At 67.8% G+C, this 46711-nt stretch carries 49 protein-coding genes, 1 tRNA gene, 1 rRNA gene and 1 other RNA gene (1 of these 52 only partly in view); 25 read left to right on the forward strand and 27 right to left on the reverse strand.

Going from position 1 to position 46711, the window contains the following annotated elements:
- The 5 genes from ABIC25_RS16375 to ABIC25_RS16395 form a co-directional block, all read left to right on the forward strand.
- Positions 1-630, forward strand: partial view of an AAA family ATPase gene (locus ABIC25_RS16375; protein ID WP_354562326.1) — the 3' portion only. The gene continues 549 nt to the left of window position 1, outside the view; the window shows 630 of its 1179 coding nt (coding positions 550-1179); the start codon falls outside the window, past its left edge; its stop codon occupies positions 628-630.
- Entirely contained in the window at positions 627-1916 is a 1290-nt protein-coding gene (locus ABIC25_RS16380) for a vWA domain-containing protein (protein ID WP_354562274.1), read from the forward strand. The genes ABIC25_RS16375 and ABIC25_RS16380 overlap by 4 nt, the downstream gene beginning before the upstream one ends.
- 249 nt (positions 1917-2165) lie before the next feature.
- Positions 2166-3023, forward strand: coding sequence for an SCO6745 family protein (locus ABIC25_RS16385; protein WP_239402638.1), 858 nt, complete (start codon positions 2166-2168; stop codon positions 3021-3023).
- Between the two features lie 50 nt (positions 3024-3073).
- Positions 3074-3451, forward strand: coding sequence for a VOC family protein (locus tag ABIC25_RS16390; RefSeq protein WP_064571672.1), 378 nt, complete (start codon positions 3074-3076; stop codon positions 3449-3451).
- Positions 3452-3559: 108 nt separating this feature from the next.
- Positions 3560-4549 carry a hypothetical protein gene (locus ABIC25_RS16395; protein WP_354562276.1) on the forward strand — a complete coding sequence of 330 codons (990 nt, stop codon included), beginning with the start codon at positions 3560-3562 and terminating at the stop codon, positions 4547-4549.
- Here the strand turns inward: ABIC25_RS16395 and ABIC25_RS16400 are convergent.
- Together ABIC25_RS16400 and ABIC25_RS16405 are read right to left on the reverse strand one after the other, a co-directional pair.
- Positions 4533-5249, reverse strand: a complete 717-nt coding sequence (locus ABIC25_RS16400) for an alpha/beta fold hydrolase (protein ID WP_354562278.1) — start codon at positions 5247-5249, stop codon at positions 4533-4535. The genes ABIC25_RS16395 and ABIC25_RS16400 overlap by 17 nt on opposite strands.
- Positions 5249-5647, reverse strand: coding sequence for a DUF732 domain-containing protein (locus tag ABIC25_RS16405; protein ID WP_354562279.1), 399 nt, complete (start codon positions 5645-5647; stop codon positions 5249-5251). The genes ABIC25_RS16400 and ABIC25_RS16405 overlap by 1 nt, the downstream gene beginning before the upstream one ends.
- Before the next feature lie 374 nt (positions 5648-6021).
- On the opposite strand from ABIC25_RS16405, the gene ABIC25_RS16410 reads away from it, so the two are divergent.
- The 3 genes from ABIC25_RS16410 to ABIC25_RS16420 all read left to right on the forward strand — a co-directional run bounded on the left by ABIC25_RS16410 (position 6022) and on the right by ABIC25_RS16420 (position 8319).
- Positions 6022-6390 carry a DUF4234 domain-containing protein gene (locus ABIC25_RS16410; protein WP_157781282.1) on the forward strand — a complete coding sequence of 123 codons (369 nt, stop codon included), beginning with the start codon at positions 6022-6024 and terminating at the stop codon, positions 6388-6390.
- A gap of 481 nt (positions 6391-6871) precedes the next feature.
- Positions 6872-7171 (forward strand): YciI family protein, encoded by a 300-nt coding sequence (locus ABIC25_RS16415; RefSeq protein WP_064571669.1) that lies wholly within the window; start codon positions 6872-6874, stop codon positions 7169-7171.
- A gap of 119 nt (positions 7172-7290) precedes the next feature.
- Complete coding sequence (locus ABIC25_RS16420) at positions 7291-8319, forward strand: helix-turn-helix transcriptional regulator (protein ID WP_239402645.1); 1029 nt, start codon at positions 7291-7293, stop codon at positions 8317-8319.
- On the opposite strand, the gene ABIC25_RS16425 is transcribed toward ABIC25_RS16420, so the two are convergent.
- From ABIC25_RS16425 to pgm, 4 genes are all read right to left on the reverse strand, one after another.
- Positions 8312-9430, reverse strand: a complete 1119-nt coding sequence (locus ABIC25_RS16425) for a histone deacetylase-like amidohydrolase (RefSeq protein WP_004023626.1) — start codon at positions 9428-9430, stop codon at positions 8312-8314. The genes ABIC25_RS16420 and ABIC25_RS16425 overlap by 8 nt on opposite strands.
- Positions 9431-9623: 193 nt before the next feature.
- A tRNA-Ala gene (locus ABIC25_RS16430) sits at positions 9624-9696 on the reverse strand.
- A 129-nt stretch (positions 9697-9825) separates the two neighbouring features.
- Positions 9826-10578 carry a DsbA family protein gene (locus ABIC25_RS16435; protein WP_004023680.1) on the reverse strand — a complete coding sequence of 251 codons (753 nt, stop codon included), beginning with the start codon at positions 10576-10578 and terminating at the stop codon, positions 9826-9828.
- 82 nt (positions 10579-10660) lie between these two features.
- Positions 10661-12304, reverse strand: coding sequence for a phosphoglucomutase (alpha-D-glucose-1,6-bisphosphate-dependent) (pgm, locus tag ABIC25_RS16440; protein ID WP_354562281.1), 1644 nt, complete (start codon positions 12302-12304; stop codon positions 10661-10663).
- On the opposite strand from pgm, the gene ABIC25_RS16445 reads away from it, so the two are divergent.
- The gene (locus ABIC25_RS16445) at positions 12303-13061 is read left to right on the forward strand and encodes an alpha/beta hydrolase (protein ID WP_374206373.1); all 759 of its coding nucleotides are present in this window, start codon (positions 12303-12305) and stop codon (positions 13059-13061) included. The two genes, pgm and ABIC25_RS16445, sit on opposite strands and share 2 nt — an antisense overlap.
- Positions 13062-13065: 4 nt before the next feature.
- On the opposite strand, the gene ABIC25_RS16450 is transcribed toward ABIC25_RS16445, so the two are convergent.
- Positions 13066-14850, reverse strand: a complete 1785-nt coding sequence (locus ABIC25_RS16450; RefSeq protein WP_064571667.1) for a long-chain-acyl-CoA synthetase — start codon at positions 14848-14850, stop codon at positions 13066-13068.
- 195 nt (positions 14851-15045) lie between these two features.
- On the opposite strand from ABIC25_RS16450, the gene ABIC25_RS16455 reads away from it, so the two are divergent.
- From ABIC25_RS16455 to ABIC25_RS16485, 7 genes are read left to right on the forward strand one after another with little or no spacing between them, the layout of a single operon-like run.
- Positions 15046-16278 carry a CaiB/BaiF CoA transferase family protein gene (locus tag ABIC25_RS16455; RefSeq protein ID WP_354562283.1) on the forward strand — a complete coding sequence of 411 codons (1233 nt, stop codon included), beginning with the start codon at positions 15046-15048 and terminating at the stop codon, positions 16276-16278.
- A gap of 20 nt (positions 16279-16298) precedes the next feature.
- The gene (locus tag ABIC25_RS16460; RefSeq protein WP_064571666.1) at positions 16299-17138 is read left to right on the forward strand and encodes an ABC transporter ATP-binding protein; all 840 of its coding nucleotides are present in this window, start codon (positions 16299-16301) and stop codon (positions 17136-17138) included.
- A complete protein-coding gene (locus ABIC25_RS16465; protein ID WP_354562285.1) occupies positions 17135-18265 on the forward strand; it encodes an ABC transporter permease in 1131 nt (376 codons plus the stop codon). The genes ABIC25_RS16460 and ABIC25_RS16465 overlap by 4 nt, the downstream gene beginning before the upstream one ends.
- The gene (locus tag ABIC25_RS16470) at positions 18262-18903 is read left to right on the forward strand and encodes a class I SAM-dependent methyltransferase (RefSeq protein ID WP_354562286.1); all 642 of its coding nucleotides are present in this window, start codon (positions 18262-18264) and stop codon (positions 18901-18903) included. The genes ABIC25_RS16465 and ABIC25_RS16470 overlap by 4 nt, the downstream gene beginning before the upstream one ends.
- 54 nt (positions 18904-18957) lie before the next feature.
- The gene (locus ABIC25_RS16475; RefSeq protein WP_004023688.1) at positions 18958-19881 is read left to right on the forward strand and encodes a metal ABC transporter substrate-binding protein; all 924 of its coding nucleotides are present in this window, start codon (positions 18958-18960) and stop codon (positions 19879-19881) included.
- Positions 19878-20684 carry a metal ABC transporter ATP-binding protein gene (locus ABIC25_RS16480; RefSeq protein ID WP_239402654.1) on the forward strand — a complete coding sequence of 269 codons (807 nt, stop codon included), beginning with the start codon at positions 19878-19880 and terminating at the stop codon, positions 20682-20684. Before ABIC25_RS16475 ends, ABIC25_RS16480 begins: the two co-directional genes overlap by 4 nt.
- Positions 20681-21559 (forward strand): metal ABC transporter permease, encoded by an 879-nt coding sequence (locus ABIC25_RS16485; protein ID WP_354562288.1) that lies wholly within the window; start codon positions 20681-20683, stop codon positions 21557-21559. The genes ABIC25_RS16480 and ABIC25_RS16485 overlap by 4 nt, the downstream gene beginning before the upstream one ends.
- 57 nt (positions 21560-21616) lie before the next feature.
- Here ABIC25_RS16485 and ssrA read toward each other — a convergent pair.
- Positions 21617-21990: a transfer-messenger RNA gene (ssrA, locus tag ABIC25_RS16490) on the reverse strand.
- A 61-nt stretch (positions 21991-22051) separates the two neighbouring features.
- Entirely contained in the window at positions 22052-22633 is a 582-nt protein-coding gene (locus ABIC25_RS16495; RefSeq protein ID WP_354562289.1) for a TetR/AcrR family transcriptional regulator, read from the reverse strand.
- A gap of 144 nt (positions 22634-22777) precedes the next feature.
- On the opposite strand from ABIC25_RS16495, the gene ABIC25_RS16500 reads away from it, so the two are divergent.
- Positions 22778-23134, forward strand: coding sequence for a hypothetical protein (locus tag ABIC25_RS16500; RefSeq protein ID WP_239402656.1), 357 nt, complete (start codon positions 22778-22780; stop codon positions 23132-23134).
- Between the two features lie 144 nt (positions 23135-23278).
- Entirely contained in the window at positions 23279-23824 is a 546-nt protein-coding gene (locus ABIC25_RS16505; RefSeq protein ID WP_354562291.1) for a hypothetical protein, read from the forward strand.
- Between the two features lies 1 nt (position 23825).
- On the opposite strand, the gene smpB is transcribed toward ABIC25_RS16505, so the two are convergent.
- The 7 genes from smpB to ABIC25_RS16540 all read right to left on the reverse strand — a co-directional run bounded on the left by smpB (position 23826) and on the right by ABIC25_RS16540 (position 29195).
- On the reverse strand, positions 23826-24302 hold the full coding sequence (smpB, locus tag ABIC25_RS16510; protein WP_004023694.1) for an SsrA-binding protein SmpB: 477 nt from the start codon (positions 24300-24302) through the stop codon (positions 23826-23828).
- A 75-nt stretch (positions 24303-24377) separates the two neighbouring features.
- A complete protein-coding gene (gene ftsX, locus ABIC25_RS16515; RefSeq protein WP_004023695.1) occupies positions 24378-25286 on the reverse strand; it encodes a permease-like cell division protein FtsX in 909 nt (302 codons plus the stop codon).
- 54 nt (positions 25287-25340) lie between these two features.
- Positions 25341-26027, reverse strand: a complete 687-nt coding sequence (gene ftsE / locus ABIC25_RS16520; RefSeq protein WP_354562292.1) for a cell division ATP-binding protein FtsE — start codon at positions 26025-26027, stop codon at positions 25341-25343.
- Between the two features lie 91 nt (positions 26028-26118).
- A complete protein-coding gene (locus tag ABIC25_RS16525; protein WP_354562294.1) occupies positions 26119-26688 on the reverse strand; it encodes an Rv3103c transmembrane domain-containing protein in 570 nt (189 codons plus the stop codon).
- Complete coding sequence (locus ABIC25_RS16530) at positions 26688-27644, reverse strand: mechanosensitive ion channel family protein (RefSeq protein WP_004023698.1); 957 nt, start codon at positions 27642-27644, stop codon at positions 26688-26690. The genes ABIC25_RS16525 and ABIC25_RS16530 overlap by 1 nt, the downstream gene beginning before the upstream one ends.
- Positions 27641-28756 carry a peptide chain release factor 2 gene (gene prfB / locus ABIC25_RS16535; protein ID WP_004023699.1) on the reverse strand — a complete coding sequence of 372 codons (1116 nt, stop codon included), beginning with the start codon at positions 28754-28756 and terminating at the stop codon, positions 27641-27643. The genes ABIC25_RS16530 and prfB overlap by 4 nt, the downstream gene beginning before the upstream one ends.
- Before the next feature lie 46 nt (positions 28757-28802).
- On the reverse strand, positions 28803-29195 hold the full coding sequence (locus ABIC25_RS16540) for a hypothetical protein (protein WP_064571658.1): 393 nt from the start codon (positions 29193-29195) through the stop codon (positions 28803-28805).
- 19 nt (positions 29196-29214) lie between these two features.
- On the opposite strand from ABIC25_RS16540, the gene hisN reads away from it, so the two are divergent.
- Complete coding sequence (gene hisN, locus ABIC25_RS16545; RefSeq protein ID WP_239402660.1) at positions 29215-30018, forward strand: histidinol-phosphatase; 804 nt, start codon at positions 29215-29217, stop codon at positions 30016-30018.
- A 6-nt stretch (positions 30019-30024) separates the two neighbouring features.
- Here hisN and ABIC25_RS16550 read toward each other — a convergent pair whose 3' ends face one another.
- Positions 30025-31722 (reverse strand): nitroreductase family deazaflavin-dependent oxidoreductase, encoded by a 1698-nt coding sequence (locus ABIC25_RS16550; protein WP_354562296.1) that lies wholly within the window; start codon positions 31720-31722, stop codon positions 30025-30027.
- A 150-nt stretch (positions 31723-31872) separates the two neighbouring features.
- Here ABIC25_RS16550 and ABIC25_RS16555 point away from each other — a divergent pair, with 150 nt between their 5' ends.
- Positions 31873-32448, forward strand: coding sequence for a TetR/AcrR family transcriptional regulator (locus ABIC25_RS16555; RefSeq protein ID WP_354562297.1), 576 nt, complete (start codon positions 31873-31875; stop codon positions 32446-32448).
- Positions 32449-32574: 126 nt separating this feature from the next.
- Here ABIC25_RS16555 and ABIC25_RS16560 read toward each other — a convergent pair whose 3' ends face one another.
- Positions 32575-33234 carry an MBL fold metallo-hydrolase gene (locus ABIC25_RS16560; protein WP_101821147.1) on the reverse strand — a complete coding sequence of 220 codons (660 nt, stop codon included), beginning with the start codon at positions 33232-33234 and terminating at the stop codon, positions 32575-32577.
- A 49-nt stretch (positions 33235-33283) separates the two neighbouring features.
- Positions 33284-33742, reverse strand: coding sequence for a DUF2752 domain-containing protein (locus tag ABIC25_RS16565; RefSeq protein ID WP_354562299.1), 459 nt, complete (start codon positions 33740-33742; stop codon positions 33284-33286).
- Positions 33743-33925: 183 nt separating this feature from the next.
- On the opposite strand from ABIC25_RS16565, the gene ABIC25_RS16570 reads away from it, so the two are divergent.
- Together ABIC25_RS16570 and ABIC25_RS16575 are read left to right on the forward strand one after the other, a co-directional pair.
- On the forward strand, positions 33926-35296 hold the full coding sequence (locus ABIC25_RS16570; protein WP_354562301.1) for an acyl-CoA dehydrogenase family protein: 1371 nt from the start codon (positions 33926-33928) through the stop codon (positions 35294-35296).
- 43 nt (positions 35297-35339) lie between these two features.
- Entirely contained in the window at positions 35340-36563 is a 1224-nt protein-coding gene (locus ABIC25_RS16575; RefSeq protein WP_354562303.1) for an acyl-CoA dehydrogenase family protein, read from the forward strand.
- Between the two features lie 105 nt (positions 36564-36668).
- On the opposite strand, the gene crcB (ABIC25_RS16580) is transcribed toward ABIC25_RS16575, so the two are convergent.
- The 6 genes from crcB (ABIC25_RS16580) to ABIC25_RS16605 form a co-directional block, all read right to left on the reverse strand.
- Positions 36669-37037, reverse strand: a complete 369-nt coding sequence (gene crcB / locus ABIC25_RS16580) for a fluoride efflux transporter CrcB (protein WP_354562304.1) — start codon at positions 37035-37037, stop codon at positions 36669-36671.
- Positions 37034-37486, reverse strand: a complete 453-nt coding sequence (crcB, locus tag ABIC25_RS16585) for a fluoride efflux transporter CrcB (protein WP_354562305.1) — start codon at positions 37484-37486, stop codon at positions 37034-37036. Before crcB (ABIC25_RS16585) ends, crcB (ABIC25_RS16580) begins: the two co-directional genes overlap by 4 nt.
- A gap of 14 nt (positions 37487-37500) precedes the next feature.
- Positions 37501-37983, reverse strand: a complete 483-nt coding sequence (locus ABIC25_RS16590) for a DUF6790 family protein (RefSeq protein ID WP_248643194.1) — start codon at positions 37981-37983, stop codon at positions 37501-37503.
- Positions 37984-37986: 3 nt separating this feature from the next.
- Positions 37987-39867, reverse strand: a complete 1881-nt coding sequence (locus tag ABIC25_RS16595; RefSeq protein WP_354562307.1) for a propionyl-CoA synthetase — start codon at positions 39865-39867, stop codon at positions 37987-37989.
- A gap of 147 nt (positions 39868-40014) precedes the next feature.
- Positions 40015-40626, reverse strand: a complete 612-nt coding sequence (locus tag ABIC25_RS16600; RefSeq protein ID WP_354562308.1) for an MSMEG_1061 family FMN-dependent PPOX-type flavoprotein — start codon at positions 40624-40626, stop codon at positions 40015-40017.
- A gap of 26 nt (positions 40627-40652) precedes the next feature.
- Positions 40653-41201: a universal stress protein gene (locus tag ABIC25_RS16605; protein WP_354562309.1), complete on the reverse strand. Its 549-nt coding sequence runs from the start codon at positions 41199-41201 to the stop codon at positions 40653-40655.
- A 214-nt stretch (positions 41202-41415) separates the two neighbouring features.
- Here ABIC25_RS16605 and ABIC25_RS16610 point away from each other — a divergent pair, with 214 nt between their 5' ends.
- Both ABIC25_RS16610 and ABIC25_RS16615 read left to right on the forward strand, forming a co-directional pair.
- On the forward strand, positions 41416-42588 hold the full coding sequence (locus ABIC25_RS16610) for a sensor histidine kinase (RefSeq protein WP_354562310.1): 1173 nt from the start codon (positions 41416-41418) through the stop codon (positions 42586-42588).
- Positions 42585-43271 (forward strand): response regulator, encoded by a 687-nt coding sequence (locus ABIC25_RS16615; protein WP_064571653.1) that lies wholly within the window; start codon positions 42585-42587, stop codon positions 43269-43271. The genes ABIC25_RS16610 and ABIC25_RS16615 overlap by 4 nt, the downstream gene beginning before the upstream one ends.
- Positions 43272-43298: 27 nt before the next feature.
- On the opposite strand, the gene ABIC25_RS16620 is transcribed toward ABIC25_RS16615, so the two are convergent.
- Complete coding sequence (locus ABIC25_RS16620; RefSeq protein ID WP_354562311.1) at positions 43299-44543, reverse strand: helix-turn-helix domain-containing protein; 1245 nt, start codon at positions 44541-44543, stop codon at positions 43299-43301.
- Positions 44544-44699: 156 nt separating this feature from the next.
- Here ABIC25_RS16620 and ABIC25_RS16625 point away from each other — a divergent pair, with 156 nt between their 5' ends.
- Complete coding sequence (locus ABIC25_RS16625) at positions 44700-46565, forward strand: flavin-containing monooxygenase (protein ID WP_239402669.1); 1866 nt, start codon at positions 44700-44702, stop codon at positions 46563-46565.
- Positions 46566-46620: 55 nt separating this feature from the next.
- On the opposite strand, the gene rrf is transcribed toward ABIC25_RS16625, so the two are convergent.
- Positions 46621-46711, reverse strand: a 5S ribosomal RNA gene (rrf, locus tag ABIC25_RS16630); the annotation flags it as partial.

Consider the following 46711-nt stretch of genomic DNA (forward strand, 5'->3'; position numbering starts at 1 on the left):
GACCTGCCGACCCTGGACGCGGAGAAATTCCCCAGCGCAGTCGATTTCGCGCGTCGAGCCGTGTGCACGTTGCTGGCGGCGCGTCCCGCGCTGGTCCACCAGCTCCCCGGGAGCCAAACCCGTCGGGGCGGCGCCTGGCCCTCGCCGCGAAGTTGGGCCGCGACGGTGCGACTGATCGCGTTCGCCACCGCCTCCTCGGCGTCATCCGACGTCCTGTCGCTGTTGGTCCGCGGCACGGTGGGCGACGGGCCCGGCTTCGAATTGCTGGCGAGTATCGATCACATGGATCTGCCGGATCCCGAAACGCTGCTCGCCGATCCGTCAGCGGCGCAACTCCCCGAGCGAGGTGACCTGCGTCAGGCGACACTCGACGCCGTCGTCGCCGCGGTCCGGCGTCGACCCGATCGGACCCGGTGGGACGCCGCATGGGAGGTGCTGGCCGTCGCGGTCCAGACCGGCGCACCTGATCTCGTGGTGGTTCCGGCGACCACCCTGGCGACGCTACGACGGGACGACTGGCAGATCCCCGACACCATCGACCGACTGGCGGGGGTGGTGTCGGTGTCCCGCGCGGCCGATGAGGCCGCCGACCGGGTCGCCGCGCGCCCAGGACAGGACCGGATGCGATGACGGTGACCGAAGCATTGGTGCCGGCGCCATCGGTGTCGGTCTCAGACAAGATCTACGCGGCGCGCCTGCACGCGGTGCGCGCACGGCCGTACATGGCAACCGCGCTCTACGCCCTGCACCTCATCGAGTCGCCGCTCGTCCCGACCATGAGCGTCGACCGCTATTGGCGCTGCTACCTGTCGCCGGCGTTCGTCGCGAGCCGACCCGAGGAGGAGATCGCCGCTCTCCTGGTGCACGAGGTGTCACATCTCCTCCGGGATCACGCCGCCCGGTCCGACCGGTACGCCGAGGATCACGGCTTCGACAGCCCGGCGGAACGGTTGCGGATGAACATCGCCGCCGACTTCGAGATCAACGACGACGTGTACGGGTCCGGGCTCGTCACGCCCGACGACGCAGTGCACCCGTCCGCACTCGACCTGGACACCGGATTGCTGATGGAGGACTACCTCCGCTGGTTCAGTCTGGGTCCGCGGACCGAGGCGATGGCCTGGCTCGAATGCGGTAGCGGAGGCGACGGCCGACATCGCGAGTGGGAACGGGGGCCGGAGGGCGCCGATGGTCGGAGCGGCCAGGAACGCGACGCCGTCCGATTCGCGGTCGCGACGGCGATCTCCGACCGCGCAGGCGATGTCCCGGCCGGCTGGCGGCGGTGGGCGCACGATGCCGTGCACCCGCCGCAGCCATGGCAGGCCCTGTTGGGCGCCGCGATCCGGGCCGCGGTGTCGACCTCCGGCGTCGGCGACGACTACACCTTCGGGCGGCCGGCGAGGCGGTCGGTCGCGCTGCCCGGTGTGATCGTGCCCAGTCTTCGACGGACCCCGCCGAAGGTGAGTGTCGTGATCGACACCTCGGGATCGGTCAGCGACGCCGAACTCGGCAGCGCGCTGCTCGAGGTCGCCGCGATCGCACGTGCCCTCAGCAGCCGACCCGATCTGCTCACCGTGGTGTCGTGCGACGCCGCGGCGCATGTCGCACAACCCATCTGCCGTGCGGAGAGCATCCCGCTACACGGCGGCGGCGGGACCGACCTGCGTACCGGGTTCGACGCCGCCCTGCGTACCCGACCCGACGTTGTCGTCGCACTGACCGACGGACACACTCCGTGGCCGAGTCACCGGCCCGCCTGCCGCACCATCGTCGGGCTCTTCGCTCGCGAGTATCGCGCGTATGCCCCGCTCAACGCCTCACCCGTGGCCGCATACGCCGGTGGCACCTATTCCGGCGGTGGGTCGGCGCCACCCGACTGGGCGCAGGTCGTTCGCATCGGCGAGCCGGGCCGGTGAGCGCCTCGAAGGGTCCTCACCACCCACACCACGACCCGCCGCGCCTCGATTTCCGTCCACCTCAGCAGGGTCGAAGGGCATATTGCCCTCGGAGGACGCTCACGAGGACGAGAAATTCCCGAACCACCGACCGATCCGCCGCGTCCCGGTCGAATGGTCATCCGCGTCGAGCACCGCCCGACGAAACGCGGGGCCGAACGATCCGGTAGATCTGGGGTGCGGCCAGTCGCAGGGAAGGTGACGCAACCGATGACACGGTCAGACGTGAACCCCGAGCGGATCCTGTGGCGGGCCTACGAGCCGATCCACGCGATCTGCTACTTCGATCCGCTGTTCGCGACTGTCATGGCCGAGAGCGGGCTGACCGGCTGGTGGAACGGCTACTTCGCCGGGCGCGCCGCCCCGCTCGGCGCGACGCCGCCGGAAGTGGTCTCGGCGCTGTTCTACGGGTTCGCCCCGGCGATGGTCGCCCGAGCGATCCCCAAGGTGTGGACTCGCATCACTCCGCGGGATGCCCTCGACGCTCGTTTCGACGCCGCCGAGCGAGTCCTCGGTGAGCACGCGTCGGCCGGATCGACCGATGACCTGCGCCGGGCCACCGACAATCTGGAACGTGCTGTCGACGCCCTCTCCCACGACGGGCGGGCTCTGGCCGCCGCGTGGAGTTCCGTTGCCCGACCGGCGTCGATGCTGGGGCGATTGTGGTTGGCCACCACCGTTCTCCGTGAACACCGCGGCGACGGTCATGTCGTGGCCGCTACCGCCGCCGGCCTGACCGGACTGCAGGCGTCGATGACCCACATCGCCGGCGGGCACGTCGACCGGACGCTCATCCAGGACAATCGCGGCTGGACCGATCACCAGTGGGACAGCGCACGCCGCTCCCTCGAGGACATCGGAATCCTCTCTGGCGACGGAACTCTGACCGACCGCGGCGCCGCCCTTCGTGAACAGGTCGAGGCGACCACCGACCACCTCGCCAATTCGAGCGTCCGTTTCCTGCCCGACTCCGACTGGACCGTCCGGGTCCTCCGGTCGCTGTCACGTGCGCTCGTCGATCGTAACGTGATCCCCTTCCCCAATCCCATCGGAGTGCCGCGCCCCTGAGCGGGGCATTCCGGCCGGTTCCGCCGGTGGGGCCGACTACTCTGGCCGCCATGATCACCGCGGTACACACACTGATCTACTGCGACGACCCAGAGGCCGCCCGCGCCTTTTTTCGCGACGTCCTCGCCTTCCCGCACGTCGACACCGGTGGCGGATGGCTGATCTTCCAGACCGGCCCCAGCGAGTTGGGCGCGCACCCCGACAAGTGGGAGCACGAAGGGACCGCCGGCCGCACCGATCAGAAGTTCGATGTGTCGTTCATGTGCGACGACCTCGAGTCGACGATGCACGAACTCTCCGCGCGGGGCGCCGAATTCGTCGGCGCTCCGACCGACGAGGGATGGGGCGTGACCGTCGGGATCAAGGTTCCCGGCGCCGGGCAGATCACCTTGTACGAGCCGAAATACCCGCCGCCCGCGCTCCGGTGACCGGTCGGGCCGATGGTCGCGCGTCGCTCATTCGGTCGCATGAAAGGCGATCTCCCCGAGCGTCGCGCGCGGTAATCTCCCGAGGTCACCGACCATGAGGAGCCGACCGTGGGCAGTCCCTACGACCCCAATCAGCCGACCGCCATGGGTCCGCAGGGGCCGCAGCAACCCGGATGGCCGCCGGCCGGCGGTCACCAACCCGGTGGACCGCACGCGACTCCGGGTCAGCCGCCGAACCAGGGGCCGCAGGGCGGGCAGCCGTACGGTCAACAGCCATACGGCCAGCAACCTTTCGGACAGCAGCCGTACGGCCAACCTTTCGGTCAACAGCCGTACGGTCAACAGCCATACGGCCAGCAACCCTTCGGTCAGCAGCCGCCGCCCCCGTCTTCCGGCGGCGGCAAGAAATGGTGGTTCATCGGCGGCGGCGGAGTCGTCCTCATCGTGATCGTCATCGTGGCGGTGGTACTGGCCCTCACCCTGAGCGGGGGCGAGGACGAGCCATCGACACCGACCGCCTCGGCGCTCGATCTCGTCCTGCCCGAGGACCAGTTCCCGGACATCACGGGCGATTTCACCACCGAGACGGGTAGCACCGACGACGACGGCAGCACCGTGGACAACGAGAAGTGCGCAACGCTGGTCGACTCGCAGCAGACCACCGGCGAACGAGCCGAACGTGAGCTCACCGAGACCTCGTCGTCGAGCGAGATCCTCTTCGGACTCGACAACTACAGCGCGGATGTCACCAAGCCGGCCGACAACGGCTACGACGACTTCGACGAGATCGTTTCCGCCTGTTCGTCGTTCAACCTGACACTCGACGATGGTGATGTCCCGGTTGCGCTCACGCTCGAAGAAGTCGAGCTGCCGATCGACAGTGACTACAAGGCGGTACGGATGACCGGCGCGTACGAGGTCGGTGCATTCCAGCTCAACCTGGCGGGAATCATCGTGATCGGCGAGGAGCGGGGCGTGTCGTTCTCGGTCACGCACAACACCGTCGACGACACCCCGCCCGCCGCGGACCCCGAGGTCAACAACAACCTGGCCGAGATGTTCAAGGCGCAGCGACAGATCATCACCGACGCTGCCTAGAGTTCCTCCGCTCGCCGAGGAGAATCTGCGCCAACGCAACCGGGTCGTCGAAGACGCTCATGTGCCAGGCATTGGCGCGAACGACGAAGTCCGAACCCGGGATTCGACGATGCATGGCTTCCATGGAGGCGACGTCGGACACCGTGTCGTGTTCGGCCGCGAGCACGGTCACCGGGCACGAGATCGACGCCGTGCGTTGCGAACAGTCGAAGTGGGCGATCGCGCGGAGCGCCGACGCCCAGGACGCGTGGTCCGCTACGGCCACGGCCTCGCGAGCGTAGCGGACGACCGGTCCGTCGTTGCGCAATTCGTCTGCGCTGAACCAGCGTCCGAGTGTGCCATCGACGTCGACGGACCCCACTTCGACGGCGGCGGCCACCGCGTCGAATGCCGGAAAGGGCGTGTCCCGCGTGCACAACAGGGTGAGGCGCGAGACGAGATCGGGCCGCGCGATCGCGAGTTCGAGTGCAACCTGCCCACCGAAGGAATGGCCCACCACATGCCAGGGCGCCTCGGCCGCGGCCGACTGCGCGACTTCGGCGGCAAGCCGTTGCTGCAGACCGGAACCTCTGTAGCCAGGCGGAGGCACGATCTCGGGGGTGATCACGAGCCCGTTCCCGGACAGTTCGGCACGCACGCCGTCCCAGACATCGGGTGACAGCGGGGTGCCCGGTAGTAGGAGCCAGCGCGCCAGAGGCACTACGAACAGGCTGTCTCTTGGATCATGATGAACAGCTGGCCGGCTTGCCCCTCGCGGATGCCCAAGTCGTCGGCCAGCCACCTGACGATGTCGTTCGAACCCGTTCCGTTACTCAGTGACTGGCAGACTCCGCGGGCGATCTGCAAGAGTCGTGTGCGATCGGTGGGCACGCCCTGCATGTCGAATCGCAGTCTCTGATCGATGAAGGCGTCCTCGCCGGGACGGGCGGGGCGCACGTCGCTCCAACAGTTCCACGGACTCGTGTGAGCTCCGCAGTAGCCTGGTTGTCCCGGTGCAGGAATCGTGGTCGGGGGACCCGCGAAGGCCACGCCGTTACCCATGACCAAAGCCGCGGCGATTCCACCGGAAACCACCATTCCGCGGGCGCTTCGACGCATAGCCGGTCCCCCGTGATCTCGGTCGAGTGAATGGACCAAGACTAGCCTCCCCGGATGCCACAACCAGAGCGAATTCGAGTATGTGTCCTTCGATCAGGTCGATCACGCCAACAGAGCACTCCCAGAGCGGCCGGCCACGTGTTGCGCCGCACAACTATTCAGTCGGTCCCGATCAACTGTCCCACTGTGGGCTTCGCAAGTCGATCGGCGATGCGCACCGGCGTCCCGCGGAGTCCATCAGCACGTTGAGCCGAACAGATGAAATAGAAACATCCCGCGACGGGCGGAAGAGTCCCCTGAATATGCTCGGGCGTCTGTTCCCACCTCTCGAAAACGGAGCCACTGTGACCCACTTCCCCGGACAACCTGTACCCGTGATTCGCAAGCAGGGCGCCTGGACGCTCTGGTGGCTCACGGTCATCACCTGCGGCGTCTACTACTTCATCTGGTACGACAGAATCAACTCCGAACTGGCCACCGCTACCGGCGACGCACGAACCGCCTGGACACAATGGTGGTCCCAGCTCATCCCGTTCTACGGGCTCGTCGGCCTCCACCACACTGCCCAGAGACTCAATGAGGCGCATACCGCTGCAGGCTCCACCACGCAGGTTTCGCCGCTGGTGACATGGTTTTGGGCACCCGCCTGGTTTGGCTCACAGACTCGCTACCTACAGCGTCGACTCAACACGCTCGCCGATGTACAGGCTGCTGGGCGAGTGACTGAACCCCGCGCGGCATAGCGCACCCGAGGCCCACGGGCATCGAGCACGCTCGTCTTGCACACCCTTGCAAGCGTGAGTTCGACGAGTCCCCCAGTGGCACCGACAGTTCCGTCCTCTCGCAGCGAGGTCCGCCGATCCACCAATTCACCACTATCCGATTGATCTCGACCATGTCTTCACCACTTTCGTCCGGACGATCGGGGCCTGGTGGCCGCTACAACCGATGTCCATCGGCGGACCGGGCCCGCACCGTGAAGGTCGACGAGTACACGAGCGGGACCGAGGTCGAGCTGGCGTTCACCGCTCTCGGTCCGACACTGACGCGAGTGTCCGTGAGCACCGTGGCTGGGAGCATCTCACCGAGGACCAGTTGCGCGAAGACTGCGCCACCCCAGGCGGTTACAGCTCCGGCGCGTACTCCGGCGGCTGGGCCGCAGCTCTGGCGGCGTCGGTCGCCGCCATCGAATCCACACTCCCCTGATCACAGGAGGCTCATCGCATGTCCCACTTCGTGTACAAACTCGTCCCGCCCAGGCCCACCTTCGGTCCCGGGGACATGTCCGACGACGAGGCCGCCATCATGGGCCGACACAGCGCGTACTGGTCGGGTCTCCTCGCCGACGGCACCGCAGTCATCTTCGGACCGGTGGTCGACCCGGCCGGGAACTGGGGCCTGGGCGTCGTGCGCGCAGATTCCGAGGACGCGGTCCGGGCGATCAGTGCCGCCGACCCGGCCGTCACCTCCGGTCTCGCCCGCGTCGAGATACTCCCCATGCCCGTGGGCATCGGGCGCGATTGACCGTCGCGACCTCGCCGCAGCACTGTCCCCGCCGTCACGTCGGAATGTTGCCGCGGATCGCGCCGACGTGATGTGACCGACTTCCCGCGGCGCCCGCGTCGAGTCACTACACTGGCGAAATGGGCGATCCGGCAACCGATCTGACGCGAGGTCAGTTGACGCGGGCAGTACGGCTGCTCCAAGGCCATGTGCACTTCGACGCCGCGCTGCTCATCCACCAGCCGGAGGGCGCTCGGTCTCGTATCGTGTCCCGGGTGGGGTACTCCTCGGGTTCGGCCTGGGCCTTGCAGCACCTGTTCCCTCGTGATTATGAGGTTGGCTTCACGAACCGACTCAACCCCTCAGACGGCCTGCCTCTCTCGATCAGCGACGTCGGTGGACGGGTCCGCGACGAGTTCACCCGCACCGTGCTGTTCGAGCAGTACCTGCGGGCCGAGGGCTTCGCAGACGGGATGACGGTCGAGTTGTTCGACGGTGGCGATTACGTGGGTCTCGCGCACTTCTCTGCTCGACGCCCCGACGCATTCGCAGCGCCACAACGCGCGTTGGCCCGCGACCTGTCGGGTTTGCTGGCGCTGGTCCTGCGACCGGACCAGGCGTCGGAGAACATTCGGCGACCATCGTCGGACGACGCGGGCTCGGCCGTGCCGGCCCCGTCCACCGTCTACCTACGCCGGGGCGCTCGGACCCTGTCCGCTGGTCCGGTGGACGTCCCGTTCGTCACCGAAGCCGCTTTCGTCCATGTGGTGGACGACTTCGTCGCCTGCGGCGTCGGCGAACTCCGACACCTGTGGTGGCATCAGGGAACCTGGTACCGGGTGATGCTCTCGCGCCTCGGCGACTTCGGCGACCTCAGGGTGACGGCCTGGCCGGTGACCTCCGAGCAGGTGTGGCACCTGAGTCGACAGGAGGTGCGCGTACTCAGCGGGCTGGTGGTCGGACGCACCGACGCCGCGATCGCCACGGGACTGAATCTGAGTCCGCGGACGGTGCACACGCACATGGTCAACATCCGACGCAAGCTCGGGGTGGACCGACGGACCGAGGCGGCGGCCAGGGCGACGGCGACCGCAACCGTCGTCCCCGGCCCCGCGACAGCGCCCGTCGCCGAGCTGGCACGGATCTACCGCGACTCGTTCCCTACGTGATATCCGCCAGCAGCTCCGCGGCCGCGTCGACCGCCTCGCGCTCATGGGCGAGCAGGTCATCGCCGCCCATGGGACCCAGGATCGGTGCAAACGCGTCGGCGGTACCGGTGGAGACGCCGGCGAGCTCCTCGACCACCGCCAGCCCGCAGAACGGAACGTAGTACGGGCTGTAGCCACCCTCCTGGAGACAGACGAGTCTCCCGCCGGCCACCTCATCGGCCACGTCGATGATCTTCCTGGCCAGCGATCGGAATCCGTCTGCGCGCAACATCATCCGCGCCAGGGGGTCCATCATCGAAGCATCGAAACCGCTCGCCACGATGATCAGTTCGGGACGATAGGCGCGCAGCGCGGGCAGGACCACCGCGTCGAAGGCGTATTCGTATGCGCCACTGCCACCGCCGGGAGGCAGCGGGACGTTGAGGGTGTAGCCGAACCCGTCACCGGAACCCCGCTCGTCGCGGAACCCCGAGTCGGACGGGAAGCAGCGATCCTGGTGCACCGAGATGTTCAACACGTTCGACGACTCGCGGAAGATGTCCTGGGCGCCGTTGCCGTGGTGGACATCCCAGTCGACGATCGCCACGCGTGTCATCCCGAGCACGTCGAGCGCGTGCGCTGCGGCGATCGCGCCGTTGTTGAAGATGCAGAACCCACGGCCGGTGGCGCGCTCGGCGTGGTGCCCCGGCGGGTTGATGAGTGCGTAGGCGTTGCTCACGGTGCCGTCGGCCACCGCGCGAACGGCCTCGATCGCGCCTCCGGCCGCGAGCAGCGCGATGTGGTGCCCACCGTTGCCGAACGGCGACACCCCGTCACCGGCGTCGCCGCCCTTCGGGAGGGCACTCTCGGTGACGATACGGTCGTAGTGGGCGGCGTCGTGGACTCGGAGGACGTCCTCGCGGGTCGCGGGCGCCGGCTCGAGCTGTCGCAGCGAGTTGATCAGACCGGAGGCGCTGATCAACTCGTGGAGCCGCCTCTTGGTGTCGGGGTGTGCGACGTGATGCGCGATGGGCTGGGTCAGGGCGTCGACGCTGGGCGGGAAGATGCCGCCGCTGCCTGTGTCCGCCCAGCCATAAAGCGTGTTCCAGATGTATCCGGTGGTCGTTGCCACGATCGTTCCTTCCGTCCGAACCCGTGTGTCGGTGGACACAGCATCATCGGAGCGGTGACGACTGTCATCGGTACAAATACTGAGGATGGACGAGCCGGGGATCGGCGGTGGGGACGGTCGACAGCCAGCCTGGAGTCGTGGCAACCGATGAGAAAAGCCCGTCCCGACATCAGTCGGAACGGGCTTCGTTCGGTGGAGCTAAGGGGACTCGAACCCCTGACCCCCACACTGCCAGTGTGGTGCGCTACCAGCTGCGCCATAGCCCCGTATTTTGTTGTTCCGCCCTGTTCAAGGGCACTGGCGAAGTTACACCATCTCGGCGATACCAGCCAAATCGCCAGGACGCCGACCCGATTGGTGTCGGGTCGGCGTCCCGCGGCTCAGGAGTTGCCCCTCTAGGAGTTGCCACCGCCCAGGATGCTGTCGAGCCAGGCGTTGCCCTCGAGGACGCCGTCGACGGGCTCGCCGTCGTGCAGCACGGTCGGGGTGCCGACCTGGCCGCCCGTCGCCTTCGACAGTTCGTCGGTCGACTTCTGCGCGGTCTCCTTTGCCTGGGCGACCTTCGCGTTGTCGGTGATGCACGTCGCGGTCGCCGGGGTCGCACCCTGTTCGGTCGCCATGCGTGCGAGTTCCGGGCTCGTGATGTTGCCGGTGCCGTCCTCGGGCGGCTGCGCGGCGAACAGCGCACTGTGGAACCGCAGGAACAGGTCGGTGTTCTGCTCGTCGGCCACGCAGGCCAACGCGCCGGCCGCACGGGAGCTGTAGTCACCGGTCGCCGATCGCGAGTCCAGGAAGTGCAGTGTGTGGTAGCGCACGCGGAGCTTGCCCTCGGTGACGGCCTTGGTGATGGCCGGCCCGGACTGCTGCTCGAAGACCTTGCACACCGGACACATGGGGTCCTCGAAGACGTCGATCAGCGGCGCGGTCTCCGGACCCACGATCATCGTCGAACTCGACGCCAGCGCGGCCTGATCGGTCTCGCCCTTACCGCGTCCGCTCCACCAGATCCCGCCGATGACGAGGCCCGCGATCACGAGGATGGCCACGCCGCCGAGCACGTACGTCATCGTGTTCGACGGCGCGCTCGGCTGATACTTCGAGTTGGAGGTGCGGGGCACCGATGCTCCCGGCTTGCGCTTCTTGCTCACATTCCGACAATAACGGCGTCGCGCTGAAAATTGTCTGAGGGATGGGCGCGGGCGGTGACCGCCCGAGACCGGACCGAGCCGGTCAGCTCCCCAACGCCGCGTCGACGACCTGCTGGGCTTCCTGCTGCACCTGCGCGAGATGGTCGGCGCCCTTGAAGGATTCGGCATAGATCTTGTAGACGTCCTCGGTTCCCGACGGGCGTGCCGCGAACCAGGCGTTCTCCGTCGTCACCTTCAGGCCACCGATGGGAGCCCCGTTTCCCGGGGCGGTCGTCATGATCGCCGAGATGGGTTCGCCGGCGAGTTCGGTTGCCGTCACCTGCTCCGGCGACAACTTCGACAGCACGGCCTTCTGCTCCCTGCTGGCCGGGGCGTCGATCCGTGCATACGCTGTGGTCCCGTACTCCTCGGCGAGTTCGGCATACCGCTGCGATGGTGTCTTGCCCGTCACCGCGAGGATCTCCGACGCCAGCAGCGCCATGATGATGCCGTCCTTGTCCGTCGACCACGGGCTGCCGTCGAACGTCAGGAACGACGCGCCGGCGCTCTCCTCACCGCCGAAGGCCACGCGACCGTTCAGCAGGCCGTCGACGAACCACTTGAAGCCCACCGGCACCTCGAGCAGCGGGCGGCCGATCCCGGCGACCACCCGGTCGATCAGCGACGACGACACGAGCGTCTTCCCGACGGCCGCCGACTCCGACCACTGCGGACGGTGGGTGAACAGGTAGTCGATGGCGACCGCGAGATAGTGGTTCGGGTTCATCAGACCGGCGTCGGGCGTGACGATGCCGTGGCGGTCCGAGTCGGCGTCGTTGCCGGTCGCGATGTCATAGGAGTCGCGGGCGGAGATGAGCGAGGCCATCGCGTTGGCCGACGAACAGTCCATCCGGATCTTGCCGTCGGTGTCGAGGGTCATGAACGAGAACGTCGGGTCCACGGTCGGGTTCACGACCGTCAGATGGTCGAGGTTGTATCGCAGCCCCAGCAGGGCCCAATAGCCGACCGATGCGCCGCCCAGCGGGTCCGCGCCGATGCGGATCCCCGCGTCGTGGATGGCCTTCATGTCCACCACGTCGCCGAGACCGTCGATGTAGTTGAGCAGGAACGAGTAGTCCTGGACGTAGTCACCGCTGCGGGCGCGGTCGAACGGGATCCGCGCGACGCCGTCGAGCTTCTGCTCGAGCAGCTCGTTCGCCCGCGCCGCCACCACGGAGGTGATCGAGGTGTCTGCCGGGCCCCCGGTCGGTGGGTTGTATTTGAACCCGCCGTCGCGGGGCGGGTTGTGCGACGGTGTCACGACGATGCCGTCGGACAGCACCCCGGGGTTGTCGCGATTGAACTTGAGGATGGCGCGACTGATCGCGGGCGTCGGCGTGAAGGAGTCGCTCTCGGCGGTGTAGACGGTCACCTCGTTCGCCGCGAGCACCTCGAGCGCCGTGCGCCAGGCAGGCACCGACAGTGCGTGGGTGTCGAAGCCGATGAACAGCGGGCCGGAGATCCCGGCCGAACGCCGGTAGTCGACGATCGCCTGCGTCGTCGCGAGGATGTGGGCTTCGTTGAAGGCGTTGTCGAAGCTCGACCCCCGGTGTCCCGACGTCCCGAACACCACCTGCTGCAACGGGTCTGACGGATCGGGTGTGTTGTCGTAATAGGCACGCACCAGGGCGTCCACATCGACGAGGTCTTCGGGCAGGGCCAAGGTACCAGCGCGAGGATGTGCCATGACCGCGATTCTGCCACTCCACACGCCGTTCGCCCGGTTGACGAACCGATCCGTCCGGTCGCGGAAACCGAATCGCTACGGTGAGACGATCGTCGTCACCGCATCGGAGGGGCCCGCACACATGCTGATCTCAGGATTGCCGGGGCTGTTGTCACCCGGACGCCGTTCCCCCGGCCTGCTCGTGCTCGTGCTCCCGGGCGGCACGGACAACAGCCGCAAACCGTTCAGTCCCTGGCAGCCCTCCGCGCTGCGCATGTACCCGTTCACCTGGTCGCTGCGCCTTCGCTTCGGCCGGTCCGTGCGCGTTCACCAGGTCGGTTATCGCGTCTACGGCTGGAACGGCGACGAGAACTCTCCCATGCTGCCCGCGCGCGCCGCACTCGACGAGATGTGTCGACGACACCCCGGTGTCCCCGTCGTCGCGATCGGCCATTCCATGGGCGGGCGCGTGGCCGCCCACCTCGCCGCCGACCGCCGGGTCATCGGTGTCCTCGGACTCGCGCCCTGGTGGCAGTTCGCCGACTGGCGGCACATCCAGCCCGGCGCGCGGGTCGTCGCGGTACACGGCGACGCCGACACCCGGACCCTGGCGAAGCGGACCCGAAAGGGCATCGACGAGCTGTCGACACAGGGGGTCGACGCCGAGTTCATCCCGGTCCCCGACGGCGGTCACGCCATGCTCGACCACATCGGGTTGTGGCAGCGCAGCGCTCTCGACTTCGTCGGTGAACGGTTGTCCGCGCTACGACCCGCCTGACGCGTCAGCCCTTCCGACGCGCCCCGGCCAGTTCGTCGACGAATTCGGGGTAGAACTCGACGTACTTCTCCCCCGCCAACACGTACAGCGGGTCGTCACCGGTCTCGGCGTACCCCTGCTTGCGCAGCTCGGTGCGCATGTTCTTGAACGTCGACGTGTGCTCGAGTTGCGGGACGATCCGCACGAACAGCGGGAATGCGTAGGCCGGCAGTCCGGTGCGAACGTGCCGCGCCAGCCCGTCCGCGTCGAACGACTCCCCGTCCTGCAAGCTGATGGCGGCCATGCCGGCCTTGCCGTCGACCCCCGGGATCGGCACACCGAACACGACTGCCTCCTCGACGGCCGGGTGGGCGTCGAGCACGGCCTCGACCTCGGTGGTGGCCACGTTCTCACCCTTCCACCGGAAGGTGTCGCCGATGCGATCGACGAAACCGATGTGCGAGAAACCCTGATCGCGCACGACGTCTCCGCTGTTGAACCACTTGTCGCCCTTACGCTTCGCGTCGCGGACGATCTTCCGCTCGGTCGCCTTCGGATCGGTGTAGCCGTCGAAGGGAACTCGCGAGTTGATCTGCGCCAGAAGCAAACCGGTTCCGCCACGGCCGACCGGCTTCACCCGGCCGTCGGGACCGCGCAGCGGCTCTCCGGTCTCCTCGTCGTATTCGACGATCGTGTACGGCAACGGCGAGAACCCGGCCGTCTTGGACAAGCCGAAGACATTGATGAATCCGATGTTCGCCTCGCTCGCCGCGTACAATTCGACGATGCGGTCGATTCCGAAGCGTTCGGTGAACGCATCCCAGATGTCCGGGCGCAGACCGTTGCCGACGGCGAGGCGCAGGCGGTGCGCACGATCGGTCGGCTTCGGCGGCTGCGCAAGCAGATAGCGGCACAGCTCACCGATGTAGGCGAACGCGGTGGCGTCGTTCTCGATGACCTCGTCGATGAACTTCGACGCCGAGAACTGCTTGCCGATGGCCAGGCACGCGCCCGACGCGAGGACCGACGACACCGAGATTGTGAGTGCGTTGTTGTGATAGAAGGGCAGCGCCGTGTACATGACGTCGTCGCCGCGCAGCCGGATTCCCAGACCACCGATGCCGTTCATGGCCACCAGCCAGCGATAGTGACTCATCTTGCTGGCCTTGGGATACCCGGTGGTGCCGGACGTGAAGATGTAGATGGCGGTCGATCCGACCTCGATCGACTCGGTGACCGCCAGGTCGAGGGGCGAGCAACGCGCGGTCAGGGTGGCGAGCTCGTCGAAGGTGAACTCCTTCGCCGGGCGGCACCCGGCGGGCACCGACTCGAGCGCCTCCAACAGATCGCGCTCGTAGAGAACGACTTTCGGCTCGATCAGACCGAGGCTGTGTTCGAGAACAGTGCCCCGCTGGTTGTAGTTCAGCATGCCGCAGATCGCACCCGTCTTGACGATGGCGAGCATGGTGATGACCACATCGGGGTGGTTGCGCGACAGCACGGCGACGACGTCCCCGCGACCGACGCCCTCCCGAATCAGGAAGTCGGCGAGCCGGTTCGCCCGCGCGTTGGCATCGCGATAGGTGATCGAGGTGCCCTCGAACCGGAGAAAATCCCGGTCGGGGTACTTGTCGACGCTCTGCTGGAAGCGCTTGCCGATCGACATCTTGGTCGTCGGCGGCTTGGGCAGCATCTGCGGCAAGGTGCGCAGGATCGTGCCGGCATCACCACGCAGCGACGCGACTCCCGACATCATGTCGGCCAACCGGATGTCCGGCAGGAGTCCCGTTCCCGATGCGTGATCAACCATGTTTTCCAGCCTCCCCTGTGTGTTGGACGACACACACCCTAGCCGGGATTCGTCGTCAATGACACGGCGGGGCGCAATTGTTCCAATCGATCATGTGCGGTCGGGCGCGGTCACCGTCGCGCAACTCCCAACGCGATCCTCGCTGCGTCGATGTCGGAGCTTGGCGAGCGCCGGGTGACCGGCCACACTGTCCTGATGACCGACACCTCGCGACCGATGAGCGAACGCCCCGCCGGCCCCCTCGACGGCGTCATCGTGCTCGAGTTGGGCACGCTCATCGCGGGCCCCCACGCCGCACGACTGCTGGGCGACATGGGCGCCGACGTCATCAAGATCGAGGCGCCGGGCAAGCCCGACCCGATCCGCACCTGGGGCCAGGCCGAGGTCGACGGCCACCGCTTCTACTGGACGGTCCACGGGCGCAACAAGAAAGCGGTCACCCTCGACCTGCGGTCCGATCGCGGCCGCGAACTGTTCCTCGATCTCGCCGAGCGCGCCGACGTCGTCGTCGAGAACTTCCGCCCCGGAACGCTGGAGCGGCTCGGCATCGGCCCGGACGTGCTGTCCGCACGCAACCCGGGCATCGTCGTGGTGCGTGTCTCGGGTTATGGCCAGACCGGCCCGGATTCGACCCGCGCCGGTTACGCCTCGGTCGCCGAGGCCGCGAGCGGGCTGCGTCATCTGAACGGGTACCCGGGCCAGCTCCCGCCGCGGATCGCCCTCTCGCTGGGCGACACACTGGCGGGGATGTTCGCGGCGCAGGGCGCACTCGCCGCGCTGGTCCGGCGTTCGGTGACCGGCAGGGGGCAGGTCGTGGACACCTCGCTCATCGAATCCTGTGTGGCGGTACAGGAATCGGCCATCGCGGACTACGACGCCGGGGGCGTCGTGCGCGGGCCGTCGGGCACCCGCCTCGACGGCATCGCGCCGTCGAACCTCTACCCCACCAGCGAGGGCACCCACGTCATCATCGCCGCCAACCAGGACTCGGTCTTCGCGAGACTGTGCGCAGCGATGGGACAGCCCGAACTCGCGACCGACGATCGGTTCGCCGATCACGCCGCCCGTGGCCGCAACCAGGACGAACTCGACGCCCTCATCGGCGACTGGTCACGACAGCACTCCCCGGAGAAGTTGACCGAGATCCTAGGCGCGGCAGGCGTTGTCGTGGGTCCGGTGAACACCGTCGCCGAGGTGGTCGCCGACCCGCACCTGAAGGAGCGCGGGATGATCGCCGAACACTACGACGAACGTGCCCAGCGCACCGTGCTCGGACCGGGCGTCGTGCCGCAGTTCAGCGACACCCCCGGCGGCATCCGCAACGCCGGTCCCCCGGCCCCCGGTTGCGACAACGAGGCCGTCTACGGCGGGTTGCTGGGGTTGTCCGAAGACGAGGTCGCGGCGTTGCGGGAGGCCGGGGTCATCTGACACTCGGCTACGGTCGAGGCATGTCACTGGTCGCGACCGGGCTCTCGCGCACCTTCGGACGGCACACCGCCGTCGTCGATGCGAGCCTCGAACTCAGATCCGGCAGGATCACCGGCCTCGTCGGCCCCAACGGGGCCGGCAAGACGACTCTGCTCCTGCTCCTCGCCGGCCTGCTCGCCCCCGACACCGGCTCGATCACGGTCGACGACGCCCCGGTGCAGCCGACCGACATGCGTCGGCTGACCGGGTGGATGCCGGACATCTTCGGCACCTGGGAGAGTCTCACGGCGCGCGAGATCCTGACGACGTTCGGCAAGCTCTACGGAATGCCCACCACCCAGGCCCGGCAACGCGCCGCTGAACTCCTCGAGCTGGTCCACCTGACCGATCTCGCGACGCGGCCGGCACACGAGTTGTCGCGCGGCCAGAAACAGCGACTCGGCTTCGCCCGCGCCCTGGTGCACCGGCCCCGAATCCTCCTGCTCGACGAGCCGGCCTCCGGCATGGACCCGCGGTCGCGGATGGACCTACGCAGTCAGTTACGCCGCCTCGCCGACGATGGATGCTCGATCCTCGTGTCGTCGCACATTCTCTCCGAGCTCGAGGAGATGGTCGACGACGTCGTGCTGATGACCGAGGGCCGGACCCACGCCCCGCAGGGCGCGGCCGGCGGGGTATGGCGCATCAGACTCGTCGGGCAGCCTCCCGGGCAGGCGCGGGACGTCCGTTTCGACGACGAGTCCGACGCCGCGCGGCACCTCGCACAACTGGTGTCCTCCGGGGCCGCGGTCAGCGAATTCACTCCCGTGTCCACCGGCATCGAAGACGCCTACCTCGCACTCGACCCGGAGCGCCGATGATCACGCAACCCGACGCGCCATCGTCGCGCACGTCATTCACCGGCTGGTGGCGCATGGTCGGGGTCATCGTCGAACTCGAACTGCGCCAGCGGCTCCGGACGACGAGGTGGAAGGCCACGCTCATCGTCGCCTTCGTCGTGATCTCGCTGGCGGTCTTCGGATCGATGTACCTGGCCGTGGCAGTGTTCGGCGGCACCTACACCGGATGGGCGTCGAACCTGTACGGGCTCCTGGTCGGATTCCTGTTGCTGCTCGGGATCATCGTGGCCCCGACGCTGGCGGCGACGACGATCAACGGCGACCGCAAGGATGCAACCCTGGCCGTGGTCCAGGACACCGCGATCGGCAACTGGCAACTGGCGCTCGGCAAGCTCATCGGGAGCTGGGTGGCCGGGATGGCCTTGGTCGCCGTCGCCACCCCATATCTGATCTGGGGCGTGATCGAAGCGCCGCAACCGATCTGGCGCGGCGTGCTCGGCGCGATCGTCCTGGCACTGATCTTCGCCTGCTACGCGGGAATCGGACTCGGATTCTCCGCGGTGACGGCGCGACCGGCGGGATCCGCGGTGTTGACGCAAGCGGCCGTCTTCTTCCTCCTCCTCGGCCTCCCGGTGGTCTTCGGCCTCCTGTATCCGACGGTCGCACAGACGCATTCGGTGGTCCGCACCGAGACGACGGTGACCGACCCATCGAGTCCGACGCCGACCTGGACGTGTCGGGAGGTCACCCGAGACGAGGAGTTCCACCATCACGAACGCATCTGGTGGCTCCTCGCCCCGAACCCGTTCTTCATCGTGGCCGACGCCGTGTCCTCGCCACCGGAGAACCCGATGAGATCCTCCGACAGCACGGCGGCTCAGGAGATCTCGCGGATGCTGTCGGCAGTGCGGGCGGGTCCGTACATCGGCCCACGGACGTGCGCCGACATCTCCTACGGTTACGTCGACCAGCACGCCCCCACCGGACACATCGCCCGCGAGGCCGCCCACGAGACGTCCGAGATGGGCCACTCGTGGGTTGTCGGCCTGGGGATCTATCTGGTGTTCGGTGGGCTGGGTTACGTCGTCGCCGCACGTCGTCTCCGGATTCCGGCCGGGAAACTCCCGCGCGGCGTCCGGATCGCATGAGTTCAGCTGACGGCGACGCCGGGTTCCAGCCCGGATACGACGCGCTCGCCGACCTGTACGTCGCGACGTTCCCGTCACCGTTCTCCAACGCTCTGCAGCGTCACGTCATCGATGCCTTCGTCGACCATGTCCGCGGGAGTGGCGTCCCGGGAACCGTGCTGGACGTGGGCTGCGGGCCGGGTGGGGTGACGGCGGAAGTGGCGGCCGCGGGCATCGATGTCATCGGCGCCGATCCGAGTACGGAGATGGTGCGGATCGCGAGAACGTCGCATGCCGACCTTCGGTTTGTCCTCGACGATGCACGGCTGAGGTCGCCAGAGCTCGACGAGATCGACATCGCCGCGGTGGTCGCGCGTTTCAGCCTGATTCATGTGCCGCCCGGATCCGTCCCGGACATCCTCCGCGGCTGGGCCGCTCGGATGAGGCCCGGCGGCGTCGTGCTGATCGCGGGACAGACCACCGAGGCGGACGAGGTCACCGAGTTCGATCATCGCGTGGCGCCCGCCTGGCGGTGGCACCCGGATCGCATGTCCGCCGCACTGGCCGGAGCCGGGTTCGACGAGGAATGGCGAACGGTGCGCCGCGCCGACGACGACCACCGTTTTCCCGAGTTCCACCTGCTCGCACGGCGACGGTAGCTGCGAGCACGCCCCGAACTAGAAAGTTCGGGCAGCCGAAACTATAGTGTCGGCATGCCCAAGCGCGCGCGTCGTCGGTTCGTCCCCGTCGGGGCCCTCCTTGCCGCCGTCTGCACGATCGTCGCGGGGTGCACGCTGTCGAGCCGGCTCCCCGACGAGAAGGTCGTGCTCACGACGTTCACCGTGCTCGCCGACATCGCCTCGGAAGTCGCCGGCGACCGCCTGGAGGTGGAGTCGATCACCAAGCCGGGCGCCGAGATCCACGGGTACGAGCCGACCCCCGGTGACATCCGGCGCGCCGCGACCGCCTCGCTCATCCTCGACAACGGTCTGAACCTCGAAGCCTGGTTCGCGCAGTTCGTCGACGGCCTCGACGTCCGGCACGTCGTCGTCAGCGAGGGTGTCGAGCCGATCGACATCGCTTCGGATGCATACGCGGGCAAGCCGAATCCGCATGCGTGGATGAGTCCGGTGAACGTGCAGATCTATGTCGACAACATGGTTCGGGCGTTCACGGAACTCGATCCCGACGGCGCCACCACCTTCGAATCCAATGCGGCCGCCTACAAGAAGCAGCTTCAGCAGGTGCAGACCGGCCTCACCTCCGCACTGGCCGGACTGCCTGCCAACGAACGGGCCCTCGTCACCTGCGAAGGCGCGTTCTCCTACCTCGCCCGCGACGCCGGGCTCACCGAACGCTATATCTGGCCGGTCAATGCCGAACAGCAGGCGACGCCGCAACAGGTCGCGGACACGATCGACTTCGTCCGGGCAAACCGTGTCCCCGGCGTGTTCTGCGAATCCACCGTCTCCGACGCCCCGATGAAGCAGGTCGTCAACGCGACCGACGCCCGATTCGGCGGCACCCTGTACGTCGATTCGCTTTCCGAGGCCGACGGCCCTGTACCCACCTACCTCGACCTCATCCGCCACGACGTCGCGACCATCGTGTCGGGCCTGACCGGGAGCAACACGTGAACGCCTCAGCGACTAGCGGTTCCGCCATCGAGGTGACGGACGTGACCGTGCGGTACGGCGACATCCTCGCCCTCGACCACGCGTCGGTGCGAGTGCCGGCCGGCCAGGTGTGCGGCCTTGTGGGCATGAACGGATCGGGCAAGTCGACGCTGTTCAAGACGATCGTGGGGTCGGTGACCCCGACGACCGGCACGGTCCGGCTCGGCGGTCGGACGCCGGCCGCGGCGCGTCGAGCCGGCGCGCTCGGCTACGTGCCGCAGTCCGAGGACATCGACTGGACCTTCCCGGTCTCGGTCCGCGACGTCGTGATGACGGGTCGCTACGGCCATCTGGGATTCACGCGTCGCCCGAAACGGTCCGACCACGACGCCGTCGACGAAGCCCTCGCACGCGTCGAGCTCACCGACTTCGCCGACCGTCAGATCGGCCAGTTGTCCGGCGGGCAGCGCAAGCGGGCCTTCGTCGCCCGCGGCATCGCACAGGAAGCCGGGATCCTGTTGCTCGACGAGCCGTTCGCCGGCGTCGACAAACGCACCGAGGCCACCATCACCGCGCTGCTGCGCGAGCTCGCCGACGCCGGGACGACGATCCTGGTGTCCACCCACGACCTGCAGGTCCTACCCGAGCTGGCCGACGAGGCGATCCTGCTGATGCGCCGGGTGATCGCCCAGGGCGCGCCGACCGAGGTGATCACCACCGACAACCTCGTCCGCGCGTTCGGCCTCGATCCACTCGCCCGACCGACTTCCGAACGCCGCGAGTTCGGGCGCCTCGACTCCGAACACCACGAGGAGGTCTCGTGACCATCGTCGACATCCTTCTCGACCCGTTCGCCTACGCGTTCATGACGCGTGCGCTCTGGGCGACCCTGATCGCCTCGGTCGTGTGTGCGCTGCTGTCGTGCTGGCTCGTGCTGATCGGCTGGTCGCTGATGGGCGACGCCGTCTCGCACGCGGTCTTGCCCGGCGTGGTCCTCGCCTACATCGTCGGCGTCCCGTTCGCCATCGGCGCGGTGATCTTCGGCTTCCTCGCGGTGGCACTGATCGGCGCCGTCCGCGACGGCGGCCGGGTCAAGGAGGATGCGGCCATCGGCATCGTCTTCACGACCCTGTTCGCCTTCGGGCTGGTGCTGATCTCGGTGACGCCGAGCCAGACCGATCTGAACCACATCATCTTCGGCAATCTGCTGGGTGTCTCGACGTCGGATCTGGTGCAGATCGCGATCCTGGGCGCGATCGTGGCGACCCTGCTCCTTCTCAAGCGGCGCGACTTCACTCTGTACGCCTTCGACCGCACGCACGCCTTCGCGATCGGCCTCAGCCCGCGGTTGCTGGGCGCGGCCCTCCTGGCGCTGCTCGCCCTCACCGCGGTGACAGCCCTGCAGGTCGTCGGCATCGTGCTGGTGGTCGCGATGCTCATCATCCCCGGCGCGACGGCGCGATTGCTCACCGACCGGTTCGGCCGGATGCTCGTCATCGCACCGGCCATCTCGACGATCTGCGGGGTCATCGGCCTGTACATCTCCTATTACCAGGACACCTCGCCCGGCGGGATGGTCGTCCTCGTCCAGGGCATCGCGTTCTTCGGTGTGTACCTGTTCAGTCCGACCCACGGGGTCATCACCAAACGACGCAAACACCGCGAGAGTGCGTCCCTCGACGCGCTGACTACCGGTTGATCGGCCCCGAGCCCATGACAGACGAAAGCGCCCCACCTGAACAGGTGGGGCGCTTTCTCGTGGAGCTGCCGGGAATTGAACCCGGGTCCTCCGTCGTGTTGTTAGGGCTTCTCCGTGTGCAGTCCGCTATGTCTCTACTTGGATCTCTCGGTCACGCGAACAAGCCGAGATGACGATCCCAGTCGCTGTTTGGTGTTCCGACCTCACCCGCGACCGGCGAGGACGGTGAGCTCCCATAGATGATGCCGGCATCCGGGTCTGGGAGCATAACCCGGGCCGACAGACTAGCCGTCGCTACTCAGGCAGCGAGGGCGTAGTCGCGCTGATTGGAATCGGCGCTTAATTGGTTGCTGCGACGCTCACGGTGGTCTCCAGCCTGCACCGACACGCTTCCCCTATCTCGACGCACGAAGTCGAAACCGATCAGCCCCGAGTAGGACCCGCCGACCGGAGTCAGCGAGCACTTCAGTCTAACAACTCGTTCCGCAGAGTTCATTCCCGTTTCCCCCGAGACCTCCGGCGGGGGTCACTCTCGGCGGCGAAGACCATGGGCGCGAACGCGGTGACGACTCGGTCCTCCCAGTCACCGGCGACACCTCCGGTGCGGGCGCGTTCGGCGACGAGCGCCCCGACGATGCCGTCGACCAGCATCTCCGGCTCCATCGTCGCCGCGAATTGACCGCGCCGTTTACCCGCGTCGAGTGCCTCTCGGAGTTCGGCGCGGTGGCGCGCGAGGACCTGTCGGAAGAGCACGCCGAACTCGGGATCGGAATCGGTCAGCAGGGCCGCCATGCCGCCGAAACCGATTCCGTCGAGCACCATCGACGCCGCGTGGGTCACCACCCAGCGCAGCCGGGCCTCCGCGGGAAGGTCCACATCAGGCGGCTCGACGACAGCGACGTCGAGCAGAGCTGCGCCGAGCATCTCGTTCCGGTTGCGGTAGCGGCGATAGATCGTCGTACGCGCCACCCCGGAATGGGCTGCCACGCTCTCGATCGTGACCCCGGCTGGTCCGCGGGTCCGGAGCAACTCCAGGGTCGAACGGACGATCTTCGGGCCGCTGCCGCCTGCCACGTCGTGGTCACCTCACGCTTTCCCGCCGATTCCGGTTCCGACCGTCGGCAGGAATACTACCGCGCCACGAAACGCTACACGTAGTGTTGCGCTACAGTCACTGTAGCGATCCGGGTCGGGACCACTCAGCGAAAGGACTCCTTCATGCACGACACACCTCGATCGACATCCGTGGCTTTCACCGGATATCTGATCCTGCTTCTCGGATTTCTGTTCCTCGGGTTGTTCGTGATGGCACTGGCCGGCGGCATCGCCGCGCCCGCATGGCCGTTCGGCGCCGCCATGGCCGTCTTCCTGATCACGTCTGTCGCGTGCTTCCGGCATCAATCAGAGCTCAGCCGCCGGTCGCGGATCTCCGGCGGCGACATCGTGTCCGCTGATCCACTGACACCGCTCCTCCGACGAACCGACATCGAGCGCTACGAGCGCACGTACCGCCCCAGAGCCGACGTGTCGACCATGCACCGGACGGAGTGGACCAGCGTCGATCGCGCCGCCTGACGACGACAACCCACGCAATGGCGGAGTCGTCGAGCTGCCAGCTCATTCACAGCTGCCCGCCAGGCCCGGCCCAGGCGCCACCGGGATCGTGGAGACCTCGTGAGCCGAGGACGGACTCGGCCGACCGACGAGAGCGAGACCGACATGACCTCCCCGACCCCCGGCGAGCACGAACCCGACCGCGCCTCCCCCAACCCGCAGGCGCCCGACCCATCTGACGACGCCGCGACCACGCCGATCAGCCCGACGCCGACGCCGGGAGCGAACCCCCATGACTCCCTCGACGCGAACGGCTCCGCCGCCCACGGCATGCCCGCCGAATCCCACCCGGTCGCGCCGAAAACCGCGCCGGCGCGCTCGGCCCTGATCGCCGGCGCAGCCGGACTGGCCATCGTCGCGGGCGCGTTGGGTTTCGGGGCCGGTTACATCACCGGTGACACGACGTCCGAGCGTCCCGCACCGGCCGCCGTCTGGCAGCAGGGCGGCAACGGGCCCGGAATGGGAGGCGGCCCACAGATGAATGGACCCCAGATGAATGGACCCCAGATGGGTCAGCCCGGGATGGGCGGCCTACCGGGCAGGCAGAACCGCGACGGTGAGGGCGACCCCGAGTCCGACGAGCAGGACGGTCAGAACACGACGCCCGGGGCGCCGACGCAGCAACAGGGTCAGGCCGACACGGGCGCCTGACTCACCCCATCCCCTTCACGCGACGCCCGACCTCACGCTCGACCTCGCGTTGGGCGGTGCGCTTGGCGATGTCCTGGCGCTTGTCGTGGGCCTGTTTACCGCGGGCCAGGGCGAGCTCGACCTTCACCTTGCCGTCGTTGAAGTACATCGACAGCGGCACCAGCGTGAGATTGCCGTCGCGGATCTTGCCCACGAGGTTGTCGATCTCGCGCCGGTGCATGAGCAGTTTGCGCTTGCGCCGCACGGAGTGATTGGTCCAGGAGCCGTTGCCGTACTCGGCGACGTGCAGGGCATGAAGCCACACCTCGCCGTCGTCGATCGTCGCGAACGCGTCGACCAGCGACGCCTTGCCTGCCCGGAGACTCTTCACCTCGGTGCCCACGAGCACGATCCCGGCCTCGAAGACGTCGAGGATGGCGTAGTTGTGCCGCGCCTTGCGATTGGACGCGATCACATTGCGTCCCTTTTCCTTCGGCATGCACTCACCTCCTCGCTCTGATGGTGACCGCTGCGTTGCAGATCACCGACGTTCCGAACCGTCGAGACCGACGGATCATTCCCGGACATAGACACGAAGCGTGACATACGCGGTCGCGCCGGCCAACACAATTCCGCCGAGCACGAGCCACGGGGCGACGAACAGCACGTCGGTCAGCTCGATCCGCGCGAAGAAGCTGACCCCGTACAACTCGCGTAACGCGTTGTCGAAGAAGAACTTCTTGGCCAGCAGCAGGCCACCGATGGCCAACACCGAGCCGACGAAGGCCGACACCACCGCCTCGAGCAGGAACGGCAGCTGTGTGTACCACCGGGTGGCGCCCACCAGGCGCATGATCGAGACCTCGGTCCGTCTCGTGAAGGCCGCGACCTGAACGGTGTTGATGATCAACAGGATCGCGGCGATCGCCAGCACCGAGGCGATCGCGAACGTCGCGTTGCGTACGCCGTCGAGCACGCTGAAGATCCGCTGCACCAGTTTGCGGTCGTCCTTGAAGGCGTCGACTCCCAGATCCTTCCGGGCCGCGTATTTGGTGAGCACCGCATCGAACTGATTCGGGTCGGACACCCGCACACGCAGGGAGGCCGGCAGCGTGCCCTCCACGATGTTCTCGGCGAGGTCGGGGTTGTTCGCGAAGATCTCCTTGGCGCGCTTGAAGGCCTCGTCCTTGTCCAGGTAGGTCACCGAGGTGACGCCCGGCTCGTTCTCGAGACCCCGACGCAGCTGGGCACACGGGTCGGATTCGCACTGCGGATCCCGCTCGGTCACCTCGGGATTGAGATAGAACTCCATCTCCACCCGGTCGAGGAAGATCTGCTGGCTCTTGTCCGCCATCTGGATCACCAGCAGACCACCACCGAACATTCCCAGTGTGATCGCGGTGGTGATGATCATCGCGATGGTCATGGTCGCGTTGCGGCGGAGTCCGTGGAGAACTTCGCTGATGATGAAATTCGCTCGCATGTCTGCTCAGACAGTCCTTGGGTCTCGGGGAAGTGTGTCGGGGCCGGCTGCGCGTCAGCCGATCCCGTACACGCCCTGCGGGTCGTTGCGGACGAGTTGGCCGCTGTCGAACTCGAGAACCCGTCGTCGCATCGCATCGACGATGTGACGGTCGTGGGTGGCCATCACCACCGTGGTGCCGCGGCGGTTGACGCGATCGAGCACGTCGACGATCTCTTCACTGGTCTCGGGGTCGAGGTTGCCGGTGGGCTCGTCGGCCAAGAGCACCAGCGGCCGGTTCACGATGGCGCGGGCGATCGCCACGCGCTGCATCTCACCACCGGACAGTTCGTTGGGCATGCGGTCGTGCTTGCCTCCGAGGCCGACGTATTCGAGCACTTCCGGTACCACCTTCTGGACGGTGGAACGCGGTCGTCCGATCACTTCGAGGGCGAAGGCGACGTTCTCCGCCACCGTCTTCTTCTGAAGCAGTCGGAAGTCCTGGAACACACATCCGATGGACTGGCGCAGCTTCGGCACGGACCCTGCCCGCAGTTTGTTCACGTGGAACTCGCCGAGGTAGACCTCGCCGCTCGTCGGCCGGTCCTCCTTGAGGAGGAGTCGGAAGAACGTCGACTTGCCCGACCCCGACGGACCGATCAGAAACGCGAACTCCCCCTTGTCGACCTCGAGGCTCAGATCCTTCAGAGCGGGTCGACTGGACGCCTTGTACTGCATCGTGACGTTCTCCAGCTTGATCACGATGTGCCAGTGTAACGACGACTCCTGAGAGTGCGTTCAGGCGCGACACCCCGTTGCATCCACCCGCCTGACCAGCCGTTTTCCGGCCGGGTCAGCGTGTCGGGACCGTGGTGGTCGGGGTCTGCCCGCCGAAATTCGGGAGAGGGATGTTCGGCAGCCCGGGGATGGTCTCGCGGCTGGTGCTCGGCGTCTGCGACCGCGTCCCGTCCGTCGACGTGCCGTCCGTGCCGTCGACACCGCCGGTGGTGTCGGTCGTCGACGATTCGGTGGTGGTGCTCGTCGTCGACGACGTCGTGGACGGCGGCGGCTCGTAGGTCGGTTCGACCGTCTGCGATGACGTCGGCGCGGGCCGCGCGGGCGCCGGCGCCACGACGCCGTAGCGCTGCGAGGTGTACCCGTACAGCACACAGCACGCCAGGAACACGGCGACGAGGATCGCTGTGCTGGTCCGGATCCGCGTACGCGCGATGTGACCCCAGTCGATGCGCCGTCTGCGGTCGGATCCGGACGGCGACTCCTGCGGGGGCGGATCCTGCGGGGGGATGCCCTGCGTCGGGATGATCTGGGTGGGGTCGTCCGCGCCGGGGATGGGTCGGGCGGTTCGGTCCTCGTGGGGCCCGTCGCGGCCCGGGATGTCACCTGGGATGTTCGAGTCGGCCATCAGTCTCCCCCGTCCCGGTTGCCCTGGTCCGCGTGCGTCGCCGGCGGACCTCCCGCGGACCGCACCTCACGTGCGGGGACGTTGATCCCCTCCCGCGCCAGCGCCCGGATGATGTGCACACGCAGCGCGCGCCCGACCTCGAACTGTTTGCCCGGCAGGGTGCGCGTCACCATGCGCACGGTGATCGCGTCGAGCTCGAGGCTGGTGACGCCGAGCGACGACGGCGCGTCGAGCAGGAGGTCGTGCCAGCGCGGCAACGCGTAGAACTCACGGCCGACCCGATCGAGCGTCTCGTTGACCATCCCGATGTCGGCCTCGGACGGGACCGGGACGTCCACGACCGCGCGTGCCCAATCCTTGGAGAGGTTGGTCGCCTTGACGATCTGACCGTTGGGAACGGTGATGACCTCTCCCTCGGCGGTACGCAGCTTGGTCACCCGGAGCGTGACGTCCTCCACGGTGCCCTCGGCCGGCGCGTTGCCCGTCACCGTCAGGTTGACCACGTCGCCGTAGCCGTACTGCTTCTCGGCCACGACGAAGAATCCGGCCAGGATGTCCTGCACGATGCGCTGCGCGCCGAAACCGAGTGCCGCGCCGATCACCGCGGTGGGTCCGGTCAACCCGCTGAGTGGGATGCCGAACACCGACAGTGCGTGGATGATCACGATGATCGCGATCACCACGATCAGCGTCCAGGCGACGACGTCGACCAGTGCCCGTCGGTGCTTCGCATCTTCGGTCTGCACGATGAGATCGCTGGTCGAGAACCGCGAGTCCACGCGCGAGGCGTATTTGTCGGCACCCCAGCGGATCAGCCGGGCCAGGAGCACGGCACCCAGGATCCAGATGACGATCTCGAGTCCGCTCGTCGCCAACCAGACGTAGACCCGGCCGAGCAGAACTTCGGTCGGGGTCGGCGCAGCGGCCAGCACGAGGTCGGCGGCTGAGGTGATCACGCTTCGGTGGTCGCCATCCGCCAGCGGATCCCGGCCTCGATGAACTTGTCCAGCTCGCCGTCGAGCACGGATGTGGGGTTGTTGTCCTCGACGCCCGTCCGCAGGTCCTTCACCATCTGGTACGGGTGCAGCACGTACGAGCGCATCTGGTTGCCCCAGCTCGAGCCACCGTCACCCTTCAGGGCATCGAGTTCGGCGCGTTCCTCTTGCCGCTTGCGGTCGAGGAGTTTGGCCTGCAGGACGCGCATCGCCGACGCCTTGTTCTGCAGCTGGCTCTTCTCGTTCTGACACGTCACGACGATCCCGGTCGGGATGTGCGTGAGGCGGACCGCGGAGTCGGTCGTGTTGACCGACTGCCCGCCGGGGCCGGAGGACCGGTACACGTCGACCTTGATGTCGTTCTCGTCGACGTCGATGTGGTCGGTCGTCTCGACCACCGGCAGCACCTCGACCTCGGCGAACGACGTCTGGCGCCGACTCTGGTTGTCGAACGGACTGATGCGCACGAGTCGATGGGTGCCCTGCTCGACGGAGAGAGTGCCGTACATGTACGGGGCCTTCACCGCGAAGGTCGCGCTCTTGAGGCCCGCCTCCTCGGCGTAGGACGTGTCGTAGACCTCGACCCCGTACCCCTTCTGCTCGGCCCACCGGATGTACATGCGCATCAGCATCTGTGCCCAGTCCGCAGCGTCGACGCCGCCGGCACCCGAGCGGATGTTGACGACCGCGTCGCGCGAGTCGTACTCGCCGGCGAGCATCGTCTTGACCTCCATCGCCTGGATGTCGGTCCGCAGACTCTCGCGCTCGGCATCGGCGTCGGCCAGGGCGGCGACCTTGTCGTCACCCTCTTCGGCATCGGCGAGCTCGTACAGCACGGGGAGATCCTCGAGCCGCTGGCGCAGCTCGGAGACCTTCCGGAGTTCGGATTGCGCGTGCGACAGCTCGCTGGTGACCTTCTGGGCATGGTCCTGGTCGTTCCACAGGTCCGGGTCCGAGGCCTGCATCTCGAGCTCGTCGATGCGACGGCGCAGCTCTTCGAGGTCGAGCACCTTCTCCACGGTGGTCAAGGTGGCGTCGAGGGATTCGAGGTCTGCGGTCACGTCGGGATGCACGGTTATCCAGAGTACCGACAGTCCGGCGAGGGAGCGCCCGGGAGGATCAGAGTGGGTCGGGGCCGGGCTCGGGCATGACGCCGAACCGCCACGACGTCGCGGCCTTGTTCGGCTTGTAGAGAACCGGCAGATCGTCGCCGATCTGCGGCCAGGGGTCCCCTGCCCCGAGCACCAGCGTCCCGTACACCTCGGTGGGGCTGGTCTCGGGACCGACGATCGTCCCGGAGATCGTGCAGAAGCGGTCGCCGTTCTTGTCGGTGGCGCTCCGGGTCGGCTCGTCGTCGCGGTCGGAGACCCCGACGATGGTGAACGTGCCCTGCACGAACTGGGAGGCCTTCGCCGCCGACATCGGCTGCGGATTGCGTCCGCGCTGCCACTGAACCACCAGCACCACCACGAGTGCCGCGATCAACAGGGTGAACGTCACGGTCAGCAACATGACAGCTACCCTACCGGGCATGTCCGTCCCTCCCGGCCCGACGAAGTACAGCGACGACGTCGAACTCGCACTCTCACTCGCCGACTCCGCCGACGCGCTGACGATGGACCGGTTCGGGGCGGTCGATCTCCGCGTCGACGACAAGCCGGACCTCACACCCGTATCCGACGCCGATCTCGCCTGCGAGACGATGATCCGCGAACGGCTCGCGGCGCGCCGGCCCACCGACACCGTTCTCGGCGAGGAGTTCGGCGGCGACGCCGCACTGTCCGGACGGCAATGGGTCGTCGATCCCATCGACGGCACCAAGAACTTCGTGCGCGGCGTCCCGGTGTGGGCCACCCTGATCGCGCTTCTCATCGACGGCGTGCCGACGGTCGGCGTGATCTCGGCGCCGGCCCTCCGCCGACGCTGGTGGGCGGCAACGGGTCTCGGCGCCCATACCCGGTTCGACGACGAAGACGTGCGTCGCCTGTCGGTGTCCGGGGTCGCCGACCTCGGGTCGGCGAGCCTGGCGTTCTCGAGCCTGTCCGGGTGGGCCGACCGCGGTATCCGGGACCGGTTCGTCGACCTCACCGACCGGGTGTGGCGCGTGCGCGGTTACGGCGACTTCTTCAACTACTGCCTCGTCGCCGAGGGCGCGGTCGACGTCACCGCCGAACCCGAGGTCTCGCTGTGGGACCTGGCACCCCTCGACGTCCTGGTGCGCGAGGCGGGCGGACGCTTCACCGCGCTCGACGGCACACCCGGACCCGCCGGCGGTAGTGCGGTGGCCAGCAACGGGCTGCTCCACGACGAAGTCGTCGAGGCCCTGCGCGCCTGAGGACGTTCAGTCGGTGAAGGTGATCCGCACCGAGATCGGGTCACTCTGGAGCGCGCGGAACCCGGCCGAGGTCAGACCGGCGAACAGGGGGCCGGTCGCGAAGGAACGCACCCGTGCGGCCACGTCGTCGTCGGGGACGAACTGCGCAGTCCCCGTGCGCCACTGACGGCCCTGGCGGATGCGCACCGTCGGATTCGCCGAGATGTTGATCCCCCATCCCGAGCGCTTGCCATGCTGACTGATGACCCACGCGCCGTAGGCGTCGAAGGCGGCCGACACCGGAACCGTGCGAGCCAGACCGGATCTGCGGCCGACGGTCTCCAGATCCGTTGCCAGGTGGGTGCCGATCCCGAGTCGATTGAGCGCGGCCACAGCCGGATTGGCGAGGTGGCGTCCGACCCATCGCTCGAACCGGAACTTCCGGGCCGCCCTGGCGTCGGCCGAGGTCACGTTCCGGGTGCTCCGCAACGCGCCGATCCCGTTGCGCCGTACCGTCGTCACCGCGGTCCGCCACAGCGCACGGGTGGGGTCCGGGTCTCCGCCGCCGGCCATCCGGTGCAGTTGGTCGGTGTGCCACTGGAGATCGAGTGCCCCCTCCAGAGACCGGGCCGTCGCGGCGCTGGACAACCGGGCCGGAAGCGGCAACCGCTGCTGTTGTGATGTCAGACGATCGGCGTCGCCGGTCATCACGTCCCTTGCCGCCGTCGGCGCGGTCACCGTCGGCCGGCCGATCCCGACGATGTCGCACGCGCCCTCGGCGATCGCCGCCGCCATGGCCGTGTGCGTGCGGAAACCGCCGGTGACGGCCAGCGGGATCCCGGCGGCGAGTTCGCGGACGGTGACGGCGTACTCGAGGAAGTACGCCTCCCGCTCGCGTGTGCTCGCCGACTGGACAGGTCGCCCCATCATCGCGGGGGACTCGTAGCTCCCGCCGCTGATCTCGATGAGATCGAGCGCCTCCGCCGCGAGCAGCGCGATCACGGTGCGGGACTCCTCCTCCGAGAATCCACCGCGCTGGAAGTCCGCGGAGTTCAGTTTGATGCCGACACCGAAACCCGGCCGGACGGCGGCGCGCACCGCTCGGACGACCTCGAGGGCGAAGCGGGCCCGGTTCTCGATGGAGCCGCCCCACCGATCCTCGCGCCGGTTGGCCAGCGGCGAGAGGAACTGCGACAGCAGGTATCCGTGGGCACCGTGGATCTGCACACCGTCGAAACCCGCGGTCTCGGCCACCGCGGCGGTGGTGGCGAACCGCGTGATGATGTCCTCGATCTCGGCCTCGGCGAGCGCACGAGGCGTCGGCACCCCGGGGATGGCCAACCGGACCGCCGACGGGGCCACCACACGCCCCTCGGTCGTCAGCGGATTGGCCTGCCGCCCCGGATGATTGATCTGCATCCAGATGGGTGATCCACCGTCCTGGGTGGTCTTCGCCCAGCGCGTGAGCGCGTCGAGGTGACGGTCGTCTTCGACCACGACGTTCCCGGGTTCCCCGAGATACCGGCGGTCGACCATCACGTTGCCGGTGATGACGAGACCGTAAGAGCCTGCGGCCCAGCGGGAGTAGAGACGCTCCAGACGAGCGTCCGGGCCGGCGTCCGCGTCGCCCAGCCCCTCGCTCAGAGCCGCTTTCATGATCCGGTTCGGCAGAACCTGGCCCGACGGAAGCGTCAAGGGTGCGGACAGTGTCACCGTGTCGGTCATGTTTCGTCTCCTACGACTGATCGCGCGTCCCCCGCGTGACGGACCGCTATGTATACCGATTGGTCTACCGCCCTGAACCCTAGTAGACCGCTTGGTATACTGCAAGCGTCGGTGGCCAGCGACGCCCCGGCACGACGAGGAGTGGCACCGATGGCAGCGCGCGACCAATTGATCGAGGCGACCGCAGATCTCATGCGACGGCACGGCGTCGCGGGCACCGCCATCTCGGACATCCTCGAGAGCAGTGGTGTCGCCCGGCGATCCATCTACCTCAACTTCCCGGGCGGCAAGTCGGAATTGGTGGCGGCGACGACGCGCAGTGTGGGCGACACGATCACCGCACTCCTCACCGGCATCGTCGCCGAGCCCGATCCGATCATGGCGTTCGCCGAGATGTGGTCGGCAGCGTTGTCCGCGACCGACTTCGAGGGCGGGTGCCCCGTGGTGGCCGCCGCACTGGGCCGCCTCTCGGCACCGGAGGCGGCGGCCGCGGCCACCGAGGTCTTCGACGAATGGCGAGGCCTGATCGAGCGCCGGTTACTGGATGACGGCGTCGCGCCCGACGTGACCGCTTCGCTGGCCGCCACCATCGTCGCGGCGATCGAGGGTGCGGTGGTCCTCGCCGAGGCCGCACAGACCACCACGCCGCTGATCCAGGTGGCGACTCATCTCAACGAGCTCGTCGCCCTGCACCGACCGAAATCGGACGACACCCGGAGCGAGTGAGGCGATCTCCTGCTCCCTGCGGTGCGAGCGAAGCGACCTCCCGCTCGCCGAGGTGCGAGCGAAGCGACCTCCTGCTGCGAGTGGGTCTGTGGTTCTTTCGGATCAGCGAGCAGGGCGGGGTGACACTCACACCTGCGTGGCGTGTTCCTTCTCCAGCACCGTGAACTCGGTCGCGTCGTCCTTCATGTCGGCGAGTCGTCCGTAATGGATTCCACTACCGGCGTCGGACAGGATCGCCTGATGGATCGGCACCGCGACCCGGGGTGCCATCGCCCTCAGATAGTCGACCGACTCGCTGAGTTTCATCCACGGAGCGGCCGACGGCAGCGCGAGGACGTCCACCTGCTCGAACGGGATGTAGAACGAATCACCGGGATGCATGAACTGCCCCGGCTGCTCGGCGGTACCCAGGACGTAGGCGACGTTGTCGATCACCGGGATCTCGGGATGGATGACCGCGTGCCGGCCGCCGGTGAAACGTGCGGTGAGCGAACCGATCCCGATCTGATCGCCGCTGCGGGCGGCCGTCCACTCGCCGGCCACGGCGTCGCCGTTGAGCTGTTTCGTCGTCTGCGGATCGGCGTACAGGATCGCGTCGGGGTTGGCCGCGACGAGATCGGGCAGCTTCGCGACGTCGCAGTGGTCGGGATGCTGATGGGTGATCAGAATGGCGTCGAGGCCGCTGATGCCGTCGAACCCGTGCGAGAAGTTCCCCGGATCGAAGAGCACCTTGGTCCCGTCGATCTCGACGAGCAGACAGGAATGGCCGAAGTGGGTGATCTGCATATGTCCACTGTGCACGTTCACACGGCGGCATGGTCGGACAAACGCTCGCTCACACGACGATCGCGAAGACTCCCCAACCGAACACAGCGTCGAGAATGCGCACGACACCATAGGTGAGCCACACTCCCAGCAGAACGGCACCGACCGGGCCGAGTACGAGGTCGCGCCACGTGGACAGCGGCGCCCCGCGACGGCGCACCAGGGTGAGGGTCGCGGTCACCACGGTCACGGCGGTCAGCACCAGGAACACCGGTCCGAACACATTGAACGTGAACGCCGACCCGACGTCGCCGTGCATGAGCGCCACCCAGCTACGAGTGAGGCCACAGCCGGGACACGGAAGGCCGGTCATCACCGCGAACGGGCAGAGTTGCGGCCCGTTGTCGACACCGCCCGGGGTGAACACGCAGGCGGCACCGAGTGCGGCCGCGCCGGCCACCGCGACGGTTGTCGCGCCCACCACCTGATTGGCCGATAAGCCCTGTTCGCGGCGGTGATCGAGGGTCATGCGGCCAGCCTAGCGGGTGGGCGGGCAGGCGGTGTCGGACAAGTGCGTGACAAACTTCTTACTCCAAAGTAAGGTTGGGACTTACTACCGAGTAAGATCGGTCGCATCGACCCTGTCCACCCATTCCGGTGGATCCACGCAGAGACCCCGACCGGGGCGACTGGAAAGAAACGGCTGGTGATCATGACAACTCACACCGAACCGCGCGACACCTCCGCAGTCGGCCGCAACCCGCACCCGCGCAACTTCATCGGCACCGCGATGCGCGTCCTGACCACGGTGACGGGCTCAGAGTTCGCCGAGAAGTACAACATCCGCGAACCGATCAACCGCATCGCCTACCAGGGCACCAAGACCGGGTTCCAGACCCTCGGTGCGGCGAACCGCGCCTTCAAGGCAGCCCAGGGCGGCGGGTCGGGCCAGGCCAAGCGCCTCACCAGCGCGCCGAAGGACTACTTCAACCTGACGCCCGACGACGAGCAGCAGATGATCGCCGAGACGGTGAAGGAGTTCGCCACCGAACTCCTGCGCCCGGCGGCCCACGACGCCGACGCCGCGGCAGCAGCGCCCGAGGAGCTCGTCGCGCGCTCGGCCGAGCTCGGCATCACGATGATCAACGTCCCCGAGGAGTTCGACGGCGCCGCGTCCGAGCGTGGTGTGGTGACCAACGCGCTGGTCGCCGAGGCGATGGCCTACGGCGACATGGGACTCGCACTCCCCCTCCTCGCGCCGAGCGGTGTCGCCACCACGCTCACCAACTTCGGCACCGACGAGCAACAGCGCACCTACCTGCCCGACTTCGCCGGTGAGAACGTGCCGCAGTCGGCGGTCGTCATCGCCGAACCGCGCCCCCTCTTCGACGCGTTCGCGTTGAGCACCAAGGCAACTCGCGTACCCAGCGGATTCCGGCTGAACGGCGTCAAGTCGTTCGTCCCGGCCGCCGGATCGTCGGAACTGTTCCTCGTCGGCGCGCAGCTCGACGGCAAGCCCGCGCTGTTCGTCGTCGAGTCCGACACCAAGGGACTCATCGTCGAGGCCGATCCCGGGATGGGCGTGCGTGCGGCGGGTATGGGTCGTCTGCTGCTGCAGGACGTCGCCGTCCCCGCATCCGCCATCGTCGGCGGTGAGGGCGATGCCGCGGTAGCCGCATACCGCGACGTCGTACGCCTCTCGCGCCTCGGCTGGTCGGCGCTGGCCGCCGGCACCGCACGTGCCGTCCTCGACTACGTCATCCCCTACGTCAACGAGCGTGAGGCCTTCGGCGAGCCGATCTCCAACCGCCAGGCGGTGGCCTTCATGGTCGCCACGATGGCCACCGAGGTCGACTCGATCCGCCTCGTCACGCTGCGTGGTGCCGCCCGCGCCGAGCAGGGCCTGTCCTTCGCCCGCGAAGCCGCACTGGCTCGCAAGCTGACCATCGACAAGGGACTGCAGATCGGTCTCGACGGCGTCCAGCTGCTGGGCGGCCACGGGTTCACCAAGGAGCACCCCGTCGAGCGCTGGTACCGCGACCTCCGCGGCGCCGGCATCGGCGAAGGCATCGTCGTCCTCTGACCAGCTCTCTGACCAGCTCTCCGACGTAGCGAAAGAACCTCTCATGAGCATCAATCTCGAACTCCCGAAGAAGCTGCGCGTCACCGTCGATCAGGCACACCAGGCGGCGGCCGAGATCTTCCGGCCCATCTCGCGCAAGTACGACCTCCGCGAGCACGACTACCCCGTCGAACTCGACACTCTCGCAAGCCTGTACGACGGTCTGTCCGAGACCGGCCAGGCCGGTGCGGGCGCGGACGGCGGCCGTAGCCAGCAGAAGAAGGAGAAGCCCCGGGCCGAGGGCGCCGTGGTCAACGGCGGCAACATGCAGTCCGTCGTCAACGTCATCGAAACGTCCTGGGGCGACGTCGGACTCATGCTGAGCATCCCGTATCAGGGTCTCGGCAACTCGGCGATCGCCGCCGTGTCCACCGACGAGCAGCTCGAACGCTTCGGCAAGGTGTGGGCGGCCATGGCCATCACCGAACCCGGCTTCGGCTCCGATTCGGCCGCCGTCTCGACCACCGCCACTCTAGACGGTGACGAGTACGTCATCAACGGCGAGAAGATCTACGTGACCGCCGGGTCGCGCGCCACCCACATCGTCGTCTGGGCGACCGTCGACAAGAGCGCCGGCCGCGCCGCCATCAAGAGTTTCGTGGTCCCGCGGACGCATCCGGGCGTCACCGTCGAACGTCTCGAGCACAAGCTCGGCATCAAGGTCTCCGACACCGCCGCGATCCGCTTCGAGAACTGCCGCATCCCCAAGGAGAACCTGCTCGGTTCACCCGAGGTCGACACCAAGAAGGGGTTCGGCGGGGTCATGCAGACCTTCGACAACACCCGTCCCCTGGTGGCGGGTATGGCGGTGGGTGTGACCCGGGCGGCTCTCGAGGAGTTGCGCCGGATCCTCGACGAGGCCGGCATCGAGGTCGATTACGATCGCCCCGCCGCCGACCAGCACACCGCCGCGGCCGAATTCCTGCGCATGGAAGCCGATTTCGAGGCCGCCTACCTCCACACGATGCGGGCCGCGTGGATGGCCGACAACAAGCAGCCGAACTCCACCGAGGCGTCGATGTCGAAGGCCAAGGCCGGGCGCACCGCCACCGACGTCACCAACAAGGTCGTCGAACTGACCGGCACCCTCGGCTACTCGGAGCGGCTCCTCGTCGAGAAGTGGGCGCGTGACTCCAAGATCCTCGACATCTTCGAGGGGACCCAGCAGATCCAGAACCTGATCATCGCGCGGCGTGTGCTGAACAAGAGCAGCGCCGAGCTCAAGTGATCGCCTGACCCAACGCCTCTCGGCCCCGCCACGGAGTTTCCGTTGCGGGGCCGAGTCGTTGGTGTGCCGAATCGTCGGTGGGCCGAGTCGTCGGTGTGCCGGCGATCAGACGAGCCAGGCGACCCACATGCCGACTGCGCACGCGGTCACCGACGCGACGAGTGTTCCGACGGCGTACGCCCCGGCCCGCCACCGGTCGTTCCGCTGCACCAGCCGTACCGTCTCGAACGAGGCGGTGCTGAATGTCGTGTAGCCACCGCAGAACCCGGTGCCGGCGATCAGCTGCCACTCGTGTGGCGCCCCGTGGAAGACCACGACCCCCGCGAGCACACCCAGCAACGCCGAACCGCTGACGTTGATCGCGAACGTGCCCCACGGCGTGGTCGTCGGCCATCGGTGTCTGACCGCTCCGTCGACGACGAACCGGGTGACCGCACCGAGCGCCCCCGCCACCATCACGGCCAGCGCGATCATGCCCGCGCCGCCCGGGCGGCGAACGCGATCCCGCAGGCTGCCGCCGCGAGACCGAGTACCACGCTGACAACCGCGTAGGTCAGCGCGGTCACCACCGCGGACGCCCGTGTGAGTTCGGTGATCTCCAGCGCGAAGGTGCTGTACGTGGTCAGCGCTCCGCAGATGCCGGTACCCCCGAAGAGGCGTATGCGCTGGCACCACCCCTCGTCGTGACCGAGTCGGGCAAGCAATTCCAGGAGCGACCCCAGGATGAACGCGCCGACGATGTTGACCCCGAACGTCGCCCACGGCCAGTGCCCGTGCTGGGCCGGGAACATCTCCTCCGCCCAGTACCGTACGCCCGTGCCGATCAGTCCCCCGGCGAACACCCAGGCGAGCGCATGCACCCGGAGGTGGAGCGGACGTTCGTCTGGGTCGACGGGGAGTTCACGGTGCTCGTCTCGGTGCACGGGCCAAGTCTCCGCTACGTGACGATCACGTACAACACGATCAGATAGATCGGAACGAGCACGTCGAAGAAGAAGATGGGTCCGGCGTTGCCCGCCGTGAAATTCCGGCGGGTCACCATCTCCCGCACATGGCCGACGGCGGCGCCCAGGTAGAACACCGAGAACGCGATGATGGTGGCCAGGGTGAACTCGTCACCGAAACCCGAGGCGATCACGCCCAGCACACCCGTCGCGAGACTGGCGAGACCCACCTCCCACTGCCACGGCGTCTTCGGGGGCCACCCGATCGACTCGGCGATCGGCTCGCCGACGAACATGTGACCGCAGCCGGTCATCCAGCCCTGGACGCCGATCATCCACAACACGGAGTTCTCGAGCAGGTCCCGGCCCAGATCACCGCCGGGAGTGAACGAGTCGACGACAGTGGCGATGATCGTGCCGACGATCCCGACGAACGGTACGAGCCGGATCGCGGTGCGCACCGCGGCGTCGAGCACTGCTCAGTCCTTCAGCTGTTCGGCCAGGGCCGCCAGGACATCCGGGTCCTCGATGGTCGACGGCACCGTGTAATCCTCGTGATCGGCGATCTGGCGCATGGTCTTCCGCAGGATCTTGCCCGATCGGGTCTTCGGCAGTGCCGGCACGACCGTGACGTCGCGGAACGTGGCGACCGCCCCGATCTCGTCGCGCACCATGGACACGAGCTCGCTGCGCAAGGTCTCAGACTCGATGTCGACGCCGGACTTGAGCACCACGTATCCGCTGGGGCGCTGGCCCTTCAGGTCGTCGCGTATGCCGATGACCGCGCACTCGGCGACGGCCGGGTGCGACGCCACCACCGCCTCGATGCTTCCGGTCGAGAGTCGGTGTCCGGCAACGTTGATCACGTCGTCGGAGCGGCCGAGCACGAACACGTAACCGTCGGCGTCGACGTAACCGGAGTCGCCGGTGAGGTAGTAGCCGTCGAACGCCGACAGATAGGACTTGCGGTAGCGCTCCTCGTCGCGCCACAACCCGGCGAGGGTCCCGGGCGGCAGCGGCAGGCTGATGACGATGTTCCCTTCCTCTCCCGCTCCCAGCAGCGTGCCCTCGGCGTCGACGACTCCCACCCGATACCCGGGCACCGGCACCGTCGGTGAGCCCGCCTTGATCGGCATCGGTTCGAGGCCACGGAGATTCGCCGCGATCGCCCAACCGGTCTCGGTCTGCCACCAGTGGTCGACGACCGGGACGCCGAGCACCTCCGACGCCCAGGTGAACGTGTCGGGGTCGAGGCGCTCGCCGGCGGCGAACAGCGTCTGCAGCGATGAGGTGTCGTACTCGGCGAGTTCGGTGGCGTCGGGATCGGCCTTTCGGATCGCGCGGATCGCTGTCGGCGCGGTGAACAGTGCCTTGACCCCGTGATCGGCGATGACCCGCCAGAACGCGCCCGCATCGGGGGTACCGACCGGCTTGCCCTCGTACATCACGGTCGTCGCCCCCACGAACAGCGGCGCGTAGACGATGTAGGAGTGCCCGACGACCCATCCGACGTCCGACGCCGTCCACCACACGTCACCCGCCGAGATGTCGTAGATGTTCTTCATCGACCACGTCAGCGCCACCGCGTGCCCGCCGTTGTCCCGGACGACTCCCTTGGGCTTGCCGGTGGTCCCCGACGTGTAGAGGATGTAGAGCGGATCGGTCGCGGCGACCGGCACCGCGCCGACCGGGTCGGCGGCGTCGGTCTCCCGGTCCCAGTCCAGCCAGCCGGCGTGATCGGCTGCGCTGCCGACGATCTCGGGGCGATCCTTGACGATGACCGTGCGCGGTGGCGTCGCCGACATCTCGATGGCCCGGGCCACCATCGGCAGGTATTCGACCGTGCGTCCCGGTTCCAGACCGCCCGACGCGGTGACGACGGCGACGGGTTCGGCGTCGTCGATGCGGGTGGCCAGCTCCCGCGCGGCGAAGCCGCCGAACACCACCGAGTGCACGGCGCCGATGCGCGCGCAGGCGAGCATCGCGATGGCCGCCTCCGGGATCATCGGCATGTAGATCACCACACGGTCGCCGGCCGAGACACCTTGCGCGGTCAGCACTCCCGCGAATCGGGCGACCACGTCGAGCAGCGCCGCATAGGTGTAGTGGCGTCGTTCCCCGGTCATCGCCGAGTCCCAGATCAGCGCCGTCCGCCCGTCGTTGCCGTCCGCCAGATGGCGATCGAGCGCGTTGTGGCAGGTGTTCAGCGTGGCGCCGGGGAACCACCGGTAGAACGGGGCATCCGAGTCGTCGAGCGCGGTGGTCGGTGGGGTGTACCAGTCCACCGCTTCGGCGGCGGAGAGCCAGAACGCCTCGCGATCATCGCTCGCCTGTGTGAACGCCTCGCTGTAGCTGCCCATGGCCTTCCCTTCACCGTCTCGTCGTGGCGCGCACCCGAAATCGTCGCGGGGTGCCGCATCGCTCTTAGAGGGTATCGGTGTGATGGCCGCCACGAAACGCGATCGGCGGTCCTGCGCCGACCGGCCGGCGCGACCCGCGCCGAGCGGTCAGTACAGGTACTTGCGGTACTGCTCGTCGGTCTCCCGGTCGTCGACCAACGGGACATCGAGCTCGGGCATGACCATCCTGGTGATCGCCGCCACCGACGGCAGCGTCCGCGGAGTCCACGACTCCGGTTTCCACAGATCCGCACGCAGAAACGCCTTGGAGCAGTGGTAGAAGACCTCGTCGACGTCGATCTCCACGGCCAGGATCGGACGCTTCCCCTTCACCGCCAGGGCGTCGAAGTAGTCCGCGTCGTCGACGATGCGGGCGGCCCCGTTGACGCGCAGGGTGTCGTTGCGGCCGGGGACGACGAAGATGGTGCCCGCGTGCGGGTTGCGCAGGATGTTCAGGTAACCGTCGACGCGTCTGTTCCCGGGACGTTCGGGGATCGCGATACGCGTGTCGTCGACGATGTGCACCACTTTGCCTGCGGGGTCGCCCTTGGGTGAGACGTCGACGCGTCCGTGGGCATCGGAGGTGGCCAGGAACACCACCGGCGAGGCGGCCAGCCATGCTCGATCGATGTCCGAGAGCGTCGGCCTGACCTTGTCACGAACGACGGCGGCCGGTTCGCCGACGATCTCCCGCAGCCTCGCCTCGTCGGTGATGTGCATGCGGACATCGTGTCACGTGGGCAGAGCTACGCGGGTCCCGGCGCCGGCGTCGGCCACCGCAGAATCCACTCGGAGCCGCGCGAACGCCCGGTGACCACGGACCGCCGACGGAGATGGGACGACCCGTCGGTCACGATGAGGGTGACGTCCTGGTCGAGGCGTGTGGCGAGGCGCCGGGCCGTCCAGCCCGGGCGTGCGCTACCGGGTCCGATGACCACGGCGCCGGCGCCGGCGCGTTGCGCGGCCCGGTGCAGGACCGCCGTCGGGTCACCGACCTCGCTCGTGGTCGACACCGTCCGCGCACCGTGCCATCTCGCCAGTTCGGCGGCGGTCCGCAGGCATTCGTCGATCGCGGCCTGTCCGGACAGCAGATAGGACTCGTCCTTGAGGGCGTCGTGGAGACCGGTGCTCACTTCTCTCCGGCGGCCGCGGGTGGCGCAGATCAGGATCAGATCGCCGGAGTCGCCGAGCAGGCGAACCGCGACCTTCACCGCCCGCAGCGAACCCTCGCTCCCGTCGACGCCGACGACGACCGGATGGCCGAGTCCGGCCGACGGGGCGAGAGCAGTTGGCACGTCTCGGGTTTCGAGAGGTTCCCAGCGCCGGGGTCGTGTCCGCAGCGTCATCATCGTGTCCTCCTGGGTCGGCGATATCAGCTGCTCACAACGCTATGGAGACAACGAGCCCGAATCGCCATCCCGCGGGTTGACCGTTTCTCCACCCCAGGGTGGACATCGGAATCCACCGTGGGGCGGTCGTCCGACCGCGGTGCGGAACTATCCTGGAACGGTGACGGGCTTCACAGCGAACGCGGGCGCCGGGCTGTGGCGTCTCATCGAACGGGCCGGCGGCGACTATCCCCCGCTCTATCCCGCGGTGATCCTGTCGTCCAGCGTGGTGGTCACGCTGGTGTCGACAGCACAGCGCTTTCCGTTCGACCAGGTCTGGTGGGTGGTCGCGGCCCTGGTGCTGGCGGCACTGACGCTGGCGATGGATCTGTCGCTGCCGCCGACCTCGTACGCGTGCTTCGGGATCATCACCAGTTCGGTCTGCTTCCTGATGATCCCGACGCCCACCGACGCCGCGCCACTCCAGCTCGTCCTCATGGCGGCGATCGCGGCTGCGATGTATCCCCTGCTGACCGGCGTCGCCGTGACGGTTGTGTGCATCGCGGTGATCGTCTGGTTCGGCGCTGTCGGCGGCCTCGACTCGCCTGCGCTCTACGCACTCGGCGTCGCCTGCGGGTGGTTGATCGGCTACATGATGCTGATCCAGAAACGGCTGGCCGACAACCGGGCTCGCGTCCTCGCCGAACGGGCCGATCGCGCCGCGGGCGACGAGCGGCGGCGGATCGCGCGCGAGATCCACGACGTGATCGCGCACTCGTTGTCGATCACGATGCTCAACGTCACCGGTGCCCGCCGCGTGCTCGAACAAGATCGCGACGTGGAAGAGGCACTGGAGGCGCTCGCCGATGCCGAGCGCCAGGGCCGACAGGCCATGACCGAGATCCGCACCATCGTCCACGTGCTGGGAACAGCCGGGCCGGCGGGGACGACGTCGCCGTCGCCGGGTGCCGACGATCTGGAGCGGCTCGTGGCGGACTACCGCAAGGCCGGGGTGGACATCGACTTCACCCTCGACGGTGATGTCACCGAGCTCTCACGGCCGGTCGGTGCGGCCCTGTTCCGCATCGCCCAGGAGTCTCTGGCGAACGTCGTCAAACACTCGGCGGGCAAGCGTGCGTCGGTGTCGGTGACAGTGTCCGACGAGGTCGCGCTCACGGTCGAGAATCCCGCGGCAGAGGGCAGGCCGCGGCACTGCGACGGCACCGGCATCGAGGGGATGACCCAGCGCGCGGCGTTGCTCGGCGGCACCCTGCACGCCTCGCACCGCGCGGGCACCTGGTCGGTGCGAGCGACGTTGCCCGCCCGGTCGACCGCCGACGGGGTACCGGTATGACGACGAGCGGCCCGGCCGAGACCACCTCGGTCCCGATCAGGGTCCTGCTCGTCGACGACCAGGAACTCATCCGCACCGGGCTGCGTCGCATCCTCCGCCTCCGGGACGGCTTCGACATCGTGGGTGAGTGCGCGGACGGTTCCGAGGTGCTCGCCGGGATCGCCGAGCACCGGCCCGACATCGTCCTGATGGACCTGCGGATGCGCAATGTCGACGGCATCACCGCCACCACCATGGTCCGCACCCTGCGGGAACCGCCGCCGGTGCTCGTGCTGACCACCTTCGACGACGACGACCTGCTGTCGCGGGCCCTGCGCGCGGGAGCCGCCGGGTTCATCCTCAAGGACTCGCCGGCCGAGGCACTGATCTGGGCGGTCCGTGCCGTGGTTCGCGACGGCGCCTTCCTCGACCCCGCGGTCACCGAACGAGTCCTTCAGGGATTCCGGCGATCGGGCCGCGAACAGGTGACCACCGCGCCCGGGCTGACCGACCGCGAGACCGACGTCCTACGACTCATCGCGCGCGGCCGGACAAATGCGGAAATCGGTTCGGCTCTGGGCATCTCGCAGGTGACGGTCAAGAGCCACGTCAATCACATCTTCACCAAACTCGACCTGCGTGATCGCGCGGCGGCGATCGTGTACGCCTTCGACCGCGGACTCGTGGTCGCCGAGTACGACTGAGCCCCGCGTCGATCAGTCGTGCGCGGATCAATCGTGCGCGTCGAGCACCTCGACGTCGACCCCGTCGACGAACCGGTACGGGCCCGCGACGAGCAGACCGCCGAAGTGTTTGCGCAGACGGGACATCTCGGCACGCACTGTGACCGTCCGGTCGTCGACGCCGAACAGATGAGTCGACATCCGGGCCGCGGTGACTCCGTCGGGGTGACGCGCCAGGAAGGTGAGGATGTCACCGTGGCGCGGCGAACAGCGGTGTGTCCACGCGCCGCTGGCGCCTTCGACGGTCACCTCGACATTGCCCGCACCCGGCGGACCGGTGGGCACCCGTACGACCACCCGCGTGGTAGACGCGTCCGACGTCTCCGCGACCCGCACCAACCACCCACCGGGTAGCGCCTCGACATCGCACTCGCCGAGCGCGCTCACGAAGATGCGGCCGGGACCGAGGCGCGGCGGCAGGATGAGGCGTGATCGAGGCGACACGGTGTCCACCGCGGCAACCCACCCGTCGGTGTCGACCGCCAACGCCGGGCCGGGCATGCGGGCGAGAATCGGTGCGGCAACCGCGCGCAACGAGTCGAGGCGACGGTGATGACTCTCGCGGAGTTGCGACTCGGCGAGCCGGGCGACCGCGTGCACCAGCGCCAGGGTCGTCGGATGGATAGTGGCGGCCGGACCGCTGACGTCGACCACACCCAACACCTCACCGGTCCGCGGATCCTTGATCGGCGCACCGGTACAGGTCCACGAGTGATGACTCCGCACGAAGTGCTCCGCCGAGAACACCTGTACCGAACGACCCGACATCAGTGCCGTACCGATCGCGTTGGTCCCCACCGAGCCCTCGGCCCAGTCGGCACCCTCGACGAATCCGAGGGTGTCCGCGCGCGTGAGCACCTTCGACGACCCGCTCCGCCACAGCACGTGTCCGTCGGCGTCCGAGACGACCAGGATGTTGTCTCCGTCGGCGATCAGCGAGTCGAGACCTCGTGCCAGTTCGTCGACGACCTCCGCCAGGCCGGAGCGCCGGCGGCGCTCCTCCAGCTCGTCGAGCGGAAGCGTCCGTTCCCCGACGCAGTCCACGTCCGGGTCCAGGCCGGCACGTCGGAGTCGCTGCCACGAGTCGTCGATGACACCGCGCGGACGGGCCGGCATGCGCCCACCCGACATCGCGGCGTCGTGGACCGCGCTGAGAACCGACGCGAACTCGCGCGGATCGTCGCCGGCATGCACCGCGGGCTCCAGCTCGGAGGCCGACTCGTAAGCGTTCATTACCTCGATTGTGCGTCACGTCACAGGCCGACGACAACGGGCCCACCCCTCGCAACCCCCTGCAACCCTTGCCGCGACCCGGCGCGGAGGCGTCTGCTGTCCACAACCCGCTGTGTTCCACATCACGTTCGCGGGGCGCACATATGAGGAGGCATCATGACCCAGACCCTCGAGCCGGTCGTCGCGCTCGATCGCACCCCGCAGCAGCGGGTGGAGACCTGGCTGCAAGAATTCGAGTCCGCACTCGCTGCACTCGACATCGCTCGCGCGACGAACGCCTTTCTGACCGACAGCTACTGGCGCGACCTGACCGCGTTCACCTGGAACATCAAAACCGTCGAGGGTCACGAGCAGATCGCCGACATGCTGTCCGCCCGTCTCGCCGACACCCGGCCGTCGAACTTCACCACCACCGAACCGGCGACCGACGACGGCGACGGGGTTGTCTCCGCGTTCATCGCATTCGAGACCGCCGTCGGACGCTGCGAAGGTCACCTTCGAATCCGTCCCGCCGACGAGGGTCGGGACGGCGGCGATGAGGGTGCCGGGGCGGACAAGGCCTGGACGCTGCTGACGACGATGCAGGAACTCAAAGGGCACGAGGAGTCGGCCGGACCGAGCCGACCGCTCGGGGCGGTTCACGGCACCGATCCCGACACCCGCTCCTGGGCAGAGAAGAAGGCCGACGAGGAGCTGGCGCTCGGTCGGACCGCGCAGCCGTACGTTCTGGTGATCGGCGGTGGACAGGGGGGCATCGCGCTCGGAGCACGGCTCCGGCAGCTCGGCGTGCCCTCGGTCGTCGTCGATCGTCATGACCGGCCCGGGGACCAGTGGCGCAAGCGCTACAAGTCGCTGTGCCTGCACGACCCGGTCTGGTACGACCATCTCCCGTACCTGCCGTTCCCCGACAACTGGCCGGTCTTCGCACCGAAGGACAAGATCGGGGACTGGCTGGAGTTCTACACGAAGGTCATGGAGGTTCCGTACTGGAGCAAGACGACGTGCCTGTCCGCCGAGTACGACGAAGCCGAGGCACGCTGGACCGTCGAGGTCGACCGGGACGGTGAGCGCCTCACGCTTCATCCGACGCAGCTGGTCCTCGCGACGGGGATGTCCGGCAAGCCCGCCGTCCCATCCGTTCCCGGTCAGGATGTGTTCGCCGGCGAACAGCACCACTCGAGCGCCCACCCCGGACCTGATGGCTACGTCGGCAAGAAGGTCGTCGTCATCGGCTCCAACAATTCCGCGCACGACATCTGCAAGGCTCTCGTGGACAACGGGGTCGACGCCACGATGGTGCAGCGTTCCTCGACCCACATCGTGAAGTCCGACTCCCTCCGGTCGATCGCCCTCGGCTCCCTCTACAGCGAGGAGGCTGTCGCCTCCGGAATGACCACCAAGAAGGCCGATCTGACCTTCGCCTCACTGCCGTACCGGATCATGCACCAGTTCCAGGTACCCGTGTACGACCAGATCCGGGAGCAGGACAAGGACTTCTACGATCGGCTCGAGGCGGCCGGCTTCCAGCTCGACTTCGGCGACGACGACTCCGGGCTCTTCATGAAGTACCTGCGCCGCGGGTCCGGCTACTACATCGACGTCGGTGCGAGCGAGCTCATCGCCGACGGCACGATCAAGCTCGTCCACGGCCAACTGGACCACCTCACCGAGAACTCGGTGGTCCTGACCGACGGCACCGAGATCGAGGCCGACGTGGTCGTCTACGCGACCGGCTACGGATCGATGAACGGCTGGGCCGCCGATCTCATGGGGCAGGAGGTCGCCGACCGTGTCGGCAAGGTCTGGGGACTGGGTTCCGAGACGACCAAGGACCCGGGCCCCTGGGAGGGCGAACAGCGGAACATGTGGAAGCCAACCCAGCAGCCGGGCCTGTGGTTCCACGGCGGGAACCTGCACCAGTCGCGTCACTATTCGCTGTATCTGGCCTTGCAGCTCAAGGCTCGCTATGAGGGAATTCCGACGCCCGTGTACGGCCTGGGCGACGTCCATCATCTGAACTGATGGGGATATGAGAAAGGCCCCGCAACCTGAGGTTGCGGGGCCTTTCTGAAGTTGTGTTCGGCGGTGTCCTACTCTCCCACACTGATTAGGGTGCAGTACCATTGGCGCTGGAGGGCTTAGCTTCCGGGTTCGGAATGGGGCCGGGC

The sequence above is a fragment of the Gordonia sp. PvP123 genome (genome assembly GCF_040547295.1).
GTDB classification, from domain to species: Bacteria; Actinomycetota; Actinomycetes; order Mycobacteriales; family Mycobacteriaceae; genus Gordonia; species Gordonia terrae.

Coding starts and splice junctions, on each gene's coding strand:
- ABIC25_RS16380 (WP_354562274.1), top strand. CDS start 627: ATGACGGTGACCGAAGCATTGGTGCCGGCGCCATCGGTGTCGGTCTCA.
- ABIC25_RS16385 (WP_239402638.1), top strand. CDS start 2,166: ATGACACGGTCAGACGTGAACCCCGAGCGGATCCTGTGGCGGGCCTAC.
- ABIC25_RS16390 (WP_064571672.1), top strand. CDS start 3,074: ATGATCACCGCGGTACACACACTGATCTACTGCGACGACCCAGAGGCC.
- ABIC25_RS16405 (WP_354562279.1), bottom strand. CDS start 5,647: ATGCGTCGAAGCGCCCGCGGAATGGTGGTTTCCGGTGGAATCGCCGCG.
- ABIC25_RS16415 (WP_064571669.1), top strand. CDS start 6,872: ATGTCCCACTTCGTGTACAAACTCGTCCCGCCCAGGCCCACCTTCGGT.
- ABIC25_RS16420 (WP_239402645.1), top strand. CDS start 7,291: ATGGGCGATCCGGCAACCGATCTGACGCGAGGTCAGTTGACGCGGGCA.
- ABIC25_RS16445 (WP_374206373.1), top strand. CDS start 12,303: ATGACCGCGATTCTGCCACTCCACACGCCGTTCGCCCGGTTGACGAAC.
- pgm (WP_354562281.1), bottom strand. CDS start 12,304: ATGGCACATCCTCGCGCTGGTACCTTGGCCCTGCCCGAAGACCTCGTC.
- ABIC25_RS16450 (WP_064571667.1), bottom strand. CDS start 14,850: ATGGTTGATCACGCATCGGGAACGGGACTCCTGCCGGACATCCGGTTG.
- ABIC25_RS16455 (WP_354562283.1), top strand. CDS start 15,046: ATGACCGACACCTCGCGACCGATGAGCGAACGCCCCGCCGGCCCCCTC.
- ABIC25_RS16460 (WP_064571666.1), top strand. CDS start 16,299: ATGTCACTGGTCGCGACCGGGCTCTCGCGCACCTTCGGACGGCACACC.
- ABIC25_RS16465 (WP_354562285.1), top strand. CDS start 17,135: ATGATCACGCAACCCGACGCGCCATCGTCGCGCACGTCATTCACCGGC.
- ABIC25_RS16470 (WP_354562286.1), top strand. CDS start 18,262: ATGAGTTCAGCTGACGGCGACGCCGGGTTCCAGCCCGGATACGACGCG.
- ABIC25_RS16475 (WP_004023688.1), top strand. CDS start 18,958: ATGCCCAAGCGCGCGCGTCGTCGGTTCGTCCCCGTCGGGGCCCTCCTT.
- ABIC25_RS16500 (WP_239402656.1), top strand. CDS start 22,778: ATGCACGACACACCTCGATCGACATCCGTGGCTTTCACCGGATATCTG.
- ABIC25_RS16505 (WP_354562291.1), top strand. CDS start 23,279: ATGACCTCCCCGACCCCCGGCGAGCACGAACCCGACCGCGCCTCCCCC.
- smpB (WP_004023694.1), bottom strand. CDS start 24,302: ATGCCGAAGGAAAAGGGACGCAATGTGATCGCGTCCAATCGCAAGGCG.
- ftsX (WP_004023695.1), bottom strand. CDS start 25,286: ATGCGAGCGAATTTCATCATCAGCGAAGTTCTCCACGGACTCCGCCGC.
- ABIC25_RS16525 (WP_354562294.1), bottom strand. CDS start 26,688: ATGGCCGACTCGAACATCCCAGGTGACATCCCGGGCCGCGACGGGCCC.
- ABIC25_RS16540 (WP_064571658.1), bottom strand. CDS start 29,195: ATGTTGCTGACCGTGACGTTCACCCTGTTGATCGCGGCACTCGTGGTG.
- hisN (WP_239402660.1), top strand. CDS start 29,215: ATGTCCGTCCCTCCCGGCCCGACGAAGTACAGCGACGACGTCGAACTC.
- ABIC25_RS16550 (WP_354562296.1), bottom strand. CDS start 31,722: ATGACCGACACGGTGACACTGTCCGCACCCTTGACGCTTCCGTCGGGC.
- ABIC25_RS16555 (WP_354562297.1), top strand. CDS start 31,873: ATGGCAGCGCGCGACCAATTGATCGAGGCGACCGCAGATCTCATGCGA.
- ABIC25_RS16560 (WP_101821147.1), bottom strand. CDS start 33,234: ATGCAGATCACCCACTTCGGCCATTCCTGTCTGCTCGTCGAGATCGAC.
- ABIC25_RS16565 (WP_354562299.1), bottom strand. CDS start 33,742: ATGACCCTCGATCACCGCCGCGAACAGGGCTTATCGGCCAATCAGGTG.
- ABIC25_RS16570 (WP_354562301.1), top strand. CDS start 33,926: ATGACAACTCACACCGAACCGCGCGACACCTCCGCAGTCGGCCGCAAC.
- ABIC25_RS16575 (WP_354562303.1), top strand. CDS start 35,340: ATGAGCATCAATCTCGAACTCCCGAAGAAGCTGCGCGTCACCGTCGAT.
- crcB (WP_354562304.1), bottom strand. CDS start 37,037: ATGATCGCGCTGGCCGTGATGGTGGCGGGGGCGCTCGGTGCGGTCACC.
- ABIC25_RS16595 (WP_354562307.1), bottom strand. CDS start 39,867: ATGGGCAGCTACAGCGAGGCGTTCACACAGGCGAGCGATGATCGCGAG.
- ABIC25_RS16600 (WP_354562308.1), bottom strand. CDS start 40,626: ATGCACATCACCGACGAGGCGAGGCTGCGGGAGATCGTCGGCGAACCG.
- ABIC25_RS16615 (WP_064571653.1), top strand. CDS start 42,585: ATGACGACGAGCGGCCCGGCCGAGACCACCTCGGTCCCGATCAGGGTC.
- ABIC25_RS16620 (WP_354562311.1), bottom strand. CDS start 44,543: ATGAACGCTTACGAGTCGGCCTCCGAGCTGGAGCCCGCGGTGCATGCC.
- ABIC25_RS16625 (WP_239402669.1), top strand. CDS start 44,700: ATGACCCAGACCCTCGAGCCGGTCGTCGCGCTCGATCGCACCCCGCAG.